This is a genomic window from Pseudomonas sp. TNT2022 ID642 (assembly GCF_028656995.1).
GTDB lineage: Bacteria > Pseudomonadota > Gammaproteobacteria > Pseudomonadales > Pseudomonadaceae > Aquipseudomonas.
Map to the genome: position 1 here is coordinate 1 of NZ_JAMDGW010000024.1, position 55,574 is coordinate 55,574.

The following is a 55,574-nucleotide window of genomic DNA, read 5'->3' on the forward strand; positions in this document are numbered from 1 at the left end:
TAGGGTGAGGGGCTTTTGCTGTTCAAGGCTCAACGAAAAAACGGCACATCCCCCAACACCGTCGCCCGCTGCATCACCCGCCGCGCCGGCCGATAATCATCCACCGCGTAATGCTGCGTTACGCGGTTATCCCAGAACGCAATATCGTCCTGCTGCCAGCGCCAGCGAATGGTGAACTCCGGTCGCGTCGCATGGGCGAACAGAAACTTCAGAATCGCCTCGCTTTCGGTTTCCGACAGCTCATTGATCTTCGACGTAAACCCTTCATTGACGAACAACGAACGCCGGCCACTGACCGGGTGTGTACGAATCACCGGGTGCGACAGCGGTGGATTCTTGCGCCGAGCCTCTTCCCACTGCGCCAACGCTTCAGGCGTATTGCCATAGCGCTCCAGTGGAAACGAGCGAGTGAAGTCGTGAGTCGCGGTCAGCCCTTCGAGCAAGCCTTTGAGCGGCGCCGACAGCGCTTCGTACGCGGCAATGCCGCTGGCCCACAGGGTGTCGCCACCGAACTCCGGCAGTAACTTGGCGCTGAGCACCGCGCCCATCGCCGGCGTCGGCAGAAAGGTCACGTCGGTGTGCCAGATTGCGTTGTCGCGCACGTCGGTGACGGCGGTGTCGAGGATCAGCACTTCCGGTTGTTCCGGTACGTTCGGGTAGATCGGGTGGATGTGCAGATCGCCGAAACAGGCGGCGAAGCGTGCCTGTTGTGGCGGTTCGATTGGCTGGTTGCGGAAGAACAGCACTTGATACTTGAGCAGCGCCTGTTCGATGGCGTCGCGGTGTTCCAGGCTCAGCGGCTGACTGATGTCGACGCCGCTGATTTGCGCGCCTAGGGCGGAGCTTAAGGGGGTGATGTTGAGGCTGCTCATGGTCTTTCTCTTCAATTGCGGTCATCACCCCGTTTAGGAGCTGCCGAAGGCTGCGATCTTTTGATCTTGATCTTTTTAAAAACAAGATCAAAAGATCGCAGCCTTCGGCAGCTCCTACACGGGGATTCAAAAACGGGATGTGTCAGTGGGCCTGGCCGTGCCACGGCACCAGTTTGCGCTGCAGGGCGCGCAGGCCCATTTCCATGGCGAAGGCGATCAGGGCGATGACCAGAATCCCCAGCACCACGACATCAGTGACCAGGAATTGCGCGGCCGACTGCACCATGAAACCCAAGCCGCTGGTGGCAGCAATCAGTTCGGCCGCAACCAGCGTCGACCAGCCAACGCCCAGACCAATGCGCACGCCGGTAAGAATGTCCGGCAAGGCGCTCGGCAAAATCACATGACGAATCAGCTGCACGCGAGTCGCGCCCAACGACTGCGCGGCACGCAATTTCGCTGGATCAACTGTGCGCACGCCGGTAGCCGTGGCGATGGCAATCGGCGCGAAAATCGCCAGATAGATCAGCAGCACTTTCGACAACTCACCGATGCCGCACCAGATCACGATCAGCGGCAGATAAGCCAGCGGTGGAATCGGGCGGTAGAACTCGATCAGCGGATCGAGCACGCCACGGGCGATGCGGTTGGCGCCGATGGCAATGCCCACCGGTACGGCGGTCAGAATCGCAAAACCGAGGCCCAGACCGATGCGGCTCAGACTCGCGCCGAGGTGCTGCCACAGCGTCGAATCCATGTAACCAGTAGTCGCCAGCAACCAGCCCTTTTGCAGCACGGCGGACGGTGGCGGCAGGAACAGCGGCTCGATCAAACCGGTGGCTGTTACGGCCCACCAGATTGCCAACAACGCGAACAGCGTCAGCAGGCTGATCCAGCGCGTGCTGAGGCTGCGGCGTACGGGTATCGCCACGGATGGGGGCGCGGGTTTTACCGCAGCCGAGGAAACGTCGTAACTGCTCATGCGCGCTCCTGCCGTTGCCCGGCGCTGCGTTGCGAGAACACTTTGCTCAGCACGTGTTCGCGGGTTTCGATAAAACGCGGATCGGATTTGATCGCGCGGGCGGACTCACCGGCGGCGTAACGCTGACCGAAGTCCAGATGCAGGCGCTCAACGATCTGCCCCGGATTCGGCGCGAGCAGAATCAGGTCAGTGGCGAGGAACACCGCTTCTTCAATGTCGTGGGTAATCAGGAAAACCGGCTTGGCCGTGCGCTGCCAGACTTGCAGCAACAGCTCCTGCATCTGTTCGCGGGTGAACGCGTCGAGCGCGCCGAAGGGCTCGTCCATCAGCAACACGCGCGGATCAGCGGCGAGCGCGCGGGCGAGGCCGACGCGTTGTTTCTGGCCACCGGAGAGTTGCCAGATACGGCGGCTTTCGAAACCGGAAAGGTCAACCAACGCGAGCATTTCACGGGCGATTTTTTCGCGTTTGTCCCTCGCGACACCGGCCAGTTCGAGACCGAACGCGACGTTGGCCAACACATCCTGCCAAGGCAACAAGGCGTCATCCTGGAACACCACGCCTCGTTCGGCGCTCGGGCCTTTGACCGGCACGCCGTCGAGGGTGATGCGCCCGGCGCTCGGTTCGACGAAACCGGCAATCAGGTTCAACAGCGAAGTCTTGCCACTGCCGGACGGGCCGAGGGCGACCAGCAATTGCTGAGGCCCCAGGGTCAGAGAAATATCCGCCAGCACCGGTGTCGGGCTGCCCGGGTACTGTGCGCTGATGCGCTCCAGCTGTAGCAAGGCCATCGCGGTTAACTCCCGATCAGTTGGTGATGTATTTGGCGCTGACATACGGCGCGTAGTCCGGCAGAACGGCTTCGACCTTGCCTTGCTCCTTGAGGAACGCGGCGGTGTCGGTGATGGCTTTGGTGGTCGGCGCGCCGAGGGTGACGACTTGATCAGCCGCCAGCGGGTAGACGTTGCCTTGCAGCAGCAGCGGAATGTCGCTGGCCTTGGCACCGGAGAGCTTCACCAGTTTGTCGACGTTGGCTTGATCGGCGAGCCAGGCTTTCGGGTCTTTGCGGTAATCGGCGTAGGCGTCGAGGGTGACCTTGGCGAACGCGGTGACGATTTCCGGGTGCTTCTCGGCGAAGTCTTTGCGCACGATCCACGCATCGAAGGTCGGCGCGCCGAACTTGGCCAGTTCGCCGGAGGTGATCAGCACTTTGCCGTTTTCCTTGGCCACGCCCAGCGCCGGGTCCCACACGTAAGTGGCGTCGATGTCACCGCGCTTCCACGCGGCAATGATCGCTGGCGGCGCGAGGTTGAGCACGGTGACTTTCGATGGGTCGATGTTCCAGTGTTTCAGCGCGGCGAGCAGGCTGTAGTGACCGGTGGACACGAACGGCACAGCGATTTTCTTGCCGACCAGATCTTGCGGGGTCTTGATGCCGGAACCGTCGCGCGCGACCAGTGCTTCAGCGGCGCCGATCTGAGTGGCGATGAGGAAGGTTTCAACCGGGACTTTGCGCGTGATCGCGGCGGTCAGCGGGCTCGAACCGAGGTAGCCGATCTGCACATCACCGGAGGCGATGGCAGCGATGATGTCGGCGCCGTTGTCGAACTTGCGCCAGGCGATGTCGGCTTTGGTGGCTTTTTCGTAAGCGCCATCAGCCTGGGCGACTTTCGCTGGGTCAACGGTGGTTTGGTAGGCGACGGTGAGGTCGGCGGCCTGAGCCAGAAAACTCGCGGCAGCCAGAGAGGCTACGGCGAGCAGGCGAAGCGGGAAATTCAGTTTCATTGAACAGCTCCATATCAGGCGACCGAGCGTCGGCGTGAAAGGAGACTAAATGATCTAAGAATCGGTAAATAAATAACTTTTTAGAATGAGCTTATGAGCGGAAAAATCTAAGGCGCGGGGGATTGTGGATATTTCGGATCTTGCGTTCGACGGTAGATCTTTGCCCCCTCACCCCAGCCCTCTCCCCCAGAGGGGCGAGGGGAAAGGGAGCCGATCTTTATGCATTTCAAGGCCTGAGTTCGGCTCGGTATTTCAGGTCGGTGTACTTCGCATCAACAACCCGGTCAGTCCCCTCTCCCACTGGGAGAGGGCTAGGGTGAGGGGCTTTTAGTTACTGATCGCCAAAATACTCGCCTGATACGACCCGACAAACACATCAAAATCGCCCACCTCGTTCTGCTCCAGCTCAGCCTGCGCTGCCAGCGACGTACGCGCCAGCTCTTCAAACTTCGCCTGCTCATCCGTGGTTAACGGCTCGCTACGGAAAAACTCCGCATGCGCCTGGCTCTGACGCAACGAGAACTGCGCAAAGCTTTCCTTGTGCTCAGCCATCGCCGCCAACACCTGCGCGGACGGCGTCAGGGACGGATCACTGACCTTGGCCAGTTGCACGTCCAGTGCCTTGCTGTGCGCATCGCCGCCATGGCTCTGATCCAGCAACGCCGCCAGTGGCGCGATTTGCTCCAGCAGTTCGGCCGCCCAGGTCTTCATCTCCACCGACTCACCGTCACGCTGCAATTGCAGGCCCGGACGGCGACCTTCTTTCACGACGCTGAGGAAGTTCGATGTGGCATTGCCGCACGACGTGTTGGTCAGCAACGGACTGTCGTTGAGCGCGCAATACAGCAGGAACGCGTCGAGGAAGCGCGACTCGGTGAGGTCGATGCCCATCGGCAGGAACGGGTTGATGTCCAGGCAACGCACTTCGACGTACTGAATGCCACGGGCGACCAGCGCCTGAATCGGCCGCTCGCCGGTGTAGGTCACGCGTTTCGGGCGGATGTTGGAGTAATACTCGTTTTCGATTTGCAGGATGTTGGTGTTGAGCTGAACCCACTCACCATCCTTGTGCGTACCGACTTCAACGTACGGTGCGTACGGCGTGGCCACGGCTTTGCGCAGGCTGTCGGTGTAGCTCGCCAGATCGTTGTAGCACGGCGTCAGACCGGCCTGGGCGTTGCTCTGGTAACCGAGGTCGCTCATGCGCAGGCTGGTGGCGTACGGCAGATACAGGGTGTCCGGATCGAGCTGTTCCAACTGATGCGAACGACCACGCAGGAAACCGGCATCCAGCGCTGGCGATGCCCCGAACAGGTACATCAGCAGCCAGCTGTAGCGACGGAAGTTGCGGATCAGTGCGATGTAGGAAAACGACTGAAAATCGCGATCAGTGCCGACAAAACCTTCGGTTTCACGCAGCAACGGCCAGAGCTTTTCCGGCAGGGAGAAGTTGTAGTGAATCCCGGCAATGCACTGCATGGTCTTGCCGTAGCGCAGGGCCAGGCCTTTGCGGTAGACGTACTTGAGCTGACCGATGTTGGAGGTGCCGTAATAGGCGATCGGGATATCTTCCTCGGCCGGCAACGGGCACGGCATCGATGGACTCCACAGGTACTCGTTGCCGAGTTTGCTGTAGGCAAAGCGGTGAATCTTGTCCAGGCTCGCCAGCGTATCAGCCGGATCCGGAAGGGCGGGCGTGATGAATTCCAGCAGCGACTCGGAGTAGTCGGTGGTGATCTGTTCGTTGGTCAGCGCGGAACCCAAGGCTTCGGGGTGCGGCGTTTGCGCCAGGCGACCTTCGCTGGTCACGCGCAGGCATTCACGTTCGATACCGTGCAGGCACTGCTCGAGCAGAGAGAGGTTAGCGCGCTCGCCGAGCAGAGCCAGGCGGCGGTTGAGAAGTTCGCTCAATTTGGATTCCTTCACGCGTCAGTCGCCCCAATATGGGGGTGGGCAGGACGGTCTACAAGGGTGAAGTTGAAACTGGCGTTATCGCCTGGTTTTTCTAACCGGTCAGCCGCACACATACCTGTAGGAGCTGCCGCAGGCTGCGATCTTTTGATTTTGTTTTTCAATAGCAAGATCAAAAGATCGCAGCCTGCGGCAGCTCCTACAGGATTCGTTGCGCCGAAATTAACTCAAAATGATGACCGGTAGCTACAGGACAGCGAACGTGCCTTGCGCTTTTGCGACCAGTTTGTCGCCCTGCATCACGTCGGCTTCCACCACCAGCGTGCGCCGGCCCGGGTGAATCACCCGCGCGGTGCACAGCACCTCACCGTCGGAAACGGCGCGGATATAGTTGATCTTGCACTCGATGGTTGCGCTCTGCTGATCAAAGCCGTGGGTGCTGGAACAGGCCAGCCCCATGGCGATGTCGACCAGACTGAACAGCGCGCCACCGTGCAACTTGCCACCGCGATTGCGCAGTTCCGGTTCCAGCACCAGGGCGACTTGCGCCACCCCGGTTTCCAGGCTGTGCAGGCGGCAGCCCAACAGCTTGAAAAACGCGCTCTCGACGAGCCCGGCCGGAATCTCCATCAGCGTTTCTTCAACTGCTTGGCGTTGGCGAACAACGAGGCCATCGCGTTGTTCACTGGCGCTGCGGTCGCGGTTTCCTTGCGTGGCGCGTTGTTCGAAGGCTGGCGTTGCGCCGAGCCCGGACGCGAGCCACGGGCGCCGTCGATTTTCTCGCCCGGGGTGTCGCCCATGCGCATCGACAGGCCAACGCGTTTGCGCGGGATGTCGACTTCCATGACCTTCACTTTCACCACATCGCCGGCCTTCACCGCTTCACGTGGATCCTTGATGAATTTCTCCGACAACGCCGAAATGTGCACCAGACCGTCCTGATGCACGCCGATGTCGACGAATGCGCCGAACGCGGTCACGTTGGTCACCACGCCTTCGAGGATCATCCCCAGTTGCAGGTCTTTCAGATCTTCGACGCCTTCCTGGAACTCGGCGGTCTTGAACTCTGGACGTGGGTCGCGGCCGGGTTTTTCCAGTTCCTGGATGATGTCGGTGACGGTCGGCAGACCGAAGGTCTCGTCGGTGAATTTCTTCGGATCCAGACGCTTGAGGAACCCGGCATCGCCGATCAGCGAACGGATATCACGGTCGGTTTCAGCGGCAATGCGCTGCACCAGCGGATAGGCTTCCGGGTGCACCGCCGACGAATCCAGCGGGTTGTCGCCGTTCATCACGCGCAAGAAACCGGCGGCCTGTTCGAAGGTTTTTTCGCCCAGACGTGCGACTTTCTTCAGCGCTGCACGGGTTTTGAACGCACCGTGCTCGTCGCGGTGCGCGACGATGTTTTGCGCCAGTGTCGCGTTGAGGCCAGAGATACGGGCCAGCAACGCCACCGAAGCGGTGTTCACATCAACGCCGACGGCGTTCACGCAGTCCTCGACCACAGCGTCCAGACCACGCGCCAGTTTCAACTGCGAGACGTCGTGCTGATACTGGCCGACACCGATGGATTTCGGATCGATTTTCACCAGTTCAGCGAGTGGATCCTGCAGACGGCGGGCGATGGACACCGCGCCACGGATCGACACGTCCAGATCCGGGAATTCCTTGGCCGCCAGTTCCGATGCCGAGTACACCGATGCACCGGCCTCGGAAACCATGACCTTGGTCATTTTCATCGCTGGATATTTTTTGATCAGCTCTATTGCCAGTTTGTCGGTCTCGCGGCTGGCGGTGCCGTTGCCGATGGCGATCAGATCGACCGAGTGCTTGGCGCACAGGGCGGCCAGAATGGCGATGGTCTGATCCCACTTGTTGTGCGGCACGTGCGGATAGACCGTGGCGTGATCGAGCAGTTTGCCGGTCGAGTCGACCACGGCAACCTTGCAGCCAGTACGCAGGCCCGGGTCGAGACCCAGTGTTGCACGCGGGCCGGCCGGGGCGGCCAGCAGCAAGTCGTGCAGGTTGTGTGCGAACACGTTGATCGCTTCGGTTTCGGCGCCGTCACGCAGCTCGCCGAGCAGGTCGGTTTCCAGGTGCGTGTAGAGCTTGACCTTCCACGTCCAGCGCACCACTTCGCCGAGCCATTTGTCGGCCGGGCGGTTTTGGTTCTGGATGTTGAATTGCTGGCCGATCATGCCTTCGCACGGGTGCATGGTGCCGGGCAGTTCGTCGCCGACTTTCAGCGCGGAGCTGAGGATGCCTTCGTTGCGGCCACGGAAAATGGCGAGCGCGCGGTGCGACGGCATGCTTTTCAGTGGTTCGTCGTGTTCGAAGTAATCGCGGAACTTGGCGCCTTCCTCTTCCTTGCCAGCGATGACGCGGGCACTGAGGGTCGCTTCCTGCTTCAGGTAGTTGCGCAGTTTTTCCAGCAGGCTGGCGTCTTCGGCGAAACGTTCCATCAGGATGTATTTGGCGCCTTCGAGGGCTGCCTTGACATCGGCCACGCCTTTTTCGGCATCAACGAAGCGTGCGGCTTCGGTTTCCGGGGCCAGGTTCGGGTCGTTGAACAAGCCGTCGGCCAGGTCGCCGAGGCCGGCTTCCAGGGCGATCTGGCCCTTGGTGCGGCGCTTCTGCTTGTATGGCAAGTACAAGTCTTCGAGGCGGGTCTTGGTGTCGGCGAGTTTGATGTCGCGTTCGAGAGCAGGGGTGAGTTTGCCTTGCTCTTCGATGCTGGCGAGGATGCTGATGCGCCGTTCGTCGAGTTCTCGCAGGTAGCGCAGACGTTCTTCCAGATGACGCAACTGGGTGTCATCGAGGCTGCCGGTGACTTCTTTCCGGTAACGGGCGATGAAGGGAACGGTAGAGCCTTCATCGAGTAGCGCGACGGCCGCTTCGACCTGTTGTGGGCGTACGCCGAGTTCCTCGGCAATGCGGCTGTTGATGCTGTCCATAAAACCACCTGACATATTGTGAAATCAGGCTCGCAGGCACGGAAATAAAGGCCCGGAGTCTGGTTGAGCGGCTAGAAAATTGCCGCTGCCTGGGTCAAAAGGCAGCCCATTGACCCGTGAAATCGAACAATTACTGCGCAGGACAGGAAAAAAAGCCTGCCACCTGCGGTAACGATTCAGACGTTGCCTGGCACAAAACGCCGCGCATTATAACCAGCGTTCTGTCATTCGGGGGCGTCGCAGTCTGTAGGCATAAACCCCGGTTTTCTGGCAGTGAAGGAAAAATCTGCTAACAATGCACACGGTGCGTATAACGGCAGCTACGCCATAATGCGCGCCGAGCTAAAAGGAGCATCCAATGAGCAGCACTGCACAAACTGCTGAAGGCGAAAAAATTCTCATCGTTGACGACGATCCGGGCCTAAGCAGCCTGCTGGAACGTTTTTTCGTCAGCAAGGGCTACCGTGCCCGTACCGTACCGAACACCGAGCAGATGGATCGTCTGTTGTCGCGTGAAGTTTTCAATCTGGTCGTCCTCGACCTGATGCTGCCCGGCGAAGACGGTCTGACCGCTTGCCGCCGCCTGCGTGGCGCGAACAACCAGATCCCGATCATCATGCTCACCGCCAAAGGCGACGAGCTGAGCCGCATCAAGGGTCTGGAACTGGGCGCCGACGATTATCTGGCCAAGCCGTTCAACCCGGACGAGCTGATGGCCCGGGTCAAAGCCGTCTTGCGTCGTCAGGCCGCACCGGTACCGGGCGCGCCGGGCAGTGAAGACGAAAACGTCACCTTCGGTGATTACGTGTTGTCGCTGGCCACCCGCGAACTGAAGCGCGGTGACGAGGTGCACATGCTCACCACCGGTGAGTTTGCGGTACTCAAGGCACTGGTGATGAACGCGCGTCAGCCGCTGACCCGCGACAAACTGATGAACCTGGCCCGTGGCCGCGAGTGGGATGCCCTTGAGCGTTCCATCGACGTGCAGATCTCCCGTCTGCGCCGCATGATCGAGCCTGATGCGTCGAAGCCGCGCTATATCCAGACTGTCTGGGGCGTGGGCTACGTGTTTGTACCCGATGGTGCCGCCACCAAGTGATCGGTGATTTGTAGGAGCGAGTCTGCAGGTTTTGGTCGAACGGCCATGCCCGCAGACTCGCAAACCGCAATATGCGAGCATTGCTCGCTCCTGCAAGTGTGTAGCGGTTATAGATGAAAACCCCCGTCTGGTTCCCCCAAAGTTTTTTCTCCCGCACCCTATGGCTGGTGCTCATCGTCGTGCTGTTTTCCAAGGCGCTGACCCTGGTTTATCTGTTGATGAACGAGGACGTGCTGGTGGACCGCCAATACAGCCACGGCGTCGCCCTGACGCTGCGTGCCTATTGGGCCGCCGATGAAGAAAACCGCGCGAAGATCGCTGATGCCGCGACCCTGATCCGGGTGGTCGGCGCCGGTGTGCCGGAAGGCGAGCAGCACTGGCCGTACAGCGAAATCTATCAGCGGCAGATGCAGGCGGAGCTGGGCGCTGACACCGAAGTGCGCTTGCGTATGCACTCGCCGCCGGCGCTGTGGGTACGCGCGCCGAGCCTTGGTGATGGTTGGCTAAAGGTGCCGTTGTATCCGCACCCGTTGCGCGGCCAGAAAATCTGGAACGTGCTCGGCTGGTTCCTCGCCATCGGCTTGCTGTCGACGGCGTCGGCGTGGATTTTCGTCAGCCAGCTCAACCAACCCTTGAAGCGTCTGGTCTATGCCGCCCGGCAACTCGGTCAGGGTCGCAGCGTACGTCTGCCGATCAGCGATACGCCGAGCGAGATGACCGAGGTCTATCGCGCCTTCAACCAGATGGCCGAAGATGTCGAGCAGGCCGGTCGCGAGCGTGAGTTGATGTTGGCCGGCGTGTCCCACGATTTGCGCACACCGCTGACCCGGTTACGGCTGTCGCTGGAGTTGATGGGCGATCGCAACGACCTCACCGACGACATGGTGCGTGACATCGAAGACATGGACGCGATCCTCGACCAGTTCCTCGCGTTTATTCGTGATGGTCGCGACGAGTCGGTGGAGGAAGTGGATCTGACTGATCTGGTGCGCGAGGTCGCTGCGCCGTACAACCAGAATGAAGAGAAGGTGCGTTTGCGTCTGGAGCCGATCCAGCCGTTTCCACTGCGTCGGGTATCGATGAAGCGCTTGCTCAATAACCTGATCGGCAACGCCTTGAACCATGCCGGCGGTAGCGTGGAAGTCGCGGCTTATGTGTCCGGTGACGTCAGTGCGCCTTATGTGGTGCTGAGCGTGATGGACCGTGGCGCCGGGATTGATCCTTCGGAACTGGAGGCGATTTTCAACCCGTTTACCCGAGGCGATCGTGCCCGGGGCGGTAAGGGAACCGGCTTGGGGTTGGCGATCGTGAAGCGGATTGCTTCGATGCACGGCGGCAATGTTGAATTGCGTAACCGGTCCGGGGGGGGGTTGGAGGCGCGGGTGAGGTTGCCTTTGGGATTGATGCTGCCGCGAGATGCTGTGTAGATCAAAAGCCCCTCACCCCAGCCCTCTCCCCGAGGGAGAGGGAGCTGACCGAGGTGTCTGGCGTCATACATCGACCTGCAAAAATCGGTCGATTATGGATTCAGCAGTGCTCGTTCAAGTCGGCGTACTTCTTCAATATCCCCCAATCAGTCCCCTCTCCCTATGGGAGAGGGTTAGGGTGAGGGGCTTTTGCTCTTTGCTTTAGCCCTTGCCTTTGGTGCGAGTCATATTCGGCCCGCCATTCTTCTCAAGATGCTCAATGATGATCCCCGCCACATTCTTCCCCGTGGTGGTCTCGATCCCTTCCAGACCCGGTGACGAATTCACTTCCATCACCAACGGCCCGTGATTGGAACGCAGGATATCCACACCCGCCACCGCCAGGCCCATGACCTTGGCCGCGCGCAATGCGGTCATGCGCTCTTCCGGGGTGATCTTGATCAGGCTGGCGCTGCCGCCACGATGCAGGTTGGAGCGGAACTCGCCCGGTTTGGCCTGACGCTTCATCGCTGCGATGACTTTGTCACCGACCACGAAGCAGCGAATATCTGCACCACCCGCTTCCTTGATGTACTCCTGAACCATGATGTTCTGCTTCAGGCCCATGAAGGCCTCGATCACCGATTCCGCCGCCGTGGCGGTTTCGCACAACACCACACCGATACCTTGAGTGCCTTCCAGCACCTTGATCACCAGCGGCGCGCCGTTGACCATGTCGATCAAATCGGGAATGTCGTCCGGCGAGTGAGCAAACCCGGTGACCGGCAGACCGATGCCGCGCCGCGACAGTAGTTGCAGCGAACGCAACTTGTCCCGCGAACGGGCAATGGCCACCGATTCATTGAGCGGGAACACCCCCATCATTTCGAACTGGCGCAACACCGCGCAACCATAAAACGTCACCGACGCACCGATCCGCGGGATCACCGCATCGAAGCCTTCCAGCGGTTTGCCGCGATAGTGGATCTGCGGCTTGTGGCTGGCGATGTTCATGTAGGCGCGCAAGGTGTCGATCACTACCATTTCATGCCCGCGCTCGGTTCCGGCTTCGACCAGACGGCGGGTGGAATACAGACGCGGGTTCCGCGACAGCACAGCGATCTTCATGCAACACCTGTGGAGGAGGTAGATACCGGGAACACCGGCTTGTCTTGTACATATTTGATACCCGGATTGACCACCAACTGGCCATCGATCAGGGCTTTGGAACCGAGCAGCAGGCGGTAGCGCATCGACTTGCGGCAGGCGAGGGTGAACTCGACCGGCCACACTCGATCGCCCAGGGCCAGGGTGGTGCTGATCACGTAGCGCACCTGCGCATGGCCGTTGGAGCTTTTGATGGTCTTGCGCGTCACCAGCGGCGCTTCACAGCGGCGGTGACGCAACTGCACCACCGTGCCCAGGTGCGCGGTAAAGCGCACCCACTTCTCGCCATCGCGTTCGAACGGCTCGATGTCGGTGGCGTGCAGGCTGGAGGTGCTGGCGCCGGTGTCGATCTTCGCCCGCAGGCCGGCGACTCCCAAATCCGGAAGCGCCACCCACTCGCGCAGACCGACAACGGTCAAATGGTCAAATGTCTTCAATGGAAAAAACCAACGATTAACGCGTCCAGGCCTCAGGTGAAACCTGGGCCAACGCTTTGAATGCAGGTTTGGCGAACCAGTAGCCCTGCATCAGAAATATTCCACAGTCCGCCAGGAAATCCCGTTCTCCGGCGCTCTCAATGCCTTCGGCAATGACTGTAACGTCCAACTCCGCACAGATTGTGACAATCCCCCGAACGATCGCCTGACGAACACGGTCTTGATCGACATCGCGGATCAGCGCCATGTCGAGTTTGATCAGGTCCGGTTGGAAATCAGCCAGCAGATTGAGCCCCGAATAACCGGCACCGAAATCGTCGATGGCGGTCTTGAAGCCGAATTCGCGGTATTCACGCAGAATATTGGTCAAATGGCGATAGTTATCTACGTGCTCGCTTTCCAGGGTTTCGAAAATCAGCCGGTCGATAGGGAAACGGTGTTTTTTTGCTGCCTCGAGCGTACTGCGAATGCACAGCTCTGGACGATAGACCGCGTTGGGCATGAAGTTGATCGACAAGTGTGTCTGCATATTTAGATTGGCCGCGCCTTCGATGGCGCGGGTCCGGCAGAGCTGGTCGAAACGGTAGCGGTTTTCTTCTGTAACCTGATCCAACACAGTGAATGCGCCTTCACCGGCCACACCACGGACCAACGCTTCATGGGCAAAAACCGACTGATTGCGCAGATCGACGATGGGCTGGTAGGCGAAGGAAAAATCGAAGCCCAGCGGCTCGCTCTGCTGGCAGGCCTGGCAACCGGCCTTGGGCGAGATTAATGAAGATGGAAATTTAGTCACTCGATCACTCCATGGCGATGCACCGGCCAAGATCACAGTCTATCTGGAGGGCCGAGTTCTTGCGCCCGACAGAAACGGTAGTACAGTTCCGACTACTGGCTGAACGAGGAATTCACATGGCGCAAAAACAGGAAGAGGACGACAAGGTCCGTCTCGACAAATGGCTGTGGGCCGCGCGTTTTTACAAAACCCGTGCCTTGGCCAAAGCGGCGATCGAAAGCGGCAAGGTGCATTGTAGCGGTGAACGCTGCAAGCCTGGCAAAGAGCCGCGCATTGGCGATGAGTTCGAGATTCGTACCGGGTTTGAAGTCCGCACGGTGAAGGTCGAGGCGTTGTCGATTGTGCGACGCGGCGCACCGGAGGCGCAGACGTTGTACGCGGAGACCGAGGCAAGTATTGCCAAGCGTGAAGCGGCTGCGGCGATGCGCAAGGCGGGCGCGCTGGGCGTTACCACGGATGGCAAACCGAGCAAAAAACAGCGGCGGGATTTGTTCAAGTTTCGCGGCGGCAGTAACGACGAATAATCGCGTTGTTGGTGCTGGCCTCTTCGCGAGCAGGCTCGCTCCCACAGAAGATTGCATTCCAATGTGGGAGCGAGCCTGCTCGCGAATCGAGGGCGCAGCCCTCGCCGAAGACAGTTCGGTATCAGGCGCTACGCACCACACTCATCCGCGCAACCAGCGGCAACTTGCCCAGTAACGCAAAGATCGGCGCCGTTACCTTCAGCCAGAAGTTCGAGGCGTGATACGCAAACGGCGTGTAGTAACCCCAACCCAACGCCCACACCGCCAGCAACACACCACCGATGTAATCGTCCTGACCCCAATGCGCACCGGCCACCAGTCGCGGCAGCATGAACAACAGCGCCAAGCCCCAGATCGTCACAAACTGGCCGACCGTGCGGCTGAACACACCCATGAACAATGCCCAGATCAGCAACACGGAAGCATGGTCTCCCGGGAAACTCTGGCCCGAGCGATCCTTCAGCTCCCAGGTTTTTTCCAGATGCGGGAAGTAATCGCTGATATGCACCGCGCCTTCCAGCACCATCGAAGGGCTGCTGTGTTGCCAGTCCATATGGTCGGCGAACTTGGAAAACAGCGCGCGGATCACCACCATCAACAGCAGGATCGAGAAAAAACCGAAGAAGGCGCGACGCACGTCAATGGCCTTGAACACCCAGTCGCCCTTGATCAGCAGCATCAGCAGGATCAGTCCGACCACAATGTCGAACGGTCGCAGACTTGCAATTGCCCAGATGTGGAGCCATATCGGGTTGCTGGCCAGCGGTGCATTGAGTGAGCGGAACAGCCACTCGTCGAAAATCACACACAGCGAGTTGCCCGTAGGCCATAACCAGAAAGCCAGTAGCGCCAACGGCACTACGTTGCACAGAACCAGCCGGCCGAGGTTCCACCTTGATTGGAACAAACCCGGATTGTTCATAAAATGCCTCCCATGGCAGAGCAGTCGGCACCAAAAAGGGTGCCAAGAAGCGCAAATTTTCACGTCTTGTAACCATTTTGTCACCACATTCAGATACCCAGACCTATGACCGACCTACCGGATACCGATTTCACCCAACGTTTCATCTTCGATGACAGCGATACGCGCGGCGAACTGGTTGCGCTTGAGCGCAGCTACGCCGAAGTCCTTGCCAAGCACCCGTACCCGGAGCCGGTCGCGCAACTGCTGGGCGAATTGATGGCGGCAGCCTCGTTGCTGGTCGGCACACTGAAGTTCGACGGCTTGCTGATTCTGCAGGCGCGTTCCGAAGGGCCGATTCCGATGCTGATGATCGAGTGCTCCAGTGAGCGCGAAATCCGTGGCCTGGCGCGTTACAACGCCGAGCAGATCGCGGCGGACGCGACCCTCGCCGACCTGATGCCGAATGGCGTTCTGGCCCTGACAGTCGACCCGACTGTCGGCCAGCGTTACCAGGGCATCGTCGATCTCGACGGCGAAACCCTGTCTGACTGCTTCACCAATTACTTCGTCATGTCGCAACAGGTCGGCACGCGTTTCAAGCTGTTTGCCGACGGCCGTCGTGCCCGTGGTCTGCTGTTGCAGCAACTGCCGGCCGATCGCCTGAAAGACGAAGAAGACCGCGCCGCCAGCTGGCAGCACATTACGGCGCTGGCCAGCACCTTGACCGCCGATGAGTTGTTGAGCCTGGACAACGAAACCGTGTTGCATCGCCTCTACCATGAAGAGCAGGTTCGCTTGTTCGATGTGCAGAACCTGCGCTTCCGTTGCAGTTGCTCGCGGGAACGCTCGGGCAATGCGCTGGTCAGTCTGGGTCTGGAAGATGCGCAAGCGTTGGTCGCCGAACAAGGTGGCAAAGTCGAGATCGATTGCCAGTTCTGCAACGAGCGCTACGAGTTCGACGCAGCCGATATTGCTCAATTGTTCGCTGGCGCAGGCGTCGACACGCCGTCAGATACCCGGCACTAAAACGGTTCAGCGCAGGTAAATTCACTGCGTAACGACGGAATTTCGCCGTTACGACGGGAGGACCCTACTCTTTTTGGGCTTTTCTGGCATAATCCGGCCCACTTTTTTCGCGGTAGTAGTGCACGACTTTCTACTACAAAACGTTTGGAGCACACTCGGCCACTGGCCGACGGGGAACCTCATGACGCAAGCCAATAACGCCGTGTACACCGATCTGAGTGTTGATGATCTGGTTAAAGAAGCCCTGAACCGCGGTGAGGGCGAGCTTGCCGATACCGGCGCTCTGGTTGTTCGCACTGGTCACCGCACCGGTCGTTCGCCTGTTGACCGTTTCATCGTTGAAGAGCCTTCCACCCAGGCCGCTATTGCCTGGGGCCCGATCAACCGCAAGTTCCCGGCCGACAAGTTCGACGCGCTGTGGGCTCGCGTAGAAGCATTCAACAACGCGCAAGAGCACTTTGTGTCCCACGTGCATGTAGGCGCGGCGGAAGATCACTACCTGGCCGTGAAAATGACCACCCAGACTGCCTGGCAGAATCTGTTCGGTCGTTGCCTGTTCATCAACCCGGCCCAGTACAACCCGGCCGGTCGTGAAGAGTGGCAAGTGCTCAACGTGGCCAACTTCGAGTGCGTGCCTGAGCGTGACGGCACCAACTCCGACGGTTGCGTGATCCTCAACTTCGCACAGAAGAAAGTGCTGATCGCTGGCATGCGTTACGCCGGTGAGATGAAGAAAGCCATGTTCTCCGTGCAGAACTTCCTGCTGCCGGCCGCTGACGTGCTGCCAATGCACTGCGCTGCCAACATCGGCGAAGAAGGCGACGTGACCCTGTTCTTCGGTCTGTCGGGCACCGGTAAAACCACTCTCTCGGCCGACGAAAGCCGTTACCTGATCGGTGACGACGAACACGGCTGGGGCGAAGGCGTGGTGTTCAACATCGAAGGCGGTTGCTATGCCAAGTGCATCGACCTCTCCGAGAAGAACGAGCCGGTTATCTGGAAAGCCATCAAGCACGGCGCTGTGCTGGAAAACGTCGTCATCGACGACGCCAAGCACGCCGACTACGCCGATGTCAGCCTGACCCAGAACAGCCGCGCGGCCTACCCGCTGGAGCACGTTGCCAAGCGTTCCGAGCACAACCTCGGTGGCGAGCCAAACGCTGTAATCTTCCTGACCTGCGACCTGACCGGCGTACTGCCGCCAGTGTCGATCCTCAACGAAGAACAAGCGGCCTACCACTTCCTGTCCGGCTACACCGCGCTGGTGGGCTCGACTGAAATGGGTTCGGGCAGCGGCATCAAGTCGACCTTCTCCACCTGCTTCGGCGCACCGTTCTTCCCGCGCCCGGCTGGCGAATACGCAGAACTGCTGATCAAGCGCATCCGCGGCTTCGGCTCCAAGGTTTACCTGGTCAACACCGGCTGGACCGGCGGCGGCTACGGCGTCGGCAAACGCTTCAACATCCCGACCACCCGCGCAGTGATCGCTGCGATCCAGAGCGGCGCGCTGATCGGTGCCGCCACTGAGCACCTCGACACCATCAACCTCGACGTGCCACTGGCCGTACCGGGCGTTGAAACCAACCTGCTCAACCCGCGCAACACCTGGGCTGACAAGGCTGCGTATGACGAGGCTGCGAAAGCACTGGCCGGTCTGTTCATCGAGAACTTCAAGAAGTTCGAAGTGAACGACGCGATCAAGGCTGCTGGGCCGAAGTTGTAAGATTGGTTTGTAGCGAATGAAAAAGCCGCCTTTTGAGGGCGGCTTTTTTGTGGGTGATTAGAAGGTACGAAAAGCAAGCGCCATCCTTTCCTGCTCACTTCTGGACATCCCAAGCGCATTAGCGATCTCCGGCCAAAGACGGATCACGTCTTGAATGCGCTCAATGATATGTGTTGAGTCCTCACGACTAACCCGAAAATACCCCGCGACTTCCCTCGCCAGCTCCAAGTCCAGCGCATTGTCAGAATCAGTGATGTTCAGCTTCAACCCATCCGCATGTGCCACCGGATTCATGTCATACGCTGCGGACAACCGCCATCCCCGACCAGGATCCAGAATAAAACCATGGTTTCGCAGGTGGTCGTCGGTGTTGGAGACCAGGATGTTGAAGACGATTCGCGACCAGAGTTCACGGAGGTCGGTGTTGGGTTCCGAGCCGTGTTCCATGATGACTTCCGCTAACTCTAGATAGCTGGCGCCGGTTGAGGCGTCGTCGCCGTCGACGCGGTTTGTCATGGTCATGGCTGATGCGAAGTGATGTCGGCCGCCGTGTTCGGTTCGGTCGAAACGCTTCACCAGGAAGCAGTGGTGATCGCTTGCGTAGCGTCGGGCCATGCCGGTCGCAACACGTAGACCACAGTTGAGCGCCAAAGCGTTTACTACAAATTCCCAACCACCAACATCGTAGTCATCTCTCGTACTTGGGAATTTGGCGATCCACAGTTGACCGAACTCGTCGACGACGCTGGCTTTCGGTCTTGCGCCGCCCAGTGAGCCGCCGGGTGCAATGAGCATTCTTAGCCATTCGCGGCCCTCGCTGGCTGTGTTGTCCCTATCGTTTTCCAGGGCGAGACTTGCCTGCTCTAACGCGCGTAGCTCGACAAAGGGTGGAGCTGCAACGCCGTCGCGGTCGTCGAGGAAGTTGCCCTCTTCATTGAGTTTGTAGCGAAGGGCGCCGACACGGAAAAGGTCGTGCACGCCAAGCAGGTAATCGGATTCGAACAGCTTGCTGTCCTTGGGAATCAAGCCGTCGCGAATGTCCCTTTCCAAGCGGCGTTTCATCAGCAGTTGCCCCCAGCGATCAGGACTTGAATCTGCAAAGACGCCAAAACGTGTCTGATGTTGGCCAGGGAATTGGCGGCCTTCAAAAAGTCCGATTCGAGGGTCTAGCGTTGTGAGATTCAACTCAGGATCGGCCAACGCTTTCGGGTCGTACTCAAATTCGAACACGTTGGTGTTGCGTGTTTTCCTCGCATGCAGAAATCCGAGGCGTCTGGCGCCTTTCAAGGATTCCCAGTCTGCATAAACAGCAATCAGCGTCATTCTTCACCTGTTGGGGGGCCGGCCTTTTTCTTCTTCAAAAGGCTGGAGAGTGAGTGTGTGTTGAAAGGGAAGTCAGCCGGAATTTTCGTGGTAGTCGCGGCGTCGATGACGTCTGAGCTCCCGGAATTTTCGGATGGGCCATTTTTTGCCGTGCTGACTCCTCGCACTCGCTGGGGCTTTTTGGTCGCGGCGCGTGATGCAGGCATTAGCTGCGCATCCTGCAACTGGCGACCCATTTCATCGGCTGCAGCGAGTTTGTTCAGATCCTTCTCCAACCCCAATACTTGCATGACCGAAAGGTAGGCGCCGATGGTCACTCCTGATCCTCCCGTCTCCACATTGCGCAAGGTCGTCAGCGACATGCCAGATCGTTCAGCGACTTGCTTGGCCGTCAATTTGCGGCGCAGGCGAGCCAGCTTCAGGCGTTCGCCAAAGTCGACCAGAAGTCGAGCAGTAGAGGGCAAAAGCGGCGCTGTTTTTTTGGCCATGTGGCAGTATTCCTTCATTTTTTAACCTTAACTGCCAAAATAATAGCACTTAAGATGAAAAATGCAGGGGTGGTCGAATCTGCAGTGTTCGAGTTTTTAAATGGCATTATTCCAACTGTTTTTAACGTATACAGCCAGAATACTGCCACTTATGGCATCTGTGATTTCCAGTCAGTTTTTGTTTCTACGGTGTTTCTCGAGCGCTGACTCACGCAAAGGAAGCGTCTTGTCTGTATCGGTGCGCTGGGTGTCAAAACCTTCAAGATGAAGGCTGGCCAGATAGTTCGAACGGCGTACCTTGTCGAAGTAGGCTTGCTTTTGTTCAAACGACAACGCGGTCTCGTCATCTGTGTTCGGTGTAAAAGTCGGACTGGAAGCGCGACGCTCTCTGCGTAAGATCTCGTCCATTTCCTGGACGCTTTCCATCAGCTCATCAAAAAATTTGCTCATGGTTACTCCGATGGTTAATTGCCCTATTTACCGCTCTCGACGGATAGGTGAGAGCGGTGTGATCACTCAAGCTCCGCTCGGAGCTTTCCAGTTGAGCATCCGCTGCTGCGCAACCTGCAGCAGGTCACAGCCATCCTGCGTCAGCAGATAGAGGGCGTGGGTGATGTGGGGGATGTCTTCGACGTCGGCTTGTTTGAAGCTGAGGCAGTAGAGGGTGCGTAGCAGGTCGCTTGAAGCACGCAGGCGCTGGACGGCGCATTCGAGGATGTCTTGCGGGTTGGCGGCTGTATCGATGAGCAGAGGCTTGGTGTCGGTGAGATTGGATTCGAGTGGGCGGTAGCGTTCGGTAAGAAACTGATTCCATGTTTTCATTTTTAGATATCTCTGAAGGTATCGAAAAACCGCTGCTACCGTGACCAAGCGGTGGAGGCGGGCTGTGTTCAAGTTGGTCAAACCGGCAGAGATAACCCGGTACGCCGAAGCGTCCCAAACACAGCCGCCATTAAGCGTGCCGACAGAATGTGCTGGCAGCATACAAGGGCATGCATCAGTTATCTCTGTTTCAGGTGACCAAACCTGAGCCGCTGATTAGCAGCGACAGCCACGACTATAGAGATCAGCTACACGAAGCCGATAGAAGACAAGGAGTCTGTCTTTGTAGGAACGGGACGTAGATTTGATAGGTCATCGCCGCTGATCGACCTTCTGTTTTAAACGAGCGCGTTTATCAGCCATCAATGCTCTGGATACCTCATCGGGAATGCCGGGGCGAGGATCATCCAGGCTGGCTTGAACCTGTCGGATGAACCAAGCCGTGTAGGCATCCTCTTCACTCGGTGGATCGAACTGATCGTTCGTAACATTCATTGTTGGATTCCTGCCCAAGGAGATATAGCGCTGACCTGGAGTGATCTAGTTGTACGCCGACTGCGCTGGCCTCTGCTTGGCCACTTCAAGCAAGTCGCAACCATCCTGCACCAGCAGATAAAGCGCGTTAACGATGTTGGGAATATCTTTCACGTCAGCCTGTTTGAAACATAAGCAGTAGAGCGTTTCCAGCAAATCACCGGCCGCGCGTAAACGCTGATCGGCGGCATTGATCAGATCCGTCTGGCTTGAGTGGCTGTCGATAAGCAGTACCGGGTTTTCGCTGTAGCAAGTCTTGAGCGGGCGATAGCGGTTGATCATGGTGAGGCGTGTCCTGTTCGAAGGCGCTGGGGCGGGCCGGCGGATTGTTTGCAGCTGCGCCGGTCACTATAGAAGGGCGTTTCTCTGTGGAACAAGACAGCCGCAATGGACAGCATTCGTAGGGGTTTTTCCGTGTTTTGAGGAAATGCCCTACGTGTTTTCGCAGCTTTTTCAGGCCAAAACCCTTAGGCGTAATAATTCCTACGTGATTGTCAGGCGATTCGCGGTAAACCGCTGTATCGTGCGCGCCAGAATCTGTAGGGCGTTTCCAAACGTCTGACACGCGCTTAAAGGGAATTAGGTATGCACTGGCTACGAATGGCCGCGATTTTATTGTTAGGGCTGAGCACTTGCCGTTTGACCATGGCCTCTGACGTTGGCAATGCATGGGTGCTGGATCGTCTCGATCGCACCGACTGGCCGGAGGCAATCATCAGCCAGGCGAGCATGGACACGGCGTCGCGCGGTGAGGTGTTGATGTTCGCCAAAGCCCTGTTGGCCAGCGAAGCACTGGATGAGGAAGGGCTTGAGCAGCGACTCGGTGTGCCGCACGTGCAACTGAAGTCGATTCGCCACGTGCGCGACGGCCTCTGGGAGGGCTTGTTGAGCACCTATCGCAATGCCAGTCAGAACTGTGATGAACAACCGTTCTGCCCGCGTGTGCGCAGCGTCGCTGACCTGCGCCAGTTAGCGGCAGCATTCACCGGCGACATCAGCCCGGCTCATGCGCTGTGGGCGAGCAAGAGCCAAGGCGTGCATGAGCAGATGCTGAATGAGCAGTTGCGGGTGGCGGTTTTGCGTCCCTGACTTTTTAATTTTGTGGTGTGGCGGCTGGCCTCTTCGCGAGCAGGCTCGTTCCCACAGAGTCCCCCGGTGTTCGTGGCATCCGCTGTATCATTCCGAATCGATTTGGCCCCGACCTTTTCTCGACTCGCTGCGATCGCCCGCTAGGCTGTTGGCATGGCAGCAGTCAATGGAGTGACAGCGAATGCACAACACCCTGGAACAGGTTTTTGGTTTTCCACAGTTTCGACCCGGTCAAGAAACCGCGATCAGCGCGGTGCTTGCCGGGCGCTCGGCGGCGGCGATTTTTCCCACCGGTTCCGGCAAGTCGATTTGCTATCAATTGCCGGCGCTGATGCTGCCGCACCTGACGTTGGTGGTCTCGCCGTTACTGGCGCTGATGCAGGATCAACTGGCCTTCTTGCAGCGACACGGTATTTCGGCCGGCAGCATCGATTCGGCGCAGAGCCGCGATGACGCCAATGATGTGATGGCCCGCGCCCGTTCGGGCGAATTGAAGATTTTGATGATCTCGGTGGAGCGCTTGAAGAACGAGCGCTTTCGCAATTTTTTGCAGCAGGTACCGATCTCGCTGCTGGTGGTGGACGAGGCGCATTGCATCTCGGAATGGGGCCACAATTTCCGCCCCGACTACCTGAAGTTGCCGGACTATCAGCGCCAGTTCAACATCCCGCAAACCTTGCTGCTGACGGCCACCGCCACGCCGAAAGTCATCGCCGACATGCAGGCCAAATTCGCTATCGCCGCTGAAGATGTGGTGACCACCGGTTTCTATCGGCCCAACCTCAATCTGCTGGTGGAGCCGGTACGTGGCCAGGACAAGCGTCGGCGTCTGGTCGAGTGGATGGCCGAGCGGCCGGGGCAACCGAGCATCGTCTACGTGACCTTGCAGAAGACCGCTGAACACATCGCCGAACACCTTGAGCGTAACGGCATTCAGGCAGAGGCGTATCACGCCGGTTTAGCCCACGACAAACGCGAAGCGATCCAGAAACGCTTCATGGCCGGGCAATCCAATTGCATCGTCGCGACCATCGCTTTCGGCATGGGCATCGACAAAAGTGACATCCGCAATGTCGTGCACTTCGACCTGCCGAAATCCATCGAAAACTACAGTCAGGAAATCGGCCGTGCCGGGCGTGACGGGCAGCCGTCGGACTGTCTGGTATTGGCCAATCGCGACAGCCTCAACGTGCTGGAAAACTTCGTCTACGGCGATACGCCGGAGCGCGACGGCATTCGCTATGTACTCGACGAGTTGAAAGCTTCGGTGCCGGAAGGGCAGTGGGAGTTTCTGCTCGGGCCATTGGCGGATCAGAGCAACATTCGCGCACTGCCGCTGAAGACTTTGCTGGTGCAGCTGGAACTGCGCGGTTTGATCGCGCCGCGCTACGCCTATTACGCCGAATACCGTTTCAAATACCTGCTGGAACCGGAAGCGCTGCTTGAACGTTTCGATGGTGAGCGCAGGGATTTCGTCGCTGCAATTATTCAGACCTCGACGCGTGCACGCACTTGGGCCACGGTTAATTTCGAGTCGATGTACGCGCAGTATTCCGCCGAGCGCAATCGAGTGGTGAAGGCGCTGGATTACTTTCAGGAGAAGGGCTGGGTCGAACTGGAAAGCAAGCAGATGACCGAGGTCTATAGCCTGCTGCGAAGCGACTTCGACAGCGATGCTCTGAGCGCTGAACTGCACGAATATTTCACCCGGCATGAGCAGGCCGAAGTCGCGCGTATCCACGCGATGCTTGAAGTCTTCGCCAGCGAGCGCTGCCTGGGCTATCGCCTGGCCGAGTATTTCGGGGATCGCAATGCGCCTGAGCAGTGTGGGCATTGTTCGGTGTGTCACGGGCAGGTTGCGCGGTTGCCGGCACCACCGGAGTTGCCAGCGCTTGTGGATAAAAACTTTGCAGCACTGTGCGGCGATTTTATCCACAGGCATGAGCAGCACGCCGGGGTTATCCCGACGGCGGAGCGGCTGACACGGTTTTTGTGCGGGATCAGCGTGCCGTTGTTCACCAAGCTCAAGGCGCGAGCGATTCCGGGGTTTGCGGCGTTGGAAGAATACCCCTACGGCGAAGTCCGCAGCTGGGCGCAAGAGCACCTCTGATCGTTGTAGGAGCTGCCGAAGGCTGCGATCTTTTGATGTTGATTTGTTCAAGATCAAAAGATCGCAGCCTTCGGCAGCTCCTACATTAAGTGTCATCAAGGCGGGGGCTCTATCCATCCGCTGAATGTCGATCATCACGGTAATAAACTTCAAAAAACGTCGTTGGCTGACTATGGTTGAGGTCTGTCTTTGGATCGCCAACAAGAGAACAACATGAGCCAGACATCCTTCGATATTCAGCAGGCCGCGGTGATCGGCGCGGGCACCATGGGCCGGGGCATTGTCATGTGCCTGGCCAATGCCGGGGTGACGGTGAAATGGGTGGATAACAATCCACAGATGCTTGAACAGGCACTCGCCACCGTGGCCGAGACCTATACACACAACGTGCGCCAAGGCCGGATTGATCAGGCCGAGGCGGATGCCCGTTTGGCGCGGGTCAGTGCGGCGGCGGATTACGCGGCGATTCGCAATGTCGATCTGGTGATCGAGGCGGTGTACGAAAATCTTGAGCTGAAGCAGAAGATCTTTCGTGAGCTGGATGGCTTGCTCAAGCCTGAAGCACTGTTGGCGAGCAATACCTCGGCGTTGGATATCGATGCGATTGCTGCGGCGACCCGTCGCCCGGAGCAAGTGCTGGGCCTGCATTTCTTCAGCCCGGCGCACATCATGAAATTGCTGGAAATCGTTCGCGGTGCGCAGACTTCGCCAGCGGTGCTGGATGCAGCGCTGGCGCTGGGCAAACGCATGGGCAAGGTCAGCGTGGTGTCGGGCAACTGTCACGGTTTTATTGGCAATCGCATGTTGCACCCGTATGTGCTGGAGGCGCGCAAGATGTTGCTTGAAGGCGCTTATCCACAGCAGGTCGACGCGGCGCTGCAAGGTTTTGGTTTTGCCATGGGGCCGTTTCGCATGTACGACGTGGTCGGCATCGATCTGGAGTGGCGTGCGCGCGAATTGGCCGGCAAGGGTCAGGAGGCGCCAGAGGTACAGGTGGATAACCGTTTGTGCGAGATGGGCCGGTTCGGGCAGAAGTCTGGCAATGGTTATTACCATTACGAGCCAGGCAGTCGTCAGGCTGAGCCCGATCCTGAGGTCGATGCGCTGGTATTGCGGGTCAGCGAAGGGCTGGGCTTCCAGCGCCGCGAGATCGGCCCGGAGGAGATTCTGGAGCGTTGTCTGTTGGCACTGGTTAACGAAGGCGCGAAGATTTTGCAGGAGGGCATTGCCCAATCGGCGCACGACATCGATTTGGTGTATCTGAATGGCTACGGATTCCCGGCGGACAAGGGCGGGCCGATGGCTTGGGCGGATCAGCAAGGGCTGGCGGCTATTCATCAGCGCTTGCTTGCGCTGGAGACGCGGCAGGGCGATCAGTGGAAACCGGCGCGGTTGATTGGTGAGTTGGCGGCGCAGGGTAGGCGGTTTGCTCAGGATTAGTGTTGAAGTCAAAATCTTACCCCCTCACCCCAGCCCTCTCCCCCAAGGGGGCGAGGGGGAAGGGAGCCGATCTGCGTGGGTTTCAGCATTTGAGTTCGACTCGAAAGGATCAGGTCGGTGTATTTCGAGAAAACACCTCGGTCAGTCCCCTCTACCTCTGGGAGAGGGCTAGGGTGAGGGCAAGCGGCCTCACTGAAAACACAAGAGAATCAGCCCAACCATGTCCACCCCTCAACGCACCGACTACCCACACTTCCAGCCCATCACCACACGCTGGCACGACAACGACGCTTACGGTCACGTCAACAACGTCACCTACTACAGCTTCTTCGACACGGCCGTGAACACCTACCTGATTCAGGTCGGTGGTCTGGATATCCATGACGGTGAGGTGGTGGGATTTGTGGTCAGTTCGGCGTGCGATTACTTCGCCTCGATCGCCTTCCCGGATCTGATCGAGATCGGTCTGCGGGTCGGCAAGCTGGGCAACAGTTCGGTGCAGTACGAATTGGCAGTGTTCAAGGTCGGCGAAAGCGAGGCGTGTGCGGCCGGGCGCTTCGTTCACGTATTCGTCGATCGGGCGAGCAACCAGCCAGTGCCGATTCCCGCCCAGCTGCGGCAGGCACTGGAATACCTTGTGGTTTAAAAAAGGCAAAAAAATCGCAGCCCGAGGGCTGCGATTTTTGTTCAAGCATTCGCCTTAACGGTGGCGATAGTACTTGTGATGCTTGCGGTGGCCGTAGGCATGGCCGCGACCACGGTGGTCGTCGCGATAGTAGCGACGATCATCATGGCGACGGTCGTAACGACGATCGTCGTCATCGCTCTTGTTACCCATGTAGTTGCCCAGCGCGCCACCGGCGCCGCCACCTGCTGCGGAGCCGATCAGGCTGCCGGTGGTGCCGCCCATGCTGCGGCCAACCACGTTACCGCCGGCTGCGCCCAACGCACCACCGATGGCGGCTTCGCCACGGCTGCGTTTGTCGGCGCCGACCGCACTACCACCCGCGCCGCCCAAGGCTGCGCCGATGGTGGAACCTGTATTGCCGCCTAAGGACTGACCGACGACCGAGCCAAGAACCCCGCCCAATGCGCCGCCCACACCTGCTTCGGTGGTGCCGCCTGCGGAAGCAAAACCACTGACCAGGCCAAGGGACAACAAGAGAATCGAGGAGAACTTCATAGAGGAGCCTCAAAGGGATGACGGCGCCGATCCTGAGGCTGTGTAACAAGCGTGACAATCGAAATCCGACGAATAACACGACTTGTATACAACTTTGCAAGTTGCTGTTTTTTCACCGGAACTTAACTGTTTTTTGCCGGTCTTTAGCTACTTCGGACAGGCCGCTTTTGTGAAAAAGCGGCCTTTTTTGTGGGCGGTTGAAAAGCAGAAGCGAAAAGATCGCAGCCTTCGGCAGCTCCTACAGGAACCGGTGTAGGAGCTGCCGAAGGCTGCGATCTTTTGATTTTGAATTAAGCAGATTTGGCCATGATCAACCCAGTCTCACTCGCCGCCTCCAGCTGAATCGCAATGAACTTCGATGTCGGCGTATGGCTGCCATCCCCGGTGCTCTCCAATGGCACCAGCGGATTCACTTCCGGGTAATAAGCCGCCGCTTGGCCCGCTGGAATGTCAAACGCCAGCAAGGTGAAGCCCTTCACCCGGCGCTCACGACCATCGTCCCATATCGAAACAATGTCAGCCTTCTGCCCCGGCCGGAAGCCCAGACGAATGATGTCCGCCTCGTTGGCGAACAACACATCACGCTGACCCTTGACCCCGCGATAGCGGTCGTCGAGGCCATAAATCGTCGTGTTGTACTGATCGTGGGAGCGCATCGATTGCAGGATCAGATCCGGCAGTTGTCCGGTCGCGCGGGTGCGTTCGTGCACCAGATCTTTCGGCAGCATATTGGCGCGGAAATTGGCCCGGCCCGATGGCGTGTTCCACTTGCGCGCGCCAGCGCTGTTACCGAGGTAGAAACCGCCCGGGTTTTTGATCTTCTCGTTGAATTCTTTGAAGTTGGGAATGGTGTCGGCGATCAGTTCGCGGATGCGCCCGTAATCGGCCACCAGCCAGTTCCAGTCCACCGGTTTGCTGCCCAGCGTGGCTGCAGCGATGCCGGCAATGATCGACGGCTCGGAGCGCATCTGGTTCGACAGCGGCTGCAACTGACCGTTGGAAGCGTGAACCATGCTGAACGAGTCTTCCACGGTGACCGCTTGCGGGCCTTCAGTCTGGATGTCGATGTCAGTCCGACCGAGGCACGGCAGGATCAGTGCGTCTTTACCGTGAGCCAGGTGGCTGCGGTTGAGCTTGGTGCTTATCTGCACGGTCAGGTCGCAATTGCGCAGTGCGGCGAAGGTACGCGGGCTGTCCGGCGTGGCTTGGGCGAAGTTGCCGCCCAGACCGATGAAGACCTTGGCGCGACCCTCAGCCATTGCGTGGATCGCTTCAACCACGTTGTGGCCGTTGTGGCGCGGCACCTTGAACTGGAAGCGTCGTTCCAGCGAATCGAGGAACGCCACCGGCGGACGCTCGTTGATGCCCATCGTGCGGTCGCCCTGCACGTTACTGTGGCCGCGCACCGGGCACAGGCCTGCGCCCGGTTTGCCGATGTTGCCGCGCAGCAGCATCAGGTTGGCGATTTCCTGGATGGTCGGCACCGAATGGCGATGCTGGGTGATGCCCATCGCCCAGCACATGATCACGTTTTTGCCTTTGGCGTACATGCGCGCGGCTTGCTCGATTTCTACAAGGGTCAGGCCGGATTGCTCGACGATCTGATCCCACGGGGTGTCATCGACCACGCCCAGATACTCGAGAACGTTGGCGCTGTGGGCGTTGAGGAAGTCGTGATCGAACACGGCAGGTTCGCCAGCCTTCTGCGCATCGCGCTCCCACTGCAGAAGGAACTTGGCCATGCCGCGCAGCAGCGCCATGTCGCCACCGAGGGCTGGACGGAAATACGCGGTGTTGGTCGGTTTATCGCCGTTGGTGAGCATTTCAATCGGGTGCTGCGGGTGCTGGAAACGCTCCAGACCGCGCTCTTTCAACGGGTTGATGCACACCACTTGCGCGCCGCGCTTCACCGCCTCACGCAACGGTTCGAGCATGCGCGGGTGGTTGGTGCCCGGGTTCTGGCCCCAGACGAAAATTGCATCGGCGTGCTCGAAGTCGTCGAAAGTTACGGTGCCTTTGCCGACGCCAACGCTTTGCGCCAAGGCGACACCGCTGGCCTCGTGGCACATGTTCGAGCAGTCAGGGAAGTTGTTGGTGCCGTAAGCGCGCACGAACAGCTGATACAGGTACGCCGCCTCGTTGCTGGCGCGACCCGAGGTGTAGAACTCGGCCAGATCCGGACTCGGCAGGCTTTGCAGGTGCCTGGCGATCAGCGTGTAGGCGTCGTCCCAGCTGATGGGTTTGTAGCGATCGGTTTCGGCGTCGTAGACCATCGGCTCGGTCAGACGACCCTGATACTCGAGCCAGTAATCGCTCTGCTCCAGCAGCGAAGTGACGCTGTGTTTGGCGAAGAACTTGGCGTCCACACGACGCTTGGTCGCTTCCCAGTTCACCGCTTTCGCGCCGTTCTCGCAGAACTTGACCATGCCGCTTTCCGGCGAATCGCCCCACGCGCAACCCGGGCAGTCGAAGCCGCCGTTCTGGTTGGTCTTGAGCATCATGCGCAGGTTTTTCAGCGCGTTGTCGCTGGTCAACCAGGCCTGGGCCACACTGATCAGGGCACCCCAGCCGCCGGCGGCACCTTTGTAAGGCTTGTAGCGCGGGACAGGTTTCTGGTCGGCTTGATGATGTTGGCTCACGCTTGATTCTCCATCGCGGGGCTATACACCCGCGGCGCACTTTTCTGCGGCAGGTGGATGAGATTGAGGTTGTGTCGACGGGCCCATTGCACGGCAAGGCCCGTGGGTGCGGACAGGCTGACCAGGGTCTGGATGCCGGCGCGCAAGACTTTCTGGATCAATTCGAGGCTGCAACGGCTGGTGACAATCGCCAGTCCGCCTTCTGTGGATATCTTCTGGCGGATCAGCCCGCCGATCAGCTTGTCGAGGGCGTTGTGCCGGCCGATGTCTTCGCGCCCGAGCAGCAATTCGCCGCTGGCGTTCATGAATACCGCCGCGTGCACCGCACCGCAGTACTGGCCCAAAGGTTGAAATGCACTGATGCGCTGACGCAAACCGTCGAGCCACTCAATCGGCGGCAACGGCGCACCGGGCAACACCTTCAGATCGGGCAGTGCTTGCTCGACCGCTTCAACGCCGCACAATCCGCAACCGCTGGTGCCAGCCATTTGCCGGCGCTGCTGCTTGAGGTTCCAGAACGCGCGATTGGCGATGGTTACTTGCGCATATTGTGCGGAGCCTGCGCCGGTCAATTGCAGGTCATAGATGTCGGTGGCATCGATGATGATGCCGCTGCCGAGGCTGAAGCCGACGATGAAGTCTTCCAGGTCGGTCGGTGTCACCAGCATCACTGCCTGACTGATGCCGTTGTAGGCGATCGCCAACGCAACTTCCTCGGCCAGCGCGGTGCTGGCCGATTCTTCGCGGGGTAAATCGCTGTAACTGTAGGTCTGGCTGGCGGCAGGCGCGGGCGTTTCAAGTGCAGGCGCCGCGCAGGCTGGGCGCTTGGCGTTCATGGCATCACCGACGGTTTGATCAACGTTAAGACTAGGCGCGGCAAGTTGTCGCGTCTAATCGCTAGTGTCGATCTATCGATAGATGCCGTCGATCAAGAGGCCGTTGGCGATTTCTGATAGAGCGCGAAACAGGCCTCGGCCAGCGCTGAGCGTGGCGCCCCGCGACGCATGATCAGCCCCAACGGGGCGAGGGTCTGGGCATTTTCGATGGGTTGCAGGCGCAGGTGGTCGGTGAGTTTTTCCAGCCCGCCATCCAGCGGCATGATCGCGCAGCAAAAACCGCCGTGCACGGCTTGTAACAATTGATGGACGGCGTCGGTTTGCAGCAACGGTTGCGGGGTCAGGCCACGGCTGTGGAAGTTGTGGTCGATGGACTGGCGAAAATGCATGCCGCTGGTGAGCATGCCCAGCGGCAGTTCGATCAGCGATTCCCAGCTCAACGGTGCGTCGCCGAAGGTAAAGCTGCGCTGGTCGTACAAAAGGCCCATGCGGGTTTCATTGAAGGCTAGTGATTCGAAACGTTCGTGATCCAGACGATCCAGGTAGGACACGCCGAGATCGATGCGGTTGTTCGCCAGGTGTTCGAGGATCTGTTCAGAACTCAGCGCCGACATTTCAAAACGCAGATTCGGGTGGGCGCTGTGCAGGCGTTGCATCAACGGCAGCGGATCGAAACTCGACAGCGGCACCACGCCCAGTCGCAGCGTGCCGATCAGATTGCCGCGACACGCCGCCGCTTCCGCCTGCAAACCGTCATAGGCCGCCATCACCGAACGTGCCCACGCCAGCACGCGCTCGCCCGGTGCGGTGAAACCTTCGAAGCGCTGGCCACGGTTGACCAGCGGCAGGTCGAGTTCTTCTTCAAGGCTGCGCAGGCGCATCGACAGGGTTGGCTGGGTGATGTGGCAACGCGCGGCGGCCTGGCCGAAGTGGCGGGTTTCGTCGAGGGCGATGAGGAATTTCAGCTGCTTGATGTCCATCTTCGCTCCGGGTGTTGGCGGGGGTGGGCGATTCTACCGCTTGCGCGGTGGCAGGGTCATTGGTCGGCTTGGAACCGGGTTTGTCCGCGGTGGTCTAGGCTTGGACGACTGACCCTTTATTCCATGGAGAGAACCACGATGAGTCTTTTAAGTTTTGTAAAAGAAGCCGGTGAAAAGCTGCTCGATCTTCTGACCCCGGGTAACGCCAATGCCAGTGAGCAGTTGAAGGAACACATCAGCAAGGTCGGTCTGGGCAATCCGAATGTGCAGGCGACGGTGGATGGCGACAAAGTGACTGTCACCGGTGAAGTCGCGAGTCAGGAAGAGAAAGAGAAGATTTTGCTGGCGGTGGGCAATATTGCCGGGGTTGGCAGCGTGGATGATCAGATCACCGTGACCGGCCCGGTGGTGGCTGCAGCAAAGTTTGTCGTGGTGAAAAAAGGCGACACCCTCAGCGCGATTTCCCTCGCCGTGTATGGCAATGCCAACCAGTACAACAAGATCTTCGAGGCCAACAAGCCGCTGCTGTCTCATCCGGACAAGATCTATCCGGGGCAGACTCTGCGTATTCCTGAGTAACACAATACCCCTGTAGGAGCTGCCGCAGGCTGCGATCTTTTGATTTTGATTTTTCCAAACAAGATCAAAAGATCGCAGCCTGCGGCAGCTCCTACAAAGATCAAAGGCCAGCGATCAGATTGCGATAATCCTCAACCGCCGCAAACTCGGCCGTGTCCTTCGGCCCCTTGCGGCTGTCCGGTTCTTTCACCGCCAACAAATGCGCGACACCAAAATCCCGCGCACTGCGAAGAATCGGCAAGGTATCGTCGATAAACAGACTGCGCGCCGGGTCAAAGCCGATGTCCGCCTGCAAGGCATCCCAGAACTGCGGGTTCTCCTTGGGAAACCCGTAATCATGCGAGCTGATCAGCCGTTCGAAATACGGCGCCAGCTCAATCCGTTCCAGCTTCAACGACAGTGAATCGCGGTGCGCGTTGGTGATCATGATCACCCGTTTGCCGGCGCGTTTGATCGCGTCCAGAAAGGTATCGGCATCCGGCCGCAAGGCAATCAGGTGCGCGGTTTCCAGCTTCAATTCACGCACCGACAACTTCAGCTCGGCACTCCAGAAATCCAGGCAATACCACTGCAATTGACCGGCATGGCGTTCGAACAACGGCTGCAATTCCATCTCGGCCATGGCCCGGCTGACCCCGTGCAGTTCGGCGTAGCGCTGCGGCAGATGTTCCAGCCAGAAGTGATTGTCGAAGTGCAGATCCAGCAGCGTGCCGTCCATGTCGAGCAGAACGGTATCGATGTCGGACCACGGTAATGAAGGCATGGCAACGTCTCGAAACGGTAGAAAGATATCCGACGTAAACAATCGGGAAAGCCGCGTTATAGTAGCGCGTTCACGCCAAGGAGCTTTGCATGCGCCAGAAACCCACCGTACTTGCCCGCGAGATCGTCGCCACCAGTCGTCTGTTTTGCGTCGAAGAACTCAAGCTGCGCTTTTCCAACGGCGTGGAACGCACTTACGAGCGTCTGGTCGGCAAAGGTGCGGGCTACGGCGCGGTAATGATCGTGGCGATGCTGGATGCCGAACACGCGGTGCTGGTCGAAGAGTATTGCGGCGGTACTGACGAATATGAGTTGTCCCTGCCCAAAGGCCTGATCGAGCCCGGCGAGGATGTATTGGCAGCGGCCGAGCGCGAACTCAAGGAAGAGGCCGGTTTTGGCGCGCGACAACTGGAACATCTGACCGAGCTGTCGCTGTCGCCCGGTTACATGAGCCAGAAGATTCAGGTGGTCCTGGCCACTGATTTGTACGAAGAGCGTCTGGAAGGCGACGAGCCCGAGCCGATGCGCGTCGATAAAGTGAACCTGCGCGAACTGTCGTCGCTGGCGCTCAATCCGCAATTTTCCGAAGGTCGTGCCCTGGCCGCCCTGTATTTGACCCGCGATCTGCTGACCCAGCGCGGGTTCTTCCCAGCATGAGTGACGTGTCGATGAATTTTCCCCATCCGTTGATGGCGCCAGTGGTTGAACTGGCATTGCAGGCCGGCGAGGCGATTTTGCCGTTCTGGCGCTCCGGCGTTGAAGTCACTGCCAAATCCGATGACTCGCCCGTGACGGCGGCGGATCTGGCCGCGCATCACCTGATCGTCGCCGGGCTGACGGCGCTGGATCCGAGCATTCCAGTGTTGTCGGAAGAAGACGCCAACATCCCACAAGACGTGCGCGCCGGCTGGCAGCGCTGGTGGTTGGTGGATCCGCTGGATGGCACCAAGGAGTTCATCAGCGGCAGTGAAGAGTTCACCGTCAACATCGCGTTGATCGAAAACGGCCGAGTAGTGTTTGGCGTGGTGTCGATGCCGACCAATGGTCGCTTTTACGTGGGCGGTGCCGGGCTTGGCGCATGGCGCTGCGACAAGGGCGGCACGCCGGTTTCGATTCAGGTGCGTGATGTGCCGGGGCCGGGCGAGGCGTTTACCGTGGTTGCCAGCCGTCGCCATTCGAGTCCCGAGCAGGAGCGCTTGCTGGCGGGGTTGAGTGCGAGTCTGGGCGAGTTGCAATTGGCGAACATTGGCAGCTCGCTGAAATTTTGCCTGGTGGCGGAAGGCGCGGCGGATTGCTATCCGCGACTGGCGCCGACTTCGCAGTGGGACACTGCGGCGGCGCAGGGCGTGCTGGAAGGTGCGGGTGGTGAGGTGTTGGATCTGCGCGGAGAAGCGTTCTGTTATCCGGCGCGGGAATCGCTGCGCAATGAGTTCTTTTTGGCATTGCCGGCGAAGGCGGCCTGGCGGGAAAGGTTGTTGGCGTTGGCCCGGGGTTAAGTGGGCTGATCGGCAATCGCCCTCACCCCAGCCCTCTCCCCCAGGAGAGGGAGCCGACCGAGGGATATTGGAAAGCAGCGCTGACCTGATCGAGGTTTGCTGAATCCATAATCGCTGCGATCTTTCAGGTCGATGTACAACGCCAGACACCTCGGTCAGTCCCCTCTCCCTCTGGGAGAGGGTTAGGGTGAGGGGCTGTTGATCTTCAGCGATGCAAAACGTACTGCCCGGTAAATGTCACTGCATCCTCATCGCTACCTGCATTGACGATCCGCGTATTCAACGTCAACCGTGCCCGCCCATAACGCCGATACATCGCGAGAAACTTCTTCCACACTGCCGCATCTGGCGCCGGGCAGATTGCCGTGGCGTCGCCGGTCACCGGAAGCGGATAACTGATCTGCCCCTCCTGAATCACAATGTGCCCGTCGGTGATTCCTTCTTCTTTCAGGCGCAAATGCAACCAGCCCCAACCGGCCAGCACCGCGCCGCAGTAAAGGCTGCCGCCGAACATGGTGCTCTTGTGATTGACGTTCGGATCGAGTGGCAGATGCAGACTCAACTGCTGTTCATGCCACTCAAGCACCTTCAGAGCCATGTCCCGAGTCAACGGAATGTCGTGATGCAGGACCGACTCCAGATAGCGACTGTCTGTACTCATTCGTTCTCGTCCCCCTGGCTGCTGTCGCCGAAGTTGAGGCCATGCTTGCGCAACTTGTCATGCAGGGTCTTGCGCGGAATGCCCAAGGCTTCGGCGAGGCTGCGTACGGAGCTGTGAGCGCGTGCCAGTTCGGCAGCGATCAATGATTTTTCGAAGTTTTCCACTTGCTCGCTGAGGCCGCCGTTGATGACTTCGACAGTGGTGGTGCCAGTGCCTTCAGCGCCGCTGTTATCCAGCGCCAGTTCCAGACCGAGGGCGAAGCGTTCGGCGGCATTCTGCAGTTCGCGCACGTTGCCTGGCCAGGTGTGACGCAGTAGCAAAGCGCGCTGCGCCGGTTGCAGTTCATGCGGCGGTAAACCGTGGCGGGCGCTGGCTTCATCGGCGTAATGCTGGAACAGCACCAGCGCATCTTCGCCGCGTTCGCGCAGTGGCGGAATGCGCAGTGGCGCAACGTTGAGGCGGTAATACAAGTCGGCGCGGAAGCGGCCCTGATCGGCGGCCTGACGCAGGTCTTCCTTGGTCGCGGCGATCACGCGGATGTCCAGCGGGATCAGTTGATTGCCACCCAGACGCTCGACCACGCGCTCCTGCAACATGCGCAGCAGTTTCACTTGCACGTCCATGCTCATGCTTTCGATTTCATCGAGAAACAGCGTGCCGCCATTGGCGAATTCGAATTTACCGATGCGGCGTTTTTGCGCACCGGTAAAAGCGCCGGGCTCGTGGCCGAACAGTTCGCTTTCCACCACCGACTCGGCCAGCGCGCCGGCGTTGATCGCTACGAACGGGCCGTTACGACGGCTGGACAAATCGTGCAAGGCGCGGGCGACCACTTCCTTACCCGCGCCGGTTTCACCGAGGATCAGCACGTCAGCTTTGGTCGCGGCCAGCGCGCCGATCTGTTCACGCAAACGCAGCATGGGAGTCGAGTGGCCGACCAGACGTGCACTCAATTCGTTGCGATCGCTGAGGGCCAGGCGCAGGCTGCGGTTGTCCAGCACCAGCCGGCGCAGGGCGAGCGCGCGGCGCACGCTGTCGAGCAGCGCGTCGCTGGCAAACGGTTTTTCAAGAAAGTCATAAGCGCCGGCACGCATGGCTTGCACCGCCAGCGGCACATCGCCGTGCCCAGTGATCAGCAGCACGGGTAATTCCGGATCCTGCGCGTGCAATTCGCTGAGCAACTCCAGACCGTCCATGCCCGGCATGCGAATGTCGCTGACCACCACGCCGGGCCAGTCACGCTCAAGCTGCGCCGCCAGACCCTTGGCTTCGGACAGCGGCAGAATTTTCAGGCCGGCCAGATCCAGTGTCTGGCCGAGGGCCTGACGCAGGTGCGGATCGTCGTCGATCAACACCACCTGAATGCGATTGTCGATGGTCATGCACTTCGATCCTCGGACGGTTGCAGGCTGACCCCGGGCGCACCGGCGCGCAGTCGCAGGGTAATCAAGGCGCCACCTTGCTTGTGGTTGGCGAACGACAGTTCACCACCGAAGGCGCGCATCAGGGTTTCACAGATTGCCAGGCCCAGGCCCAGGCCCTGAGTGCGGGTCTTGGTGGTGTAGAAGGGTTCGCTGGCGCGGCCGAGGGCTTCCATGCAGAACCCGGGGCCGTTGTCGCGAATGTACAGATTGACGCCTTCGGTGGTCGATTCGGCACTCAGCCAGAGTTTGCGCGGCGGGCCTTTCTCGGTGAGGGCATCGAGGGCGTTGGCCAGCAGATTGCCGAGCACCTGACGCAGGCGCGTTTCTCCAGCCTCGACCCACAGAGTGGCGGCGGGCAGATCGCGGATCAGCTCGACTTCCATGCTGCGGCGACGCTTGGCCAGCAGGGCAAGGGCATCGTCGAGCGCCGGTTGCAGGGCAACGCTTTCCGGCGCGTGGCGATCGCGGCGGGCAAAGGCGCGCAGGTGGGCGATGATCGAGGCCATGCGCCCGGTCAGTTCGCTGATCAGTTTGAGGTTGCCGCGCGCATCGTCGGTGCGCTGATGATCGAGCAGCACTTCGGCGTTTTCCGCGTAGCTGCGGATCGCTGCCAGCGGCTGATTGAGTTCGTGGCTGATGCTCGCTGACATGGTCCCCAGCGCCGACAACTTACCGGCCTGGACCAGATCGTCCTGGGCGCGCACCAGTTCCTGCTGGGCCTGTTCACGCTCCAGCACTTCTTCCTTCAAGCGCCGGTTGAGGCCTTCGAGGTCGCTGGTGCGCTCGGCGACGCGGCCTTCCAGTTCGCGACGTGCCTTGGCCTCGAACGCGATGCGTTCCAGATAATGCCGACGGCGCTGCATCATCAGACCGAGCAACAACATCACCACCAACAACGTGGCGCCGCCGATGGCCACTACGGTGCGCACCGGGCGGTCGATCAGCGTGCGCGGGGCGAGGATGCTCACGCTCCAGCCGGTTTCGGCGATGTCGTGGGTCTGGATCAGCCACGCGCTGGGGCTGAGGTTCAGCGGTCGCGGTTCGCGGGTCGGGTAGGGCTGAATGGCGGTAATCGCTGAGCGTTCGCCATCGCTCAATTTACGGGTCGAGCGAAAGCGCCATTCCGGACGCGACGTGAGGATGACCACGCCGTTGTGGTCGGTGACCAACAGTTGTTCCGGGGTTTTTCCCCACAGGCTTTCGGTGTGGTCGAGGTCGACCTTGATCACCAGCACGCCGATGATTTTTTCGCCGTTGCGCACGGCGGCGGCGAAGAAATAACCGCGTTTGGCCGACGTGGTGCCGAGGCCGAAGAAGCGCCCGAGACGTCCGGCCATGGCTTCGCTGAAGTACGGGCGGAAGGAGAAATTGCGGCCGACAAAACTGTCGTGCTTGTCCCAGTTCGACGCCGCCAGCGTCTGACCGCTGGTGTCCATCAGGTACATGACTTCGGCGCCAGTCTGCGCGGCAATGTTCTTCAGCAGGCGATTGGCATTGCCTTGGGTGACGCCGTCGTCTGGCGCGCCGAGTACCGAGCGCAGGGCGGGCAGGTCGCCGAGGATCTGTGGCAACACTTCATAACGGTGCAGCGTGCCTAGCAGGTTGGCGACGTAGAGGTCGAGGGTCTGGCGGTTCTGCCCGGCCAGTTCGCTGCGGTAATAGCGCTCGGCGAGATGCTCCAGCGGCCACAGCAGCGGCGCCAGACACAGGGCCAGCAGGGCGAGGCTGCGCCAGCGAGGTCTGCGGGGAAGAGTTGGTTTCATGAGCCGATGCGCCTGAGTTGTCAGGCGCATTATGCCTAGGCTCAGGCGAAGACGTCAGCGTCCTTGAGCAGGGCTGCAGCCTGATCCTTGGCGGACAGCTTCGGCGCTTCGTCCAGCTGCCAGTCGATGCCCAGAGCCGGGTCATCCCAACGAATGCTGCGCTCGGACGATGGATCGTAGTAGTTGGTGGTCTTGTAGAGGAATTCGGCGAACTCGCTCAGCACCACGAAACCATGAGCAAAACCTTCAGGCACCCACAGTTGACGATGGTTTTCAGCCGACAGACGCACAGCCACCGATTTGCCGAAGTGCGGCGAGCTGCGGCGAATGTCCACGGCCACGTCCAATACTTCGCCAACCGTCACACGAACCAGTTTGCCCTGGGTGTTTTGCAGTTGGTAATGCAGGCCACGCAACACGCCTTTTTGCGAGCGCGAGTGGTTGTCCTGTACGAATTGCGTGTCCAGACCGGTAGCGTCCTGAAACGCCTTGGCATTGAAGCTCTCGTAGAAAAAACCGCGCTCGTCACCAAACACCTTCGGTTCGATGATCAGAACACCGGGCAGGTCGGTGGTGATTACATTCATGGGGATTTCCCTAGGCAGGTGTGAATGGCCGACATTCTTGCGCAAAGTGCCATTTAACGCGAGTGCAGACCGTAAGGGACGATTCAATCAACCTCGCCAAAATACCAGCGTTCTTCCTCATAGGACTGGCCATCGCAATCTTCAACTGTATAGCTCAGGCCTCTCTCTCGAATGCCCGGCGGTAAAACGAGTCCCCATTCCCGGGCCAGGCTTTTCCCGGTTTCGACGTATTCACTATCAGCAGGAGGGATATGACCTCGGTGATATTCCATGTCGGTATAGATGCATATCTCGCTGGAAAACATTCCTGGCAAGGAGATGGCGGCGACCACTCTGCAATCGATAGCATTTTCCGGTCGTGACATACGCAGGTGCTGCGCCGCGTTGATCAGGTGCTGCGCGCACTGCCGACGCAGATCCGCGGTTGCTTGTTTTCCCTGGACCATCGACATGTGAATCGGGATTTTCCAGTTGCTGTATTTTTCCTCTTCGGTGAGGTCGGCCGGAAAGTAACCTTCGAAGTCAGCGGCCCAAGCGGCTAACGCGCGTAGACGGCGAGGGATATTGCGGACTTTTTTGTTGGAGAGGGCGAGGCGGCGCTGGGACATTTTGCTGATTGCTTCCGTGCGGATAACGTTCAAAGGGGTCAGGTTGAACAGTGAAGTGTTCAAACGCAATCTGAAATTGCTGTAGGAAAAGTTAATGTGGGGGGGGTGCCGGCACAGTGTTGCGCCCTTGATCCGGTCGGGAGTCGGTATAAGGGGTTGCGTCTCGCCAAAAGCAATGGCGATATAGGCACCTAATAAAATTTCAGGGGTTGTTTCATGCCGCTCGCCACGTTGATTCATCGCGCCAGTTTGCCCAGCCCGCAGGTTTCTGCGGAGCAGGCCCAGCAATGGCTGGCGGAGCACTACGGGCTCAGTGGCACGTTGCAGGCCCTTGGCAGTCAGCAGGATCTGAATTTTCGCGTCGACAGCCCGCGCGGGCGTTTTGTGCTGAAAATCTGCCGTGGCGATTACGCCTTGGTGGAGCTGAAAGCCCAGCATGCCGGCCTCAAATACCTGGCCGAGCACTCGACGGTGACGGTGCCACGGGTGATCGCGGCCAATAACGGCGAAGACCTGCTGTCACTGGAGGTTGGGGGCGAAGCCGTTCATGTGCGGCTGCTGGATTACATCGAGGGGCAGCCGCTGACGCATCTCGATCACTTGGGTCGTGATGTGGTGGCGAGTTTTGGCCGGCTCTGCGGTGAGATGGATCTGGCGCTGGCCGGATTCGACCATCCGGGCCTTGAGCGCACGTTGCAGTGGGATGCCCGCCACGCCAGTGCACTGATCAGCCATTTGCTGCCGGTGATCAAGGATGAGCAACAACGCGCATTGATCGCCGATGCCGCCGAACAGGCCGAGCGCCGTTTGCAGCCGTTGCGGGGCAAGCTGCCGGTGCAGGCGATCCATATGGACATCACCGATGACAACGCCGTTTGGGCGCGCGATGCCCAGCGTCACTGGCAGTTGCAGGGTGTGATCGACTTTGGCGATCTGGTGCGCACCTGGCGCATCACCGATCTGTCGGTGACCTGTGCGGCGTTGCTGCATCACGCCGCTGGCGATCCGTTTGTCATCCTGCCGGCGGTGCAGGCCTACCACGCGGTCAACCCGCTGCAGCATGAGGAGCTGCAAGCGCTGTGGCCATTGATCGTCGCGCGCGCAGCGGTGCTGGTACTCAGTGGCGAGCAACAGGTCAGCATCGACCCGGCGAATACTTACAGCCGCGACAACCTCAGCCATGAGTGGGAAATCTTCAGGGTGGCGATATCGGTGCCACAGGCGCTGATGGAAGCGGCGATCCTCACGGCCGTCGGTCACGCATTGCCGGCGATCGACAGCGAAGGGTTTGCGCCCTTGCTGCCCGGTCTGGTCGGCCGCGAGTTTGCGCTGATCGATCTCGGTGTCCTGAGTCCGCACTTCGAGGCCGGCAACTGGGAGCAGGAGGGTATCGATCAGCACCTGTTGAACGAAGCGGCGGCGGCCCATGGTTTGGCGGCGAGCCGTTATGGTCAGTACCGTTTGTCGCGCACTCGTCCCGACAGTGCCGTTGAACCGGATACCTTCCCGCTGCACGTGGAATTGCGCGTGCCCGATGGCACCACCGTGGAGGCGCCGTTCGCTGGCGTCGTGCATCAGGCCGCAGACGGTGTGCTGCAACTGGATGGCCCGCAACTCAGCGTGCGCCTGTGGGGCGTGACGCCTTCGCTGCACAGCGGCGCGGCGCTGGTCAAAGGGCAGGTGCTGGGCGCGGTCAGCGGCCCGTTGTTGGTGCAGTTGTGTCGGGGCGCGCAGCTCAATGCGCCGCTGTTTTGCACCCCGGCGCATGCTCCGGCGTGGCAGGCGCTGTGCCCATCGCCCGCTGCGTTGTTAGGACTGGCCTGCAATGCCGAGCCGGAGCTTGACGCGAAAACCCTACTCGAACGCCGCGATGCCAGTTTCGCCCGCACGCAAAAACACTACTACGTTGACCCGCCGCGTATCGAACGCGGCTGGCGCAATCATCTGATCGACATGCAGGGCCGCTCCTATCTGGACATGCTCAACAACGTGGCGGTGCTCGGTCACGGCCACCCGCGCATGGCGGCGGTCGCGGCGCGTCAGTGGTCGCTGCTCAACACCAACTCGAGGTTCAACTATGCGGCGGTTGCCGAGTTTTCCGAACGCCTGCTGAAACTGGCGCCGGAAGGCATGGATCGGGTGTTTCTGGTCAACAGCGGCAGCGAGGCCAATGATCTGGCGATTCGTCTGGCGTGGGCCTATAGCGGCGGTCGCGACATGATCAGCGTGCTTGAGGCCTATCACGGCTGGACGGTCGGCGCCGATGCGGTATCAACGTCAATTGCCGACAACCCGAAAGCCCTGGAAAGTCGCCCGGACTGGGTGCATCCGGTGCCTGCGCCAAACACCTATCGCGGTGAATTCCGTGGCCTCGATTCGGCGCCGGATTACGTGCGCAGCGTTGAACATCACCTGGCAACACTCGCCGAGCAGAAGCGCCAACTGGCCGGGTTCATCTGCGAGCCGGTGTATGGCAACGCCGGTGGCATCTCGCTGCCGCCGGGGTATCTGAAACAGGTTTACGGGTTGGTGCGCGCGCAGGGCGGCGTGTGCATCGCCGACGAAGTGCAGGTCGGGTACGGGCGCATGGGCCACTTCTTCTGGGGTTTTGAAGATCAGGGCGTGGTGCCGGACATCATCTGCATGGCCAAGGGCATGGGCAATGGTCAACCGCTGGGCGCGGTCATTACTCGCCGGGAAATTGCCGAGGCGCTGGAGGCCGAGGGTTACTTTTTCTCCTCGGCGGGCGGCAGTCCGGTGAGTTGTCAGATCGGCATGGCGGTGCTCGATGTCATGGAAGAAGAAAAACTTTGGGAGAGCGCGCAAGTAGTCGGTGGCCACTTCAAGGCGCGGCTCGAAGCGTTGATCGATAAACATCCGCTGGTGGGCGCGGTGCACGGTTCCGGGTTCTATCTCGGGCTGGAGCTGATCCGCAATCGCGAGACGCTGGAGCCGGCGAGCGAGGAAACCGCGATGTTGTGCGATCGCTTGCGTGAGCTGGGGATTTTCATGCAGCCGACTGGGGATGATCTGAACATTCTCAAGATCAAGCCACCGATGGTGACATCGCGCCAGAGTGTGGATTTCTTTGTCGATATGCTCGATCGAGTCCTCAGCGAAGGTCTGTAAGCACGCACACTGACCCCTGTGGGAGCGAGCCTGCTCGCGAAAGCGGTTTCTCATTCAACAACTGTGTTGATTGAATAAACGCCTTCGCGAGCAGGCTCGCTCCCACATTTGTTTTGGGTTTCTAATTCGATTTGTATCGGCTTTTTATCGGTTTATTTAGACGAAAGGCAATTTACTAGCTTCTAAAGCCGATATTTATCGGCTATAAAGTCGCCATTGCTCCGGCATGGCGATCTCATGTCCGGTGCGCGCGTTTTCTTTTCGGTCGAATTGTCGACCGTCAAAGCACTTGCCCGGAGATGATTCATGAGCCGTATCGTTACCGTTGCCGCCACTCAGATGGCCTGTTCCTGGGATCTGGAAGCCAACCTCGAAATCGCTGAAAGGCTGGTGCGCGAAGCCGCCGCCAAAGGCGCGCAGATCATCCTGATTCAGGAGCTGTTCGAGGCGCCGTATTTCTGCCAGAAGCCAAACCCGGACTATCTGCAACTGGCGACGACGGTGGAAGAAAACGTCGCGATCAAACATTTCCAGAAAATCGCCAAAGAGCTGCAAGTGGTGCTGCCGATCAGCTTCTACGAACTGGCCGGCCGCGCGCGTTTCAACAGCATCGCGATCATCGACGCCGACGGCAGCAACCTCGGGATTTATCGTAAAAGCCATATTCCGGACGGCCCGGGCTACCACGAGAAGTACTACTTCAACCCCGGCGACACCGGTTTCAAAGTGTGGAACACCCGTTACGCAAAAATCGGCGTGGGCATTTGCTGGGATCAGTGGTTCCCGGAAGCTGCGCGCAGCATGGCGTTGCAAGGCGCGGAGATTCTGTTTTACCCAACCGCGATCGGCAGCGAGCCGCACGACAAGACTATCTCGTCGCGCGATCACTGGCAGCGCGTGCAGCAGGGTCACGCCGGCGCCAACCTGATGCCGCTGATCGCCAGCAACCGCATCGGCAACGAGGAGCAGGACGGCTACGACATCACGTTCTACGGCTCTTCGTTCATCGCCAACCAGTTCGGCGAAAAAGTGCAGGAGCTGAATAAAACCGAAGAAGGTATTCTTGTGCACACTTTCAACCTCGACGAGCTCGAACACATTCGCAGCGCGTGGGGTTCATTCCGTGACCGCCGTCCGAACCTGTACGGCGCGTTGAAAACCCTCGACGGTTCCCTGGAGTCCTGATCCCGATGACCACCTTGAAAAGTACCCCGCGCGCCGACGGCTTTCACATGCCGGCCGAGTGGGCGCCGCAAACGCAGACCTGGATGATCTGGCCCGAGCGCCCGGACAACTGGCGTCTGGGCGGCAAACCGGCGCAAGCTGCACACGCAGCAGTAGCCAAAGCCATTGCGCGTTTTGAACAGGTGACCGTTGCCGTGTCCGCCGGCCAATACGAAAACGCCCGCGCGCGCCTCGACGTACCGAATATCCGCGTGGTCGAGATGTCCAGCGATGACGCCTGGGTACGCGACAGCGGCCCGACCTTCGTCATCAACAACAGCGGCGAAGTGCGTGGTGTGAACTGGGACTTCAACGCCTGGGGCGGTTTCGACGGCGGTCTGTACTCGCCGTGGAATCGTGACTCGCAGGTCGGCGGCAAGATCCTCGAGATCGAGCGCAGCCCGCGTTACCGCACTGAAGGTTTCGTGCTTGAAGGCGGCTCGATTCACGTCGACGGCGAAGGCACGCTGATCACCACCGAAGAGTGCCTGCTCAACCGCAATCGCAACCCGCATCTGGGTCGCGAAGAAATCGAAGCGGTGCTCAGCGCCAATCTGGCTGTGGATAAAATCATCTGGCTGCCGGACGGTTTGTTCAACGACGAAACCGACGGCCATGTGGATAACTTCTGCTGCTACGTGCGTCCCGGCGAAGTGCTGCTGGCGTGGACCGACGATCCGCAGGATCCGAACTACCCGCGCTGCCAGGCTGCGATGAAAGTCCTGCAAAGCAGCACTGACGCCAAGGGTCGCCCGTTCACGGTGCACAAAATGCCGATTCCGGGGCCGCTCTACGCGACTGAAGAAGAGTGCGCCGGTGTCGATCCAGTGGACGGCACGCAGGAGCGTAATCCGTCCGTGCGCCTGGCCGGTTCCTACGTGAACTTCCTGATCGTCAACGGCGGCATCATCGCGCCGAGTTTCGACGATCCAATGGACGCGCCGGCCAAGGAAATTCTGCAGAAGCTGTTCCCGCAGCACGAAGTGGTGATGGTGCCGGGCCGCGAACTGTTACTGGGTGGCGGCAATATCCACTGCCTTACCCAACAGCAACCCGCGCCGCACAAAGAGTGAGTTGAGTCGTAACAGCTTGAGTTGATTAATAAATCAGCCGAGCAATGAATAGCTCGCTATGCATGCGAAGAAGCCCGCAGCCCGATTGGATTGCGGGCTTCTTTGTATCCGCTTGTCGACAAATGCGAAACCTTGGCATAGCTCTTGTATTCATCACCCGTGCACTAGGGAGGGGGGAGAACTTCAACAGTTCTGTCATAAACCTTGGATAACGTAGCCGCTCACGAACGGGGAGAGAGCGCTGAAATGAACGCCGAAGTGAACGTAGTCAGCGAGCGGACGTTGCATCCCATGGCCGTTAACGGCGAATCGCTCCAGATTGTCGCGCACTGGTTGAAGTCCAATGGAACGCGTCAGATCAGGGAACCTGATCCGCGCCGGATGATGATCGAGCGTTACCCCGCTGGCCTGTTCAGCGAGGCCGAACTGGATGCATTGTGGGCTGTAATGGAAGGATAGGAAGAACAACAGGGATTGGTAAAAGCGCTGCCGGGATGGCGGCGCTTTTTTATGCACGATTATTTTTGTACACACCTGTTCAATGTGGGAGCGAGCCTGCTCGCGAAGGCAGTGGATCAGGTTACGACGATGTCGACTGACCCGACGCTTTCGCGAGCAGGCTCGCTCCCACAGGGATTTGTGTGAAATCAGAAGCTGTAGGTGCCGGTCATTACGACGCTACGTGGCGCACCCGGTTGAATCTGATACTGGCTGGTCGCCGACGCGTAATACTCGCGATCGGTGATGTTGTTCAGCGCCGCGCGCAAATCCCAATCCTTGAAGCGGTAACCGACCAACGCATCCCAGCGACCATAACCCGGTAAAACGGTGGTGTTGGCGTTATCGGCATAGCGTTGGCCAACCAGGGTCAGACCGGTTTCACCGTACCAGCCCATCTCCGGTTTCCAGGTCAGGAACAGGCTGCCATTGTGCTTGGCGACGTTGTTGATGCGTTTGCCTTCCAGGCCGTTGTTGTCCTTCTCGATCTTCGCGTCCTGCATACCGACGCCACCGCGCATGTACCAGTTGCCGACGAGGTTGCCGGTGGCCGTCAACTCGATCCCGCGCGAGCGCTGCAGACCGGACATTACGGTCAGGGTCGGGTCGTTTGGATCGGTGGTGCGGCGGTTGTAGAGTTCCAGGTCATAGATCGCCAGCGTGGTGCTCAAGCGATCATCGAACCAGTCGCTCTTCACGCCGATCTCTTTCTGCTTGGTCAGCTCGGGACTGAGGTCGTTGGTGTTGCCGGCCGCGCCTGGGGTGATGCCGATCAAGCCGCCGCCCACTGGCGAAAACGTTTTGGACCATGAGGCGTAGAACGAATGGTTCTGCAGCGGCGTCCAGACCAGACCCACGCGTGGGCTGGTGCTGTGGCTGTCGCGATCTTCAGAAATGTTGCGCAGCTTGTTGGTCGACTCGATATCGAAAGTGTCGTAGCGCAGACCGGCGAGCACTTGCCATTGGTCGTTCAGGCGCAGTTGGTCCTGGACGTACACCGCGCGACTTTCGACTTCAGTGTGGCTGCTGCTGGAGACCTGCATGCTGCCGGTGTGGCGCAGATCGCGGTTGGGGTTGTACAGGTCAAGCGACGGTACCGGTTGCGCGCCGGGCGTTCTGCCGGTGGCGGCGTTATACAGTGTCGGATCGCGGCGCTGGCTGCCGATCTCGATGCCAGTGAGCAGACGATGTTCTAGGCCGAAGGTATCGAATCCGCCCTCGAGTTCAACGTTGTTATAGACGTTGCGGGTGGTCAGATCCTGCTGCCAGTGCTGACGCGTGACCTTGTTGGTCGCCGGGGTGTAACCGGTGAGGTAGGTATTGTCGAAATCACTGTCGAGCTTGAATACGCCAAGGGTCTGGCGCAGTTGCCAGTTATCGTTGATTTCGTAAGTGAGTTTCGAGCGCAGCGATTGCGACTTGTCGTCGATGAAGTCGTGATCGTTGCCATAGGTGGTGTCACGACCGACATCCGCCGGGCGCCCGTTGACGCCAGGGATGCCGCGATCCGGGGTGCGGTTGTAGCGGCTGTATTCGTACTGCACCAGCCAGTTCAGATCCGGCGTCAATTGCCAGCTCATAGACGGCGCGAACAGTTGGCGATTGCCGCTGACACCGTCGCGGAAGCTGTTTTCATCCATGTTGCCCATGTTCAGGCGCAGGCTGATGTTTTCGCTCGGGTCGGTGCTGAGGTCGGCGTAAAGGCTGCGCAAATCTTCGCTGCCAGCCTGGGCTTCGATGGTCGAGCGGCGGCCGAACTCCGGCATTTTGCTCACGCGGTTGACGATCCCGCCCTGACTGCCACGACCGTACAGCACAGCGGCTGGGCCTTTGAGTACTTCGACGCGTTCGATGTTGTGCAGGTCGCGCTTGTACTGGCTGTCGTCGCGGATGCCGTCCAGATAGAAGTCGTTGCTGGCATCGAAACCGCGGATGCGCAGGCTGTCGAAGCGAGTGTCGGCGCTGCTGCTGACGTTGGGCATGCCGCTCAAGGCGTCAGCAATATCATTGGTGCCGTAGTTGGCGACGTTGGCGGTCTTGATCGAATCAATCGCCTGCGGCACATAACGCACCGGTGTTGAAGTGCGCGTCGCGGTGCTGCTGAGCTTCACCCGAGGGTCGTCGGCTTGCGCTTCGGCGCTGATCGCGGTGGCGGGTAACTCGGTCGCCGAATAGGCAAAACCACTGGACAGAAAAGCAGAAAGCCCAAGAGTGAGGGGCGTAAGACGGAACGGGGCAGGCATTGAAAAGCGCATCCGAAAGGGTGGAAGAATTCGATCGCGCGAATGGTAATGCTTTGCATTTACTTCTGTTAATTATTCCTTATAAGTTCCCTTGTCTGATTGTTTCAATTTGTGTCCGGTTCGACACAATCTGGCCGACCAGACAATTCGACCGATTCGCGAAACAGACTGAAAGCCATTCCGGCGTTTTTCTGCACGGGTGCGAGGACTAATCTGCCGCCATCGATTTTCCTGACTTGCTGCCGGAGCTTCCCCATGATTCTTCATTACATCTACGACCCGTTGTGCGGCTGGTGTTATGGCGCCAAGCCGCTGGTTGAAGCCGCACAACAGGTGCTGCCAGTGCTCGCCCATGCCGGGGGCATGATGAGTGGCGCCAACCGCCAACGTGTTTCCCCGCAACTGCGCAATTACGTCATGCCCCACGACCGACGCATTGCCGAATACACCGGCCAGCCTTTCGGCGAAGCGTATTTCGAGGGTTTGCTGCGTGACCACTCAGCGGTGTTCGATTCGACGCCACCGATTGCTGCGGTCATGGCGGCCGAAGCCATCGACCGAGGCGGTCTGCGCATGCTGGGGCGGTTGCAGACTGCGCACTATGTGGAAGGGCGACGCGTTGCTGATTCAGCCGTGCTGTTGGAATTGGCCATGCAGATGGGCTATGCGCAGGAAGATTTCCACATTGCGTTTGAGTCCGTTGATAGCGAGGGGCATATAAAAGCCAGTCGCCAGTTTTTGGCTCAATTGGGCGGCCAGGGTTTTCCAACGATTGCTCTGGAGCAGAACGGGACATTCCAATTGATCGACATCAGCCCCTGGCTGGGCAAGCCGCAGGCATTTGCCGATTGGTTGCAACAGGCAATCGCCCTCGATGAAACCGGTAAAACTTCTGCATTTTGTTCTATCGATGGTTGCGCCTGATACGCGCTGGATTCACTGGCTGTTTGCGTTTCCCAGCAAGTAGTCAGCGCAAAATTTACGTTTCTTAGACGATTTTTACCTATTTAAAGACGATTCTTGAAATTGACACATTGTTCAGGGCGCGGCTACGATTCGGCCCAACGCCTGTGGCCAACCGCCATGACTCAAAATAAGGAGCAGGCCCGCCATCACGTTATCGTGGGCGGGCCTTTTTGTTTCGGGGTGAATAAAAGAGTGCAAAAGCGCCGTTTCCGCCGTTCGACACAGCGCGTTTCAACCCGTAATAAGGAAAACAAAATGTTGAACAAGCGAATCAGTCTGATCGCATTGGGGATGTTGAGCGCCACTCAGGCCATGGCTAACGACCAGGCCGAGTCCAAGGGTTTTGTTGAAGACAGCAGCCTCAAAGTGCTGCTGCGCAATGCCTACATCAATCGTGATTACAAAAACGGTAACGACGACAAGGCCGAGTGGGGCCAAGCGGCCATCGGTACGTTCTCGTCCGGCTTCACCCAGGGCACCGTGGGTGTCGGTGTCGACGCTTTCGGTCTGTACGCACTGCGTCTGGATGGCGGCAAGGGTCGCAGCGGCGCCGGTGGTATCGATTTCTTCAAGCAGGAAAATGACGGTCGCGCGAACCATGACATAGCCAAGGGCGGTGCCGCGGTGAAGTTCCGCTTCTCCAACACCGTGTTGACCTACGGCGACCAGATGCTGGCCCTGCCGGTGCTGAGCTACGACAATGTGCGTCTGCTGCCGGAAAGCTACACCGGTACCCTGATCACTTCCAAAGAGATCAAAGGTCTGGAACTGAACGCCGGTCGTTTCACCGCCGAATCGCGCAAGAGCGACGAAGGCCGTGACAGCGGTGGTCTGAAGTCGATCAACGTGTTGGGCGGTAGCTACCAGTTCACCGAGAACTTCAAAGGTGCGTTGTACGCTTCCGACGTCGAAGACGTATTGAAGAAACAATACGTGAACGCCAACTACGTGTTGCCGTTCAACAAGGATCAGTCGCTGACCCTGGACTTCAACGGTTACCGCACCAAGCTCGACAGCTCGTACGTTCGCGAAAACACCATTCCCGGTGAAAGCATCGTGACCGGTCGCGACAACAAGATCTGGAGCCTGGCTGCAACGTTCGCCACTGGCCCACACTCGTTCACCGTGGCCCACCAGCGTTCCACCGGCGACAGCAACCTCGGCTACGCCTACGGTGGTTACCAGAAAGATCAACATCGCGTTGGTGACGGTGGTAACTCCATCTACCTGGCCAACTCCTACTGGTCGGACTTCAACGCTGAAGACGAACGCAGCTGGCAGTTGGGCTACGGCCTCGACTTCAGCGCATTCGGCGTACCGGGCCTGAGCTACAACTTCGCTTACGTGCGTGGCGACAACATCACCACTTCCACCAGCGAAGGCGGCACCGAGCGCGAGATCTTCAACCAGTTCAAATACGTTGTGCAGTCTGGCCCGGCCAAAGACCTCAGCGTGAAGTTGCGCAGCTCGATCCTGCGTGTTTCGCAGAAATCCAGCGAGTACAACGTCAGCGGTAACGAACTGCGCGTATTCGTGGATTACCCGATCAACATCTTCTGATGCCTGATCAAGTGTAAGAAACGTGAGAAAAACCCCGACTGGTTCGGGGTTTTTTTTCGACGGTTTTTCGATTAAAACCGGAAAAAACCCGTGTTTTTGTCATGTAAAAGTTGTTTTTGAGGCGCTGCAAATGCCGTTTCAAACAGGGCTTTAAATGCCTGAAATTCTTTCTCATGGACGCAAATTCTCCACCTAATAGATTAGGCCGCTCAACGCAGCGGAGAATTTGGTAATGATCGTTTTGAACAGAGAAGTGGGCGAATCGCTACGGCGCGACAAATATGTCAACGTCCAGGGTGGTGACTTCAATCTCTACGGTCATTTTGCCGACTTCGTCAGACTGACCAAAAGTTGGGAAAACATGGAGCCTGACAGTTACTACGGTCAGGCCGAAGCCGGCATGCGTTACCGTCGTTACAGCGACTTTGAGTACAACCCCAAGACTCGCGAGCTGAAGCAACTCGAGCATCGCGCGTACGTGCAGTCGAAAGAGAACAACGCTTATGTTGGCGGCCTCGTGCGGCACTTTCAGGACTTCTCCGATGAAGTGATTACTTCGCCGGTGATGCGCAGCCTGATCGACACCGATTTCGAAGTGTACAAAAGCGTGCTGCCGGAAGAGCTGCACGATGAAATCTGGCAATGCCAGATCCATCAGATCCGCATCGAGATCAAACCCGGCAAACAACTGGAAATCACCCCTGAAGGCATTCACTGCGACGGCTATCCGTTCAGCGGTGTGCACTTCTGGGGCCGCAACAACGTCGAGGGAGCGGAGAGTCGTCTGTACGACATCCACGAGCATCAATTGGCGTCGACCACTTACCAGGAAATTCTCGACACCACTTACTTCCTCGATCGCGACATGCGCCACTACGTGACCCCGGCCCGCAACACCCACACGCATGCCATGGCGTATCGGCAGATTCTGGCGATTTCCTTCTCGCGGCCCGGGACCGCTTTCGACATTGTTCGCTAATCAGATCACCCCAATCGACGGCGTCGAGTGCTCGACGCCGGTGGTGCTGCGACGCGCCACGGCCAAGGATGCGCAGCGCATGGAGCGCTTCTTCCGCCAGTTCGACGAAGTGTCCTTCTGTGAATGGCAGGATGCCAAGTGCCTGCGCGGCGTGCTGATCCAGAAAACCACCACGGCCTATCTCGCCTTCGACGTCGCCGGCGAAATCGTCGGCGCCGTACTCGGTGGCATGCTCGGCAGTCGCGGCACGATCAATCATCTGGCGGTCAGCCCGCGCTATCGCAGCCAGGGAGTCGGTCAGCGTCTGGTTGAAGCAGCGTCTTCCGATATGAAACGGGTCGGTGTGTTGCGGATGTTTCTGTTCGTTGACGATGCTAACCTCGCGGGCAAGCGTTTTTGGACCGCCCAGGGTTTTTGCGAGCCTCATGGCGAACGGACATTTGAGAGGGATCTATGAATGAAACGTCCGGCAGTGCGCCGCTGATGGCTGCCCATCAGCCGTCGCGCACGTTTGCCGAAGCCAGCCCGGTGGTGGCCGGCTACTTCACGGTGTCATTCGTGTTCGGACTGATGGCCGTCAACGCCGGTCTGCCGATGTGGCTACCAGTGGCGATGTGTTTATTCGTCTACGCCGGCGCTTCGCAATTCGCTGCACTGGCGCTGATCTCCAGCGGCGCCTCGCTGACGACTATCGTACTGACCACTTTCCTGATCAACGCGCGGCACATGTTGATGTCGGTTTACATGGCCAAGGCCCTGCGCGCACTCGGCTTGAGCCGCATGGAGCGATGGGCTTACGCCGGCGGCCTGACTGACGAATCCTTTGCGTTCCACAGCGTCAAACTCGGCACTGGCGCGCCGGTCAACGTGCGTTATCTGATTGGCTTCAACCTGTTCTGCCACACCTCGTGGGTGCTCGGCGGTTTGCTTGGCGCCGTCTGTGCGCAGTACGCGGCGCACCTGATCAAATATCAGCTCGACTACGCCCTGACGGCGATGATGCTCTACGTGCTGGTGTCACTGTGCAACACGCGCAACAAACTCATCGCTGCCGCCGCTGCCGTGGTGTGCATGGGCGCGCTGAGTCTGGTCGGCAGTTCGCCGTTCAATGTGTTTATCGCCACGTTTGTGGGCTGCGGAGTGGGTGTATGCCTGACCAAACGTTCCTGATTCTGGTGGTCGCGCTGATGATGGCCGTGACCTTTCTGCCGCGCGCCTTGCCACTGCAAGTGAATACCGAGCACTGGCCGCCGTTTGTTGCGCGGGCGCTGGAGTACTTGCCGGTGGCGATCGTCGCTGCGATCAGCCTGACACCCTTGTTGATCAAGGATCAGCACATACAGCTCGATCGCCCGGAATTCTATGCCGCAATTCCGACGTTGTTATGTGCGTATTTCAGCAAAAACCTCTTTCTCAGTGTGGCGGTTGGGACGGCTGCGTACATTGCGCTCGGCTCGTTCATGTAACGGCAAATCGACGACGTCGCTCAGCGCCTGGCTCGACAACTCCGGATTGTTCACCGCCAGGCGCACCTCGAGGAAATCCTCGAAACCGGGGAAAATCGTCAGGCCGTTCTTCTGCGCGGCCTCACGCGAGACCATGCCGACCGCGTCCATCTGCGTGATCAACGACAGCGTCAATGTTTCACTGCACGAATAGACCATGCGCTGGCCGTTCTCGTGATTGCCCAGCCCGGCGTCGAGAAAACGCAAAAAGCTGTGGGAATACGGACAATCTTCCGCAGGACGCACCTGAAACTTGTTGCCCAGTAATGTCAGCGGATCGTTTTCCTGGCCACAGTGCGCGCCGACCACTTGCACCTGCACATCGGGCAGGACGATGCTCGGCAAACCCGGCCGTTGCGGGCCGATCAGCACCGCAAGGTCGAAGTCTTCGTTCTTCAGCTTGCTGAGGTTTTCCATCGACTCGGCGTAGCTGAATTCCATCTGATAATCGGGAAAAACCTCAATCAGGCGTCCGATCATTCGCCGGTTGAAATCCGGCGACAAGGTGTTGTTCAACGCAACCTTCAACGTGCGCTGGCCCGGCACTTTCAGTGCCTCGACCTTCTCTTCCATCTGTCGCGTGGCAATCAGCACTTTGTCCATATACGGCGTCAGCTCAGTGCCTTGCGGCGTCAGCGTCAGCCCTTTGTTGGAACGTCGAAACAAGCGGAAACCGAACTGCTCTTCGACCTTGTTCAACTGCGCGGCCAACGCCTGCACAGTCAGGCACGAATGCTCGGCTGCGGCCGACAACGAGCCGGTCTGCACGATGCGCATGAGGTTGCGTAAGGTTCTGCTATCCATGGGTAATGCCCTCTGAAGTGGGCTGGGTATTGTTGTTTACGAGACTGCCGGTCAGGCGCCATATGCTGGCTATATTCCTGTACCTGAGCATAGTTGTCGCGGGTTTAGTAGCGAATTGATGTCCTCGCCGATGGCTGGAGGCTGACACAGGATCGGGGTTTTTGGTGACGTGGGGGTGATGAAGGTCAAAAAAAGTGCGTGGTTTTGGTGCGTGGGGCGATTTTTTTCGAAGAGAAACAGCTTACATCTTCCGAGGTTATTGCCTGCGTCATGCGCAGATACGTCTCAGGCAATGTAACGATTTAGCTGATAGCGCCTACCTGTCAAAGGAGTTGAAATGGATGTCTGGCATGCAAGCCATGGCGGTAGATAACCACCTATCAACTTCGCGTTGACCGACGAAGATCCCTCCGACCACAATGTAGAGGTAGCGCTGATGTAGCTACAAAATCACGATGAGGTAATTGAGATGGCTGCACTACTGAAAACTACCGATGTGCGCTGCCGCATTGATGAGGATTTGAAAGCGCGTGCCACTGAAGTCTTAAACGCTTGCGGGCTGAGCATTAGCGATGCCATGCGACTTTTTCTGCGGCAGGTTGTTGCCACTCAGGGGCTTCCCTTCGAGGTGCGAGTTCCATCAGAGAAAACGGCCCGCGCAATGATGGAAGCACGAGAAATCCGTCAGCGTTTCGACTCGATAGACGACATGCTGAGGACTGCTGATGGCGAAACCGGAGAAAACGCAAAAACGCGCTGATCGGCCTAAACAGTGTGCACAGACTTCTGAATTCAAGAAGTCTTGAGATCGTTACAACCGTGCCGGAAGGCGAGACATGAACGACGTCCGGAATGTGATGGCGATGTTGTTCTTGGGGCAGCAATTACCGGCAGAATATCTGGATCATGCGCTGACTGGAGATTGGTCTGGATTCCGCGAGTGTCATATCGGTGGCGATTTTCTGATGATTTACGAGAACACACGCCCAGACCTGATCACGTTTGTGGATTTAGGGAGCCATTCAGAATTGTTTAAATAGCGCAGAAAGACATAAGCCGGCTCAACTCCGGCTTCTGTGCGTTTGATCATTACGATTGTTCGTTTGTGTATCAAAACTCTAAAAAATTACAGTTATGTACTAGTCTCAACTAAGACAAAAAATCAGGAGGCGTCTATGCCTACCTCATCTCCAGCCCTCACCCCACGCGAACAACTCGACGCCCCCGAATCCGGTCGTGTCGCGCTGAAGTTCTTCTTTAACCTCATGGAGCGCTGGGGCTGCAGCGCCGAGCAGCAACGCACATTGCTGGGCGGCGTCGGCAACACCACGTTCTACAAATACAAACATCTGCCGAACATACGTCTGCCTAACGACACCCTTGAGCGCATCTCCTACCTGATGGGCATTCACAAGGCGTTGAGCATCATCTTCAGCAACAGCCGTGAGCGCGCGTACACATGGGTCAGTAGTCCGAACACGGCGGCGCCGTTCAATGGGCAAACGGCGCTGGATTACATGCTGGCCGGACGCGTGGTCGATATCGCCGATGTGCGTCGTTACCTCGATGGGGTGCGCGGTTGAAGGCGCCCGATTTGGTTGATGTGCCGTGGCCGCGAGCCTACCGGATCGTCAACAGCAGCTTCCCGCCGATTGCGCTGTTCGAAGACGTGCTCGATCCCGAAGATCTGGAAGTTGCCTACGCAATTGAAGCGCTGACCAATGATCGTCTGATCGAGCAGGCCGGGGTTCTCGCCCGCGTGAGACCCGAAGATCGACTCTCTGGCCCCGGTTCGACTCCGGTGATGGCTGCGTTTACCCACATCGGCAAACGCAGTCGTTTCTGCGATGGCACCTTCGGCGTTTACTACGCTGCGAGCAGCCAGGCTGCTGCCATCGCTGAGACCTGTTATCACCAGGAGCGATTTCTCGCGGCGACTCAGGAAGCGGATCTTGAGCTGACCATGCGCACTTACGTCAATCGTGTGGTTAAACCGTTGCACGATATTCGTCACGATCACCTCAAGCTGCACAATCCGAATCCTGAGGCTTACGGGCCGTCTCAGCTATTCGCCCGGCAACTGCGCGAAACCGAGTCGTGGGGACTGCTCTACAACAGCGTTCGCCTGCCGGGCCATGAATGCGTTGCCGCGTTTCGCCCGCCAGCCGTATCAATCCCCAAGCAGGGCAAGCATTTGCGGTATGTGTGGAGTGCGAGTCAGCAGAAGATTTCGTTTGTGTTTGAGATGAGTCAGGTCTGAACCGCAAAAGCCCTCGCATCGGCGAGGGCCTGACACCGGCGTTTACATCAACGGCTTGTCCGGCGGCGCATCCATCACTTTCACTACATCATCGATCAGCGCTTTGCTCAATTCCTGCAAATACTGCGAGGCATAAGCGTGAAGGTCAGGATCGCGCGCGACTGAAGTGTCCGCAGTGAGCAGTCGTGAAATGTGAAGCAAGTGTGAGGCGTGGGAAAGGGCGGCGATTACGGGCACACCACGATTGGTGCGGAACATCGCTTGATTGGAGTGGAAGGAAAAGTGGGTGAGGCCGAGGGTTTTCAGATCTTGAGAATGGGTCATTTCGCTTCACCTTCCGTTCGAGATGGACGGGCGTGAAGTGACCAGTGTGCTGACGGATCAATGCTTTTCATTTGTTAACTCCCTGTATCAAATGAGAGC

General features: G+C 58.9%; 55 protein-coding genes and 1 pseudogene. 26 read left to right on the forward strand and 30 right to left on the reverse strand.

Going from position 1 to position 55,574, the window contains the following annotated elements; genetic code table 11:
* Window positions 1-29 precede the first annotated feature (29 nt).
* From tauD to M5G26_RS22845, 7 genes are all read right to left on the reverse strand, one after another.
* A complete protein-coding gene (tauD, locus tag M5G26_RS22815) occupies window positions 30-872 on the reverse strand; it encodes a taurine dioxygenase (protein ID WP_273916546.1) in 843 nt (280 codons plus the stop codon).
* A 142-nt stretch (window positions 873-1,014) separates the two neighbouring features.
* The gene (gene tauC, locus M5G26_RS22820) at window positions 1,015-1,854 is read right to left on the reverse strand and encodes a taurine ABC transporter permease TauC (RefSeq protein ID WP_122597760.1); all 840 of its coding nucleotides are present in this window, start codon (window positions 1,852-1,854) and stop codon (window positions 1,015-1,017) included.
* Window positions 1,851-2,645 carry a taurine ABC transporter ATP-binding subunit gene (gene tauB, locus M5G26_RS22825; RefSeq protein ID WP_134176200.1) on the reverse strand — a complete coding sequence of 265 codons (795 nt, stop codon included), beginning with the start codon at window positions 2,643-2,645 and terminating at the stop codon, window positions 1,851-1,853. The genes tauC and tauB overlap by 4 nt, the downstream gene beginning before the upstream one ends.
* Before the next feature lie 16 nt (window positions 2,646-2,661).
* A complete protein-coding gene (tauA, locus tag M5G26_RS22830; protein WP_273916547.1) occupies window positions 2,662-3,639 on the reverse strand; it encodes a taurine ABC transporter substrate-binding protein in 978 nt (325 codons plus the stop codon).
* A gap of 327 nt (window positions 3,640-3,966) precedes the next feature.
* On the reverse strand, window positions 3,967-5,550 hold the full coding sequence (gene gshA / locus M5G26_RS22835; protein ID WP_273916548.1) for a glutamate--cysteine ligase: 1,584 nt from the start codon (window positions 5,548-5,550) through the stop codon (window positions 3,967-3,969).
* A 246-nt stretch (window positions 5,551-5,796) separates the two neighbouring features.
* Window positions 5,797-6,180, reverse strand: a complete 384-nt coding sequence (locus tag M5G26_RS22840; protein ID WP_007917925.1) for a PaaI family thioesterase — start codon at window positions 6,178-6,180, stop codon at window positions 5,797-5,799.
* Window positions 6,180-8,504, reverse strand: coding sequence for a Tex family protein (locus M5G26_RS22845; protein ID WP_064388986.1), 2,325 nt, complete (start codon window positions 8,502-8,504; stop codon window positions 6,180-6,182). The genes M5G26_RS22840 and M5G26_RS22845 overlap by 1 nt, the downstream gene beginning before the upstream one ends.
* A gap of 358 nt (window positions 8,505-8,862) precedes the next feature.
* On the opposite strand from M5G26_RS22845, the gene ompR reads away from it, so the two are divergent.
* Together ompR and M5G26_RS22855 are read left to right on the forward strand one after the other, a co-directional pair.
* Entirely contained in the window at window positions 8,863-9,603 is a 741-nt protein-coding gene (ompR, locus tag M5G26_RS22850; protein ID WP_122605787.1) for an osmolarity response regulator transcription factor OmpR, read from the forward strand.
* Window positions 9,604-9,716: 113 nt separating this feature from the next.
* A complete protein-coding gene (locus tag M5G26_RS22855) occupies window positions 9,717-11,030 on the forward strand; it encodes an ATP-binding protein (protein WP_016986270.1) in 1,314 nt (437 codons plus the stop codon).
* 201 nt (window positions 11,031-11,231) lie between these two features.
* Here the strand turns inward: M5G26_RS22855 and rimK are convergent, their stop codons facing one another.
* The 3 genes from rimK to rimA are packed head-to-tail and all read right to left on the reverse strand — an operon-like array spanning window position 11,232 to window position 13,409.
* Complete coding sequence (rimK, locus tag M5G26_RS22860) at window positions 11,232-12,137, reverse strand: 30S ribosomal protein S6--L-glutamate ligase (RefSeq protein WP_007949201.1); 906 nt, start codon at window positions 12,135-12,137, stop codon at window positions 11,232-11,234.
* Entirely contained in the window at window positions 12,134-12,613 is a 480-nt protein-coding gene (rimB, locus tag M5G26_RS22865) for a retropepsin-like aspartic endopeptidase RimB (protein ID WP_007917936.1), read from the reverse strand. Before rimB ends, rimK begins: the two co-directional genes overlap by 4 nt.
* A gap of 16 nt (window positions 12,614-12,629) precedes the next feature.
* Entirely contained in the window at window positions 12,630-13,409 is a 780-nt protein-coding gene (gene rimA, locus M5G26_RS22870) for a S6 modification regulatory phosphodiesterase RimA (protein ID WP_273916610.1), read from the reverse strand.
* 116 nt (window positions 13,410-13,525) lie between these two features.
* On the opposite strand from rimA, the gene M5G26_RS22875 reads away from it, so the two are divergent.
* A complete protein-coding gene (locus M5G26_RS22875) occupies window positions 13,526-13,933 on the forward strand; it encodes an RNA-binding S4 domain-containing protein (RefSeq protein WP_273916549.1) in 408 nt (135 codons plus the stop codon).
* Window positions 13,934-14,054: 121 nt separating this feature from the next.
* On the opposite strand, the gene M5G26_RS22880 is transcribed toward M5G26_RS22875, so the two are convergent.
* Window positions 14,055-14,855: a phosphatase PAP2 family protein gene (locus tag M5G26_RS22880; RefSeq protein ID WP_273916550.1), complete on the reverse strand. Its 801-nt coding sequence runs from the start codon at window positions 14,853-14,855 to the stop codon at window positions 14,055-14,057.
* 105 nt (window positions 14,856-14,960) lie between these two features.
* Here M5G26_RS22880 and hslO point away from each other — a divergent pair, with 105 nt between their 5' ends.
* Together hslO and M5G26_RS22890 are read left to right on the forward strand one after the other, a co-directional pair.
* A complete protein-coding gene (gene hslO, locus M5G26_RS22885) occupies window positions 14,961-15,863 on the forward strand; it encodes an Hsp33 family molecular chaperone HslO (protein ID WP_150692905.1) in 903 nt (300 codons plus the stop codon).
* A gap of 181 nt (window positions 15,864-16,044) precedes the next feature.
* Window positions 16,045-17,586 (forward strand): phosphoenolpyruvate carboxykinase, encoded by a 1,542-nt coding sequence (locus M5G26_RS22890; RefSeq protein ID WP_273916551.1) that lies wholly within the window; start codon window positions 16,045-16,047, stop codon window positions 17,584-17,586.
* Between the two features lie 57 nt (window positions 17,587-17,643).
* On the opposite strand, the gene M5G26_RS22895 is transcribed toward M5G26_RS22890, so the two are convergent.
* The 6 genes from M5G26_RS22895 to M5G26_RS22920 all read right to left on the reverse strand — a co-directional run bounded on the left by M5G26_RS22895 (window position 17,644) and on the right by M5G26_RS22920 (window position 21,035).
* Window positions 17,644-18,909, reverse strand: coding sequence for a type II toxin-antitoxin system HipA family toxin (locus M5G26_RS22895; RefSeq protein ID WP_273916552.1), 1,266 nt, complete (start codon window positions 18,907-18,909; stop codon window positions 17,644-17,646).
* Entirely contained in the window at window positions 18,906-19,397 is a 492-nt protein-coding gene (locus M5G26_RS22900) for a helix-turn-helix domain-containing protein (protein WP_134176208.1), read from the reverse strand. The genes M5G26_RS22895 and M5G26_RS22900 overlap by 4 nt, the downstream gene beginning before the upstream one ends.
* Window positions 19,398-19,568: 171 nt before the next feature.
* Window positions 19,569-19,730 (reverse strand): YhfG family protein, encoded by a 162-nt coding sequence (locus M5G26_RS22905; protein WP_166674972.1) that lies wholly within the window; start codon window positions 19,728-19,730, stop codon window positions 19,569-19,571.
* Between the two features lie 183 nt (window positions 19,731-19,913).
* Window positions 19,914-20,219 carry a hypothetical protein gene (locus M5G26_RS22910; RefSeq protein ID WP_134176210.1) on the reverse strand — a complete coding sequence of 102 codons (306 nt, stop codon included), beginning with the start codon at window positions 20,217-20,219 and terminating at the stop codon, window positions 19,914-19,916.
* Window positions 20,220-20,531: 312 nt separating this feature from the next.
* Window positions 20,532-20,714 (reverse strand): antitoxin PaaA2 family protein, encoded by a 183-nt coding sequence (locus M5G26_RS22915; protein ID WP_273916553.1) that lies wholly within the window; start codon window positions 20,712-20,714, stop codon window positions 20,532-20,534.
* 45 nt (window positions 20,715-20,759) lie between these two features.
* Entirely contained in the window at window positions 20,760-21,035 is a 276-nt protein-coding gene (locus M5G26_RS22920) for a hypothetical protein (RefSeq protein WP_123449446.1), read from the reverse strand.
* Between the two features lie 303 nt (window positions 21,036-21,338).
* Between M5G26_RS22920 and M5G26_RS22925 the strand changes: the two genes are divergently transcribed.
* The 4 genes from M5G26_RS22925 (at window position 21,339) to M5G26_RS22940 (ending at window position 26,038) form a co-directional block, all read left to right on the forward strand.
* Entirely contained in the window at window positions 21,339-21,842 is a 504-nt protein-coding gene (locus M5G26_RS22925; RefSeq protein WP_273916554.1) for a polysaccharide deacetylase, read from the forward strand.
* Between the two features lie 181 nt (window positions 21,843-22,023).
* Window positions 22,024-23,952 carry a RecQ family ATP-dependent DNA helicase gene (locus M5G26_RS22930; protein ID WP_273916555.1) on the forward strand — a complete coding sequence of 643 codons (1,929 nt, stop codon included), beginning with the start codon at window positions 22,024-22,026 and terminating at the stop codon, window positions 23,950-23,952.
* 213 nt (window positions 23,953-24,165) lie between these two features.
* Window positions 24,166-25,392 (forward strand): 3-hydroxyacyl-CoA dehydrogenase, encoded by a 1,227-nt coding sequence (locus M5G26_RS22935; RefSeq protein ID WP_273916556.1) that lies wholly within the window; start codon window positions 24,166-24,168, stop codon window positions 25,390-25,392.
* A 220-nt stretch (window positions 25,393-25,612) separates the two neighbouring features.
* The gene (locus tag M5G26_RS22940; RefSeq protein WP_273916557.1) at window positions 25,613-26,038 is read left to right on the forward strand and encodes an acyl-CoA thioesterase; all 426 of its coding nucleotides are present in this window, start codon (window positions 25,613-25,615) and stop codon (window positions 26,036-26,038) included.
* Window positions 26,039-26,092: 54 nt separating this feature from the next.
* Here M5G26_RS22940 and M5G26_RS22945 read toward each other — a convergent pair whose 3' ends face one another.
* The 4 genes from M5G26_RS22945 to M5G26_RS22960 all read right to left on the reverse strand — a co-directional run bounded on the left by M5G26_RS22945 (window position 26,093) and on the right by M5G26_RS22960 (window position 31,030).
* Entirely contained in the window at window positions 26,093-26,575 is a 483-nt protein-coding gene (locus M5G26_RS22945) for a glycine zipper domain-containing protein (RefSeq protein ID WP_016986401.1), read from the reverse strand.
* Between the two features lie 290 nt (window positions 26,576-26,865).
* Window positions 26,866-29,214 carry an FdhF/YdeP family oxidoreductase gene (locus M5G26_RS22950; protein WP_273916558.1) on the reverse strand — a complete coding sequence of 783 codons (2,349 nt, stop codon included), beginning with the start codon at window positions 29,212-29,214 and terminating at the stop codon, window positions 26,866-26,868.
* Window positions 29,211-30,050: a formate dehydrogenase accessory sulfurtransferase FdhD gene (gene fdhD / locus M5G26_RS22955; RefSeq protein WP_007909076.1), complete on the reverse strand. Its 840-nt coding sequence runs from the start codon at window positions 30,048-30,050 to the stop codon at window positions 29,211-29,213. The genes M5G26_RS22950 and fdhD overlap by 4 nt, the downstream gene beginning before the upstream one ends.
* Before the next feature lie 92 nt (window positions 30,051-30,142).
* Complete coding sequence (locus M5G26_RS22960) at window positions 30,143-31,030, reverse strand: LysR family transcriptional regulator (protein WP_273916559.1); 888 nt, start codon at window positions 31,028-31,030, stop codon at window positions 30,143-30,145.
* Between the two features lie 138 nt (window positions 31,031-31,168).
* On the opposite strand from M5G26_RS22960, the gene lysM reads away from it, so the two are divergent.
* Window positions 31,169-31,609, forward strand: coding sequence for a peptidoglycan-binding protein LysM (gene lysM, locus M5G26_RS22965; protein WP_105706156.1), 441 nt, complete (start codon window positions 31,169-31,171; stop codon window positions 31,607-31,609).
* A gap of 100 nt (window positions 31,610-31,709) precedes the next feature.
* On the opposite strand, the gene yrfG is transcribed toward lysM, so the two are convergent.
* Window positions 31,710-32,372: a GMP/IMP nucleotidase gene (gene yrfG / locus M5G26_RS22970; RefSeq protein WP_150692917.1), complete on the reverse strand. Its 663-nt coding sequence runs from the start codon at window positions 32,370-32,372 to the stop codon at window positions 31,710-31,712.
* Window positions 32,373-32,461: 89 nt separating this feature from the next.
* Between yrfG and nudE the strand changes: the two genes are divergently transcribed.
* Window positions 32,462-33,028 carry an ADP compounds hydrolase NudE gene (gene nudE / locus M5G26_RS22975; protein WP_077570256.1) on the forward strand — a complete coding sequence of 189 codons (567 nt, stop codon included), beginning with the start codon at window positions 32,462-32,464 and terminating at the stop codon, window positions 33,026-33,028.
* Window positions 33,029-33,039: 11 nt separating this feature from the next.
* Window positions 33,040-33,867, forward strand: coding sequence for a 3'(2'),5'-bisphosphate nucleotidase CysQ (cysQ, locus tag M5G26_RS22980; RefSeq protein ID WP_273916611.1), 828 nt, complete (start codon window positions 33,040-33,042; stop codon window positions 33,865-33,867).
* Window positions 33,868-34,072: 205 nt separating this feature from the next.
* On the opposite strand, the gene M5G26_RS22985 is transcribed toward cysQ, so the two are convergent.
* From M5G26_RS22985 to M5G26_RS23005, 5 genes are all read right to left on the reverse strand, one after another.
* Window positions 34,073-34,528 (reverse strand): thioesterase domain-containing protein, encoded by a 456-nt coding sequence (locus M5G26_RS22985; protein WP_273916560.1) that lies wholly within the window; start codon window positions 34,526-34,528, stop codon window positions 34,073-34,075.
* Window positions 34,525-35,910, reverse strand: a complete 1,386-nt coding sequence (locus M5G26_RS22990) for a sigma-54-dependent transcriptional regulator (protein WP_273916561.1) — start codon at window positions 35,908-35,910, stop codon at window positions 34,525-34,527. Before M5G26_RS22990 ends, M5G26_RS22985 begins: the two co-directional genes overlap by 4 nt.
* Complete coding sequence (locus M5G26_RS22995; protein WP_273916562.1) at window positions 35,907-37,715, reverse strand: sensor histidine kinase; 1,809 nt, start codon at window positions 37,713-37,715, stop codon at window positions 35,907-35,909. The genes M5G26_RS22990 and M5G26_RS22995 overlap by 4 nt, the downstream gene beginning before the upstream one ends.
* 41 nt (window positions 37,716-37,756) lie before the next feature.
* Window positions 37,757-38,302: a dTDP-4-dehydrorhamnose 3,5-epimerase gene (gene rfbC / locus M5G26_RS23000; RefSeq protein ID WP_034151902.1), complete on the reverse strand. Its 546-nt coding sequence runs from the start codon at window positions 38,300-38,302 to the stop codon at window positions 37,757-37,759.
* Between the two features lie 83 nt (window positions 38,303-38,385).
* The gene (locus tag M5G26_RS23005) at window positions 38,386-39,150 is read right to left on the reverse strand and encodes a DUF3916 domain-containing protein (RefSeq protein WP_273916563.1); all 765 of its coding nucleotides are present in this window, start codon (window positions 39,148-39,150) and stop codon (window positions 38,386-38,388) included.
* On the opposite strand from M5G26_RS23005, the gene M5G26_RS23010 reads away from it, so the two are divergent.
* From M5G26_RS23010 to M5G26_RS23025, 4 genes are all read left to right on the forward strand, one after another.
* Complete coding sequence (locus M5G26_RS23010; protein WP_273916564.1) at window positions 39,127-42,039, forward strand: aminotransferase; 2,913 nt, start codon at window positions 39,127-39,129, stop codon at window positions 42,037-42,039. The genes M5G26_RS23005 and M5G26_RS23010 overlap by 24 nt on opposite strands.
* Window positions 42,040-42,345: 306 nt before the next feature.
* Window positions 42,346-43,224, forward strand: coding sequence for an N-carbamoylputrescine amidase (gene aguB, locus M5G26_RS23015; protein ID WP_034151905.1), 879 nt, complete (start codon window positions 42,346-42,348; stop codon window positions 43,222-43,224).
* Window positions 43,225-43,229: 5 nt separating this feature from the next.
* On the forward strand, window positions 43,230-44,336 hold the full coding sequence (gene aguA / locus M5G26_RS23020; protein WP_273916565.1) for an agmatine deiminase: 1,107 nt from the start codon (window positions 43,230-43,232) through the stop codon (window positions 44,334-44,336).
* 246 nt (window positions 44,337-44,582) lie between these two features.
* The gene (locus M5G26_RS23025) at window positions 44,583-44,795 is read left to right on the forward strand and encodes a hypothetical protein (protein WP_273916566.1); all 213 of its coding nucleotides are present in this window, start codon (window positions 44,583-44,585) and stop codon (window positions 44,793-44,795) included.
* A 188-nt stretch (window positions 44,796-44,983) separates the two neighbouring features.
* On the opposite strand, the gene M5G26_RS23030 is transcribed toward M5G26_RS23025, so the two are convergent.
* Entirely contained in the window at window positions 44,984-47,077 is a 2,094-nt protein-coding gene (locus M5G26_RS23030; protein WP_273916567.1) for a TonB-dependent receptor, read from the reverse strand.
* Between the two features lie 255 nt (window positions 47,078-47,332).
* Here M5G26_RS23030 and M5G26_RS23035 point away from each other — a divergent pair, with 255 nt between their 5' ends.
* From M5G26_RS23035 to M5G26_RS23060, 6 genes are all read left to right on the forward strand, one after another.
* Window positions 47,333-48,001 carry a DsbA family protein gene (locus tag M5G26_RS23035; protein WP_273916568.1) on the forward strand — a complete coding sequence of 223 codons (669 nt, stop codon included), beginning with the start codon at window positions 47,333-47,335 and terminating at the stop codon, window positions 47,999-48,001.
* A gap of 297 nt (window positions 48,002-48,298) precedes the next feature.
* The gene (locus tag M5G26_RS23040) at window positions 48,299-49,603 is read left to right on the forward strand and encodes an OprD family porin (RefSeq protein ID WP_273916569.1); all 1,305 of its coding nucleotides are present in this window, start codon (window positions 48,299-48,301) and stop codon (window positions 49,601-49,603) included.
* 232 nt (window positions 49,604-49,835) lie between these two features.
* Entirely contained in the window at window positions 49,836-50,582 is a 747-nt protein-coding gene (locus M5G26_RS23045) for a 2OG-Fe dioxygenase family protein (protein ID WP_034151909.1), read from the forward strand.
* Window positions 50,583-50,661: 79 nt separating this feature from the next.
* Window positions 50,662-51,039: a GNAT family N-acetyltransferase gene (locus tag M5G26_RS23050; protein WP_008080517.1), complete on the forward strand. Its 378-nt coding sequence runs from the start codon at window positions 50,662-50,664 to the stop codon at window positions 51,037-51,039.
* Window positions 51,036-51,752: an AzlC family ABC transporter permease gene (locus M5G26_RS23055; protein WP_077570277.1), complete on the forward strand. Its 717-nt coding sequence runs from the start codon at window positions 51,036-51,038 to the stop codon at window positions 51,750-51,752. Before M5G26_RS23050 ends, M5G26_RS23055 begins: the two co-directional genes overlap by 4 nt.
* A complete protein-coding gene (locus tag M5G26_RS23060; RefSeq protein WP_007952614.1) occupies window positions 51,731-52,048 on the forward strand; it encodes an AzlD domain-containing protein in 318 nt (105 codons plus the stop codon). The genes M5G26_RS23055 and M5G26_RS23060 overlap by 22 nt, the downstream gene beginning before the upstream one ends.
* Here M5G26_RS23060 and M5G26_RS23065 read toward each other — a convergent pair.
* Window positions 51,965-52,891: a LysR family transcriptional regulator gene (locus tag M5G26_RS23065; protein WP_008080520.1), complete on the reverse strand. Its 927-nt coding sequence runs from the start codon at window positions 52,889-52,891 to the stop codon at window positions 51,965-51,967. The genes M5G26_RS23060 and M5G26_RS23065 overlap by 84 nt on opposite strands.
* A 469-nt stretch (window positions 52,892-53,360) precedes the next feature.
* Here M5G26_RS23065 and M5G26_RS23070 point away from each other — a divergent pair, with 469 nt between their 5' ends.
* From M5G26_RS23070 to M5G26_RS23085, 4 genes and pseudogenes are all read left to right on the forward strand, one after another.
* Complete coding sequence (locus M5G26_RS23070; protein ID WP_034151912.1) at window positions 53,361-53,651, forward strand: type II toxin-antitoxin system RelB/DinJ family antitoxin; 291 nt, start codon at window positions 53,361-53,363, stop codon at window positions 53,649-53,651.
* A 73-nt stretch (window positions 53,652-53,724) separates the two neighbouring features.
* Window positions 53,725-53,931 (forward strand): annotated as a pseudogene (locus M5G26_RS23075) (type II toxin-antitoxin system YafQ family toxin); the annotation flags it as partial.
* Window positions 53,932-54,066: 135 nt separating this feature from the next.
* Complete coding sequence (locus M5G26_RS23080; RefSeq protein WP_273916570.1) at window positions 54,067-54,474, forward strand: MbcA/ParS/Xre antitoxin family protein; 408 nt, start codon at window positions 54,067-54,069, stop codon at window positions 54,472-54,474.
* An 11-nt stretch (window positions 54,475-54,485) separates the two neighbouring features.
* Window positions 54,486-55,151, forward strand: coding sequence for an RES family NAD+ phosphorylase (locus M5G26_RS23085; RefSeq protein WP_443218396.1), 666 nt, complete (start codon window positions 54,486-54,488; stop codon window positions 55,149-55,151).
* Between the two features lie 42 nt (window positions 55,152-55,193).
* Here the strand turns inward: M5G26_RS23085 and M5G26_RS23090 are convergent, their stop codons facing one another.
* Window positions 55,194-55,475: a DUF3077 domain-containing protein gene (locus tag M5G26_RS23090; protein WP_134176231.1), complete on the reverse strand. Its 282-nt coding sequence runs from the start codon at window positions 55,473-55,475 to the stop codon at window positions 55,194-55,196.
* Between the last annotated feature and the right edge of the window lie 99 nt (window positions 55,476-55,574).

Excerpts from the sequence above, each read along its gene's own strand:
- M5G26_RS22930 (WP_273916555.1), top strand. The coding sequence starts at position 22,024 with ATGCACAACACCCTGGAACAGGTTTTTGGTTTTCCACAGTTTCGACCC.
- M5G26_RS22925 (WP_273916554.1), top strand. The coding sequence starts at position 21,339 with ATGCACTGGCTACGAATGGCCGCGATTTTATTGTTAGGGCTGAGCACT.
- M5G26_RS22910 (WP_134176210.1), bottom strand. The coding sequence starts at position 20,219 with ATGAAAACATGGAATCAGTTTCTTACCGAACGCTACCGCCCACTCGAA.
- M5G26_RS22985 (WP_273916560.1), bottom strand. The coding sequence starts at position 34,528 with ATGAGTACAGACAGTCGCTATCTGGAGTCGGTCCTGCATCACGACATT.
- M5G26_RS23035 (WP_273916568.1), top strand. The coding sequence starts at position 47,333 with ATGATTCTTCATTACATCTACGACCCGTTGTGCGGCTGGTGTTATGGC.
- M5G26_RS23040 (WP_273916569.1), top strand. The coding sequence starts at position 48,299 with ATGTTGAACAAGCGAATCAGTCTGATCGCATTGGGGATGTTGAGCGCC.
- M5G26_RS22935 (WP_273916556.1), top strand. The coding sequence starts at position 24,166 with ATGAGCCAGACATCCTTCGATATTCAGCAGGCCGCGGTGATCGGCGCG.
- ompR (WP_122605787.1), top strand. The coding sequence starts at position 8,863 with ATGAGCAGCACTGCACAAACTGCTGAAGGCGAAAAAATTCTCATCGTT.
- tauD (WP_273916546.1), bottom strand. The coding sequence starts at position 872 with ATGAGCAGCCTCAACATCACCCCCTTAAGCTCCGCCCTAGGCGCGCAA.
- M5G26_RS23070 (WP_034151912.1), top strand. The coding sequence starts at position 53,361 with ATGGCTGCACTACTGAAAACTACCGATGTGCGCTGCCGCATTGATGAG.
- M5G26_RS22995 (WP_273916562.1), bottom strand. The coding sequence starts at position 37,715 with ATGAAACCAACTCTTCCCCGCAGACCTCGCTGGCGCAGCCTCGCCCTG.
- M5G26_RS23050 (WP_008080517.1), top strand. The coding sequence starts at position 50,662 with ATGGAGCGCTTCTTCCGCCAGTTCGACGAAGTGTCCTTCTGTGAATGG.
- hslO (WP_150692905.1), top strand. The coding sequence starts at position 14,961 with ATGACCGACCTACCGGATACCGATTTCACCCAACGTTTCATCTTCGAT.
- rfbC (WP_034151902.1), bottom strand. The coding sequence starts at position 38,302 with ATGAATGTAATCACCACCGACCTGCCCGGTGTTCTGATCATCGAACCG.
- tauB (WP_134176200.1), bottom strand. The coding sequence starts at position 2,645 with ATGGCCTTGCTACAGCTGGAGCGCATCAGCGCACAGTACCCGGGCAGC.
- tauA (WP_273916547.1), bottom strand. The coding sequence starts at position 3,639 with ATGAAACTGAATTTCCCGCTTCGCCTGCTCGCCGTAGCCTCTCTGGCT.
- nudE (WP_077570256.1), top strand. The coding sequence starts at position 32,462 with ATGCGCCAGAAACCCACCGTACTTGCCCGCGAGATCGTCGCCACCAGT.
- M5G26_RS22895 (WP_273916552.1), bottom strand. The coding sequence starts at position 18,909 with ATGACGCTGATTGCTGTTTATGCAGACTGGGAATCCTTGAAAGGCGCC.
- M5G26_RS23055 (WP_077570277.1), top strand. The coding sequence starts at position 51,036 with ATGAATGAAACGTCCGGCAGTGCGCCGCTGATGGCTGCCCATCAGCCG.
- M5G26_RS23025 (WP_273916566.1), top strand. The coding sequence starts at position 44,583 with ATGAACGCCGAAGTGAACGTAGTCAGCGAGCGGACGTTGCATCCCATG.
- aguB (WP_034151905.1), top strand. The coding sequence starts at position 42,346 with ATGAGCCGTATCGTTACCGTTGCCGCCACTCAGATGGCCTGTTCCTGG.
- M5G26_RS23010 (WP_273916564.1), top strand. The coding sequence starts at position 39,127 with ATGCCGCTCGCCACGTTGATTCATCGCGCCAGTTTGCCCAGCCCGCAG.
- M5G26_RS22945 (WP_016986401.1), bottom strand. The coding sequence starts at position 26,575 with ATGAAGTTCTCCTCGATTCTCTTGTTGTCCCTTGGCCTGGTCAGTGGT.
- M5G26_RS22915 (WP_273916553.1), bottom strand. The coding sequence starts at position 20,714 with ATGAATGTTACGAACGATCAGTTCGATCCACCGAGTGAAGAGGATGCC.
- M5G26_RS22880 (WP_273916550.1), bottom strand. The coding sequence starts at position 14,855 with ATGAACAATCCGGGTTTGTTCCAATCAAGGTGGAACCTCGGCCGGCTG.
- M5G26_RS23030 (WP_273916567.1), bottom strand. The coding sequence starts at position 47,077 with ATGCCTGCCCCGTTCCGTCTTACGCCCCTCACTCTTGGGCTTTCTGCT.
- M5G26_RS22900 (WP_134176208.1), bottom strand. The coding sequence starts at position 19,397 with ATGGCCAAAAAAACAGCGCCGCTTTTGCCCTCTACTGCTCGACTTCTG.
- lysM (WP_105706156.1), top strand. The coding sequence starts at position 31,169 with ATGAGTCTTTTAAGTTTTGTAAAAGAAGCCGGTGAAAAGCTGCTCGAT.
- tauC (WP_122597760.1), bottom strand. The coding sequence starts at position 1,854 with ATGAGCAGTTACGACGTTTCCTCGGCTGCGGTAAAACCCGCGCCCCCA.
- M5G26_RS23080 (WP_273916570.1), top strand. The coding sequence starts at position 54,067 with ATGCCTACCTCATCTCCAGCCCTCACCCCACGCGAACAACTCGACGCC.
- M5G26_RS22845 (WP_064388986.1), bottom strand. The coding sequence starts at position 8,504 with ATGGACAGCATCAACAGCCGCATTGCCGAGGAACTCGGCGTACGCCCA.
- M5G26_RS22940 (WP_273916557.1), top strand. The coding sequence starts at position 25,613 with ATGTCCACCCCTCAACGCACCGACTACCCACACTTCCAGCCCATCACC.
- M5G26_RS22840 (WP_007917925.1), bottom strand. The coding sequence starts at position 6,180 with ATGGAGATTCCGGCCGGGCTCGTCGAGAGCGCGTTTTTCAAGCTGTTG.
- cysQ (WP_273916611.1), top strand. The coding sequence starts at position 33,040 with ATGAATTTTCCCCATCCGTTGATGGCGCCAGTGGTTGAACTGGCATTG.
- M5G26_RS22855 (WP_016986270.1), top strand. The coding sequence starts at position 9,717 with ATGAAAACCCCCGTCTGGTTCCCCCAAAGTTTTTTCTCCCGCACCCTA.
- fdhD (WP_007909076.1), bottom strand. The coding sequence starts at position 30,050 with ATGAACGCCAAGCGCCCAGCCTGCGCGGCGCCTGCACTTGAAACGCCC.
- M5G26_RS22960 (WP_273916559.1), bottom strand. The coding sequence starts at position 31,030 with ATGGACATCAAGCAGCTGAAATTCCTCATCGCCCTCGACGAAACCCGC.
- M5G26_RS22890 (WP_273916551.1), top strand. The coding sequence starts at position 16,045 with ATGACGCAAGCCAATAACGCCGTGTACACCGATCTGAGTGTTGATGAT.
- M5G26_RS22990 (WP_273916561.1), bottom strand. The coding sequence starts at position 35,910 with ATGACCATCGACAATCGCATTCAGGTGGTGTTGATCGACGACGATCCG.
- M5G26_RS23060 (WP_007952614.1), top strand. The coding sequence starts at position 51,731 with ATGCCTGACCAAACGTTCCTGATTCTGGTGGTCGCGCTGATGATGGCC.
- M5G26_RS23090 (WP_134176231.1), bottom strand. The coding sequence starts at position 55,475 with ATGACCCATTCTCAAGATCTGAAAACCCTCGGCCTCACCCACTTTTCC.
- M5G26_RS23005 (WP_273916563.1), bottom strand. The coding sequence starts at position 39,150 with ATGAATCAACGTGGCGAGCGGCATGAAACAACCCCTGAAATTTTATTA.
- M5G26_RS23065 (WP_008080520.1), bottom strand. The coding sequence starts at position 52,891 with ATGGATAGCAGAACCTTACGCAACCTCATGCGCATCGTGCAGACCGGC.
- M5G26_RS22920 (WP_123449446.1), bottom strand. The coding sequence starts at position 21,035 with ATGATCAACCGCTATCGCCCGCTCAAGACTTGCTACAGCGAAAACCCG.
- rimK (WP_007949201.1), bottom strand. The coding sequence starts at position 12,137 with ATGAAGATCGCTGTGCTGTCGCGGAACCCGCGTCTGTATTCCACCCGC.
- yrfG (WP_150692917.1), bottom strand. The coding sequence starts at position 32,372 with ATGCCTTCATTACCGTGGTCCGACATCGATACCGTTCTGCTCGACATG.
- aguA (WP_273916565.1), top strand. The coding sequence starts at position 43,230 with ATGACCACCTTGAAAAGTACCCCGCGCGCCGACGGCTTTCACATGCCG.
- M5G26_RS23045 (WP_034151909.1), top strand. The coding sequence starts at position 49,836 with ATGATCGTTTTGAACAGAGAAGTGGGCGAATCGCTACGGCGCGACAAA.
- M5G26_RS22875 (WP_273916549.1), top strand. The coding sequence starts at position 13,526 with ATGGCGCAAAAACAGGAAGAGGACGACAAGGTCCGTCTCGACAAATGG.